Origin of the sequence: Pseudoalteromonas sp. SCSIO_11900 (assembly GCF_000576475.1) — a bacterium.
Lineage (GTDB): Bacteria > Pseudomonadota > Gammaproteobacteria > Enterobacterales > Alteromonadaceae > Pseudoalteromonas > Pseudoalteromonas tetraodonis.
In genome coordinates, this window is sequence record NZ_KK070023.1 from 2,058,457 (window position 1) to 2,116,127 (window position 57,671).

At 40.1% G+C, this 57,671-nt stretch carries 55 protein-coding genes, 1 tRNA gene and 1 pseudogene (1 of these 57 running past the window's edge); 30 read left to right on the forward strand and 27 right to left on the reverse strand.

Annotated elements, in window-relative coordinates; translation table 11 throughout:
* Window positions 1-545, forward strand: a 545-nt coding sequence (locus BG00_RS18080) for an IS256 family transposase (protein ID WP_253861373.1), incomplete at its 5' end; no start/stop codon positions are given.
* 638 nt (window positions 546-1,183) lie between these two features.
* On the opposite strand, the pseudogene BG00_RS09595 reads toward BG00_RS18080, so the two are convergent.
* A pseudogene (locus BG00_RS09595) lies at window positions 1,184-2,197 on the reverse strand (IS110 family transposase).
* Between the two features lie 343 nt (window positions 2,198-2,540).
* On the opposite strand from BG00_RS09595, the gene BG00_RS09600 reads away from it, so the two are divergent.
* Window positions 2,541-3,326: a hypothetical protein gene (locus tag BG00_RS09600; RefSeq protein ID WP_036982138.1), complete on the forward strand. Its 786-nt coding sequence runs from the start codon at window positions 2,541-2,543 to the stop codon at window positions 3,324-3,326.
* Window positions 3,327-3,492: 166 nt separating this feature from the next.
* Here BG00_RS09600 and BG00_RS09605 read toward each other — a convergent pair whose 3' ends face one another.
* From BG00_RS09605 to BG00_RS09650, 10 genes are all read right to left on the reverse strand, one after another.
* Complete coding sequence (locus BG00_RS09605) at window positions 3,493-4,935, reverse strand: IS1182 family transposase (RefSeq protein ID WP_036981679.1); 1,443 nt, start codon at window positions 4,933-4,935, stop codon at window positions 3,493-3,495.
* 156 nt (window positions 4,936-5,091) lie between these two features.
* Window positions 5,092-5,724: an endonuclease III gene (gene nth / locus BG00_RS09610; protein WP_036982141.1), complete on the reverse strand. Its 633-nt coding sequence runs from the start codon at window positions 5,722-5,724 to the stop codon at window positions 5,092-5,094.
* Between the two features lie 45 nt (window positions 5,725-5,769).
* Window positions 5,770-6,468, reverse strand: a complete 699-nt coding sequence (locus BG00_RS09615) for an electron transport complex subunit E (RefSeq protein ID WP_036982145.1) — start codon at window positions 6,466-6,468, stop codon at window positions 5,770-5,772.
* A complete protein-coding gene (gene rsxG, locus BG00_RS09620) occupies window positions 6,465-7,103 on the reverse strand; it encodes an electron transport complex subunit RsxG (RefSeq protein ID WP_013465285.1) in 639 nt (212 codons plus the stop codon). The genes BG00_RS09615 and rsxG overlap by 4 nt, the downstream gene beginning before the upstream one ends.
* Window positions 7,100-8,158 (reverse strand): electron transport complex subunit RsxD, encoded by a 1,059-nt coding sequence (gene rsxD / locus BG00_RS09625; RefSeq protein ID WP_036982148.1) that lies wholly within the window; start codon window positions 8,156-8,158, stop codon window positions 7,100-7,102. The genes rsxG and rsxD overlap by 4 nt, the downstream gene beginning before the upstream one ends.
* Window positions 8,155-10,554 (reverse strand): electron transport complex subunit RsxC, encoded by a 2,400-nt coding sequence (gene rsxC / locus BG00_RS09630; RefSeq protein WP_036982150.1) that lies wholly within the window; start codon window positions 10,552-10,554, stop codon window positions 8,155-8,157. Before rsxC ends, rsxD begins: the two co-directional genes overlap by 4 nt.
* Before the next feature lie 8 nt (window positions 10,555-10,562).
* Complete coding sequence (rsxB, locus tag BG00_RS09635; RefSeq protein WP_036982152.1) at window positions 10,563-11,117, reverse strand: electron transport complex subunit RsxB; 555 nt, start codon at window positions 11,115-11,117, stop codon at window positions 10,563-10,565.
* A 1-nt stretch (window position 11,118) separates the two neighbouring features.
* A complete protein-coding gene (gene rsxA / locus BG00_RS09640; RefSeq protein ID WP_008115244.1) occupies window positions 11,119-11,700 on the reverse strand; it encodes an electron transport complex subunit RsxA in 582 nt (193 codons plus the stop codon).
* A gap of 244 nt (window positions 11,701-11,944) precedes the next feature.
* Window positions 11,945-13,888, reverse strand: coding sequence for a bifunctional diguanylate cyclase/phosphodiesterase (locus BG00_RS09645; protein ID WP_036982154.1), 1,944 nt, complete (start codon window positions 13,886-13,888; stop codon window positions 11,945-11,947).
* Between the two features lie 173 nt (window positions 13,889-14,061).
* A tRNA-Asn gene (locus tag BG00_RS09650) sits at window positions 14,062-14,138 on the reverse strand.
* A 1,035-nt stretch (window positions 14,139-15,173) separates the two neighbouring features.
* Between BG00_RS09650 and BG00_RS09655 the strand changes: the two genes are divergently transcribed.
* From BG00_RS09655 to BG00_RS09675, 5 genes are all read left to right on the forward strand, one after another.
* A complete protein-coding gene (locus BG00_RS09655; RefSeq protein WP_036982158.1) occupies window positions 15,174-16,553 on the forward strand; it encodes an MATE family efflux transporter in 1,380 nt (459 codons plus the stop codon).
* Complete coding sequence (uvrB, locus tag BG00_RS09660) at window positions 16,550-18,544, forward strand: excinuclease ABC subunit UvrB (protein WP_036982161.1); 1,995 nt, start codon at window positions 16,550-16,552, stop codon at window positions 18,542-18,544. Before BG00_RS09655 ends, uvrB begins: the two co-directional genes overlap by 4 nt.
* On the forward strand, window positions 18,545-19,474 hold the full coding sequence (locus BG00_RS09665) for a class I SAM-dependent methyltransferase (protein WP_036982163.1): 930 nt from the start codon (window positions 18,545-18,547) through the stop codon (window positions 19,472-19,474).
* Window positions 19,475-19,482: 8 nt separating this feature from the next.
* On the forward strand, window positions 19,483-20,148 hold the full coding sequence (locus BG00_RS09670) for a tRNA (adenine(22)-N(1))-methyltransferase TrmK (RefSeq protein WP_036982166.1): 666 nt from the start codon (window positions 19,483-19,485) through the stop codon (window positions 20,146-20,148).
* A gap of 86 nt (window positions 20,149-20,234) precedes the next feature.
* On the forward strand, window positions 20,235-21,248 hold the full coding sequence (locus BG00_RS09675) for a hypothetical protein (RefSeq protein ID WP_036982174.1): 1,014 nt from the start codon (window positions 20,235-20,237) through the stop codon (window positions 21,246-21,248).
* An 11-nt stretch (window positions 21,249-21,259) separates the two neighbouring features.
* On the opposite strand, the gene BG00_RS09680 is transcribed toward BG00_RS09675, so the two are convergent.
* Complete coding sequence (locus tag BG00_RS09680; protein WP_008110174.1) at window positions 21,260-21,502, reverse strand: hypothetical protein; 243 nt, start codon at window positions 21,500-21,502, stop codon at window positions 21,260-21,262.
* A gap of 165 nt (window positions 21,503-21,667) precedes the next feature.
* Here BG00_RS09680 and BG00_RS09685 point away from each other — a divergent pair, with 165 nt between their 5' ends.
* A complete protein-coding gene (locus BG00_RS09685; protein ID WP_013465273.1) occupies window positions 21,668-22,117 on the forward strand; it encodes a methyltransferase family protein in 450 nt (149 codons plus the stop codon).
* 60 nt (window positions 22,118-22,177) lie between these two features.
* Here the strand turns inward: BG00_RS09685 and queC are convergent, their stop codons facing one another.
* Window positions 22,178-22,834, reverse strand: coding sequence for a 7-cyano-7-deazaguanine synthase QueC (gene queC / locus BG00_RS09690; RefSeq protein WP_013465272.1), 657 nt, complete (start codon window positions 22,832-22,834; stop codon window positions 22,178-22,180).
* A 145-nt stretch (window positions 22,835-22,979) separates the two neighbouring features.
* Here queC and queE point away from each other — a divergent pair, with 145 nt between their 5' ends.
* On the forward strand, window positions 22,980-23,645 hold the full coding sequence (gene queE / locus BG00_RS09695; RefSeq protein ID WP_036982177.1) for a 7-carboxy-7-deazaguanine synthase QueE: 666 nt from the start codon (window positions 22,980-22,982) through the stop codon (window positions 23,643-23,645).
* Window positions 23,646-23,752: 107 nt separating this feature from the next.
* On the opposite strand, the gene BG00_RS09700 is transcribed toward queE, so the two are convergent.
* Both BG00_RS09700 and BG00_RS09705 read right to left on the reverse strand, forming a co-directional pair.
* The gene (locus BG00_RS09700) at window positions 23,753-24,025 is read right to left on the reverse strand and encodes a hypothetical protein (protein WP_036982178.1); all 273 of its coding nucleotides are present in this window, start codon (window positions 24,023-24,025) and stop codon (window positions 23,753-23,755) included.
* 15 nt (window positions 24,026-24,040) lie between these two features.
* On the reverse strand, window positions 24,041-24,343 hold the full coding sequence (locus BG00_RS09705; protein WP_036982187.1) for a hypothetical protein: 303 nt from the start codon (window positions 24,341-24,343) through the stop codon (window positions 24,041-24,043).
* A gap of 58 nt (window positions 24,344-24,401) precedes the next feature.
* Between BG00_RS09705 and BG00_RS17780 the strand changes: the two genes are divergently transcribed.
* Entirely contained in the window at window positions 24,402-24,539 is a 138-nt protein-coding gene (locus BG00_RS17780; protein ID WP_171034729.1) for a hypothetical protein, read from the forward strand.
* 72 nt (window positions 24,540-24,611) lie between these two features.
* On the opposite strand, the gene BG00_RS09710 is transcribed toward BG00_RS17780, so the two are convergent.
* Window positions 24,612-25,058 carry a hypothetical protein gene (locus BG00_RS09710; protein ID WP_036982189.1) on the reverse strand — a complete coding sequence of 149 codons (447 nt, stop codon included), beginning with the start codon at window positions 25,056-25,058 and terminating at the stop codon, window positions 24,612-24,614.
* A gap of 257 nt (window positions 25,059-25,315) precedes the next feature.
* Between BG00_RS09710 and BG00_RS09715 the strand changes: the two genes are divergently transcribed.
* Both BG00_RS09715 and BG00_RS09720 read left to right on the forward strand, forming a co-directional pair.
* A complete protein-coding gene (locus BG00_RS09715) occupies window positions 25,316-25,696 on the forward strand; it encodes a BlaI/MecI/CopY family transcriptional regulator (protein ID WP_036982191.1) in 381 nt (126 codons plus the stop codon).
* A gap of 14 nt (window positions 25,697-25,710) precedes the next feature.
* Complete coding sequence (locus tag BG00_RS09720; protein ID WP_250653907.1) at window positions 25,711-27,312, forward strand: M56 family metallopeptidase; 1,602 nt, start codon at window positions 25,711-25,713, stop codon at window positions 27,310-27,312.
* An 88-nt stretch (window positions 27,313-27,400) separates the two neighbouring features.
* On the opposite strand, the gene bcp is transcribed toward BG00_RS09720, so the two are convergent.
* Window positions 27,401-27,880, reverse strand: a complete 480-nt coding sequence (gene bcp / locus BG00_RS09725) for a thioredoxin-dependent thiol peroxidase (protein ID WP_013465264.1) — start codon at window positions 27,878-27,880, stop codon at window positions 27,401-27,403.
* A gap of 10 nt (window positions 27,881-27,890) precedes the next feature.
* Window positions 27,891-28,424: a glycine cleavage system transcriptional repressor gene (locus BG00_RS09730; protein ID WP_013465263.1), complete on the reverse strand. Its 534-nt coding sequence runs from the start codon at window positions 28,422-28,424 to the stop codon at window positions 27,891-27,893.
* A gap of 355 nt (window positions 28,425-28,779) precedes the next feature.
* Here BG00_RS09730 and bamC point away from each other — a divergent pair, with 355 nt between their 5' ends.
* Together bamC and BG00_RS09740 are read left to right on the forward strand one after the other, a co-directional pair.
* Entirely contained in the window at window positions 28,780-29,838 is a 1,059-nt protein-coding gene (bamC, locus tag BG00_RS09735) for an outer membrane protein assembly factor BamC (protein ID WP_036982196.1), read from the forward strand.
* Window positions 29,839-29,903: 65 nt separating this feature from the next.
* The gene (locus BG00_RS09740) at window positions 29,904-31,292 is read left to right on the forward strand and encodes a YjiH family protein (RefSeq protein WP_036982198.1); all 1,389 of its coding nucleotides are present in this window, start codon (window positions 29,904-29,906) and stop codon (window positions 31,290-31,292) included.
* Window positions 31,293-31,326: 34 nt separating this feature from the next.
* On the opposite strand, the gene BG00_RS17400 is transcribed toward BG00_RS09740, so the two are convergent.
* Together BG00_RS17400 and BG00_RS09745 are read right to left on the reverse strand one after the other, a co-directional pair.
* On the reverse strand, window positions 31,327-31,476 hold the full coding sequence (locus BG00_RS17400) for a DUF2897 family protein (RefSeq protein ID WP_076916055.1): 150 nt from the start codon (window positions 31,474-31,476) through the stop codon (window positions 31,327-31,329).
* A gap of 85 nt (window positions 31,477-31,561) precedes the next feature.
* Window positions 31,562-32,098, reverse strand: coding sequence for an acyloxyacyl hydrolase (locus tag BG00_RS09745; protein WP_036982200.1), 537 nt, complete (start codon window positions 32,096-32,098; stop codon window positions 31,562-31,564).
* A gap of 246 nt (window positions 32,099-32,344) precedes the next feature.
* On the opposite strand from BG00_RS09745, the gene BG00_RS09750 reads away from it, so the two are divergent.
* Together BG00_RS09750 and BG00_RS09755 are read left to right on the forward strand one after the other, a co-directional pair.
* The gene (locus BG00_RS09750; RefSeq protein ID WP_036982201.1) at window positions 32,345-32,938 is read left to right on the forward strand and encodes an MlaC/ttg2D family ABC transporter substrate-binding protein; all 594 of its coding nucleotides are present in this window, start codon (window positions 32,345-32,347) and stop codon (window positions 32,936-32,938) included.
* Between the two features lie 210 nt (window positions 32,939-33,148).
* Complete coding sequence (locus BG00_RS09755; protein ID WP_036982202.1) at window positions 33,149-34,486, forward strand: ankyrin repeat domain-containing protein; 1,338 nt, start codon at window positions 33,149-33,151, stop codon at window positions 34,484-34,486.
* Window positions 34,487-34,549: 63 nt separating this feature from the next.
* Here the strand turns inward: BG00_RS09755 and BG00_RS09760 are convergent, their stop codons facing one another.
* Genes BG00_RS09760 through BG00_RS09780 form a run of 5 tightly spaced genes read right to left on the reverse strand, consistent with a single transcriptional unit; the run spans window position 34,550 to window position 38,069 of the window.
* Window positions 34,550-35,002 (reverse strand): DUF2069 domain-containing protein, encoded by a 453-nt coding sequence (locus BG00_RS09760; RefSeq protein WP_036982203.1) that lies wholly within the window; start codon window positions 35,000-35,002, stop codon window positions 34,550-34,552.
* A complete protein-coding gene (gene wrbA, locus BG00_RS09765) occupies window positions 34,999-35,553 on the reverse strand; it encodes an NAD(P)H:quinone oxidoreductase (RefSeq protein WP_036982205.1) in 555 nt (184 codons plus the stop codon). Before wrbA ends, BG00_RS09760 begins: the two co-directional genes overlap by 4 nt.
* Window positions 35,553-35,900 (reverse strand): arsenate reductase (glutaredoxin), encoded by a 348-nt coding sequence (gene arsC, locus BG00_RS09770; RefSeq protein WP_036982212.1) that lies wholly within the window; start codon window positions 35,898-35,900, stop codon window positions 35,553-35,555. The genes wrbA and arsC overlap by 1 nt, the downstream gene beginning before the upstream one ends.
* 54 nt (window positions 35,901-35,954) lie before the next feature.
* A complete protein-coding gene (locus BG00_RS09775; RefSeq protein ID WP_036982223.1) occupies window positions 35,955-37,412 on the reverse strand; it encodes a beta-barrel assembly-enhancing protease in 1,458 nt (485 codons plus the stop codon).
* A gap of 12 nt (window positions 37,413-37,424) precedes the next feature.
* Window positions 37,425-38,069 (reverse strand): hypothetical protein, encoded by a 645-nt coding sequence (locus BG00_RS09780; protein WP_036982226.1) that lies wholly within the window; start codon window positions 38,067-38,069, stop codon window positions 37,425-37,427.
* A gap of 143 nt (window positions 38,070-38,212) precedes the next feature.
* Here BG00_RS09780 and BG00_RS09785 point away from each other — a divergent pair, with 143 nt between their 5' ends.
* The 12 genes from BG00_RS09785 (at window position 38,213) to BG00_RS09840 (ending at window position 55,139) form a co-directional block, all read left to right on the forward strand.
* Window positions 38,213-38,431 carry a hypothetical protein gene (locus BG00_RS09785; protein ID WP_036982228.1) on the forward strand — a complete coding sequence of 73 codons (219 nt, stop codon included), beginning with the start codon at window positions 38,213-38,215 and terminating at the stop codon, window positions 38,429-38,431.
* Window positions 38,424-39,488 carry an AI-2E family transporter gene (locus BG00_RS09790; RefSeq protein WP_036982230.1) on the forward strand — a complete coding sequence of 355 codons (1,065 nt, stop codon included), beginning with the start codon at window positions 38,424-38,426 and terminating at the stop codon, window positions 39,486-39,488. Before BG00_RS09785 ends, BG00_RS09790 begins: the two co-directional genes overlap by 8 nt.
* Before the next feature lie 107 nt (window positions 39,489-39,595).
* Entirely contained in the window at window positions 39,596-41,851 is a 2,256-nt protein-coding gene (locus tag BG00_RS09795) for an aminotransferase class V-fold PLP-dependent enzyme (RefSeq protein WP_036982232.1), read from the forward strand.
* Between the two features lie 112 nt (window positions 41,852-41,963).
* A complete protein-coding gene (locus BG00_RS09800; protein WP_036979639.1) occupies window positions 41,964-43,295 on the forward strand; it encodes an IS4 family transposase in 1,332 nt (443 codons plus the stop codon).
* 310 nt (window positions 43,296-43,605) lie between these two features.
* The gene (gene pgi, locus BG00_RS09805) at window positions 43,606-45,252 is read left to right on the forward strand and encodes a glucose-6-phosphate isomerase (RefSeq protein WP_036982234.1); all 1,647 of its coding nucleotides are present in this window, start codon (window positions 43,606-43,608) and stop codon (window positions 45,250-45,252) included.
* Between the two features lie 235 nt (window positions 45,253-45,487).
* Complete coding sequence (zwf, locus tag BG00_RS09810; RefSeq protein WP_013465247.1) at window positions 45,488-46,960, forward strand: glucose-6-phosphate dehydrogenase; 1,473 nt, start codon at window positions 45,488-45,490, stop codon at window positions 46,958-46,960.
* A gap of 3 nt (window positions 46,961-46,963) precedes the next feature.
* On the forward strand, window positions 46,964-47,674 hold the full coding sequence (pgl, locus tag BG00_RS09815) for a 6-phosphogluconolactonase (protein ID WP_036982236.1): 711 nt from the start codon (window positions 46,964-46,966) through the stop codon (window positions 47,672-47,674).
* A gap of 674 nt (window positions 47,675-48,348) precedes the next feature.
* Window positions 48,349-49,053, forward strand: coding sequence for a SapC family protein (locus BG00_RS09820; RefSeq protein WP_013465241.1), 705 nt, complete (start codon window positions 48,349-48,351; stop codon window positions 49,051-49,053).
* A gap of 124 nt (window positions 49,054-49,177) precedes the next feature.
* Window positions 49,178-50,212, forward strand: coding sequence for an isoaspartyl peptidase/L-asparaginase family protein (locus tag BG00_RS09825; RefSeq protein WP_036982238.1), 1,035 nt, complete (start codon window positions 49,178-49,180; stop codon window positions 50,210-50,212).
* 128 nt (window positions 50,213-50,340) lie between these two features.
* On the forward strand, window positions 50,341-54,228 hold the full coding sequence (gene hrpA / locus BG00_RS09830) for an ATP-dependent RNA helicase HrpA (protein ID WP_190276264.1): 3,888 nt from the start codon (window positions 50,341-50,343) through the stop codon (window positions 54,226-54,228).
* 225 nt (window positions 54,229-54,453) lie between these two features.
* A complete protein-coding gene (locus BG00_RS09835; protein ID WP_013465238.1) occupies window positions 54,454-54,834 on the forward strand; it encodes a response regulator in 381 nt (126 codons plus the stop codon).
* A gap of 8 nt (window positions 54,835-54,842) precedes the next feature.
* The gene (locus BG00_RS09840) at window positions 54,843-55,139 is read left to right on the forward strand and encodes a PilZ domain-containing protein (protein WP_036982241.1); all 297 of its coding nucleotides are present in this window, start codon (window positions 54,843-54,845) and stop codon (window positions 55,137-55,139) included.
* A gap of 9 nt (window positions 55,140-55,148) precedes the next feature.
* Here BG00_RS09840 and BG00_RS09845 read toward each other — a convergent pair whose 3' ends face one another.
* Window positions 55,149-56,339: a class I SAM-dependent methyltransferase gene (locus BG00_RS09845; RefSeq protein WP_036982243.1), complete on the reverse strand. Its 1,191-nt coding sequence runs from the start codon at window positions 56,337-56,339 to the stop codon at window positions 55,149-55,151.
* 139 nt (window positions 56,340-56,478) lie between these two features.
* Here BG00_RS09845 and BG00_RS09850 point away from each other — a divergent pair, with 139 nt between their 5' ends.
* Window positions 56,479-57,135, forward strand: coding sequence for an HD domain-containing protein (locus BG00_RS09850; RefSeq protein ID WP_036982244.1), 657 nt, complete (start codon window positions 56,479-56,481; stop codon window positions 57,133-57,135).
* Window positions 57,136-57,139: 4 nt separating this feature from the next.
* Window positions 57,140-57,568, forward strand: coding sequence for a VOC family protein (locus BG00_RS09855; protein WP_248534158.1), 429 nt, complete (start codon window positions 57,140-57,142; stop codon window positions 57,566-57,568).
* Between the two features lie 47 nt (window positions 57,569-57,615).
* Here the strand turns inward: BG00_RS09855 and BG00_RS09860 are convergent, their stop codons facing one another.
* Window positions 57,616-57,671, reverse strand: the 3' portion of a protein-coding gene (locus tag BG00_RS09860) for a response regulator (RefSeq protein ID WP_036982248.1). It continues 940 nt past the right edge of the window; 56 of the gene's 996 nt are visible here — the last part of the coding sequence; its start codon lies off the right edge, out of view — the gene reads right to left on this strand; its stop codon occupies window positions 57,616-57,618.

Below are 57,671 nucleotides of genomic sequence, written 5' to 3' on the forward strand. Positions count from 1 at the left end.
CCGATATTTTAATCGCCTGTGTTGATGGACTAAAAGGTTTCCCTGAAGCCATTGGCACTATCTATCCTGAAACAGAGGTTCAACAGTGCGTTATTCATCAAATTCGTAACTCGATGAAGTACGTAGCCTCTAAGCACCAAAAAGCCTTTATGGCTGACTTAAAACCCGTTTATCGTGCAGCAACTAAAGATGCCGCAGAAGCAGCACTGGATGAGCTAGATGATAAATGGGGCAAGCTATATCCCATTGTTATCGACTCTTGGCGTCGTAAATGGACGAACCTGTCGGTTTACTTCAAGTACCCAGATTACGTGCGAAAAGCCATTTATACCACCAATGCTATCGAGGCGGTTCACCGCCAGTTTAGGAAATTGACCAAGACTAAAGGCGCATTCCCGAATGAAAATAGCTTGATGAAATTATTGTATGCAGGCATATTGAACGCCTCGAAGAAATGGACAATGCCAATCCACAGTTGGAACCTGACATTGTCGCAATTAGCCATTCACTTCGAAGGTAGGTTAGATGGCGTGATAGATATTTAGCAATTTAGGCTGACACAGAATTCTGAACGCCCTCCAATCTTGCCCAGAGAATCCTATAGCATATGTAGTGGCTTGGTTAATTTGCGCTCCAAATTAGAGGCGTTTCCTTGTTGCTCATCTGCTGCTAGTTGCAACCATTTGCGTAAAGGGCTTATAACCCATATGAGCCTTAACTCTGTCAATAGGCATTAGTGTTCTTTTTGACCGTTTTTATAAATTGACGGTCAATTCTAAACCAATAAACAAATTCGTTTACTTCGTCTGTCGATACGGCTGTTAAGCAAGTAGTTTACGGCAAACACATATAGAGGCTCTCTTATTGCGATCTCATCGCAGCCAGGTTTTTCCCATATCCTTTTGGGGTTGCTGGGGCACTAGACATTCATCGGTTAACCTCATCATGGCACTATTCAAGGCGGCTGGTTTCATCATTATGATCCAGTTAGTTTCAGGCTCAATTCAGGTGTAAGCGACTTTGTTTATTGTATTAATGCACGCGTACTGAGCGTCTAATCAAGACAAGTGGCTTAGGTTTGTAGGCATATAATCAGGTTAAACCTTGTTGGTTATTAACTCATCCAATTGATCGATGCTCAGCCTTATATCCAGTTAGATGTTCAGCTCACTCAGTACCGTGACTAACTCTTTAAGAATTTTGCTTCATCGAATACCGTCTCTTTTTTAAGCATATAATAAACACAGCGACCAAGCTTATGCGCAAGCGCTGACAGTGCTTTGGCTTTGCTCATTCGTTTTTGTAGTTTTTCGAGGTATTTGTTGGCGTTGTGATTGTGACGCAGCAGCAATACAGCCGCTTCGGAGAACGCCCATTTTAGATGTGCATTGCCAATTTTGTTACCTTGGGTGGCATAGGTTTTGCCGGCAGACTCTGCTTTACATTTGACTAACCGTCTATATGAAGCGAACTTTTGTACGCTTGAAAAGCGATTGATGTCACCAATTTGCATAAATAATGGTAAGTGCGAGAATGCGGCCTATACCATTAATTGTTTGCACGATATTAAGGTGGACAGGATTGTGTTGCTTGGCCATTTGTTCAATATAATGCTCTAAAGGCTTAAGCTCATTGTGGTAGCAATCGAGTATGGCCATGTTTAAAGTAATAGCGCATCTTTTTCTCTGTCGCAGACGTTCTTTAAATTCATGTTGTGGGCAGGTAAATTGTACTGGCTGGCGGTATTGGCGACATGGGCTTTTAAATCAGCCCCGTGGCGAACAATTTTAGTTCTTCGGCGTAATAAGTCGCGCGTAGCACGCATATCTTTGTCATAGACATAAGCAAGCGGGAAGTTACCGCCACGGATGAGTTTAGCAATTTTATACGAATCAATTTTATCGTTTTTAGCTTTACCGCCATGAATTGCCTTCATGTATAGGGCATGACCGAGAATAAAGTCGATAGTGTGTTCTTTGCAAAAATCAGCGACCCAATACCAATAGTGCATGCATTCTACGCCAACCACAATGTCACCGGCATACGGTTTAAGTAGTTTTAGTAGTGCTTCTGGGTCATCTTTAATTTTCTTGTGAACAAGGATAAGTCCTGTATTATCAATGATACAGACGTAAAGTAATCGCGCGTGTAAATCGATTCCGCAATAATATGGATGCATGTTATTGTAAAAGTTCATTGAGCTTTCTCCTGTAAGGTTGGTTGCCTTTTCAGCGTAGCGAATAATCGCGATGCTGGGGAGGAGGCTCAATGAGTATCAAGTTACTCAAAAGGACGTAAAATGCTTGACTTGTTCTCCTTCGTCGCTAATTTTTGCCAAGCATTTATGCGGCTCTTAGTAAGGCGTTGAGGCTGTAGAATTATTCTTTTTATGAAGAACAGCCTGTTTTATGGGCTCCAAATGCGTTACCCAGTGCTTTAAAAACGCTTAGAGTTAATTACAGGAGCTCGTTTTTTTAATTGGATTTGGCTGTTGGAGTTATTCTACAGTCTCGTTAGTTGATTAGTGTAGGAGTTAGAGTTTGGCTAATATAGAAACGCTTGAAGAGAAAGTTGATAGGTTTAAAGAGTATTACTTGGGGTTAATTAAAACGGCTGAGTGTGAGCAGAATATTACTAATCAGAAAGTACACTCAAAAATCCTCTCCTGTTCAATTTTTGATGCTATATCAAAGAGTATATTTCCTGAAATAAGCTCAAACTGCCAACGGTTTACTGCTCTTGTTAGGTTGTGTAAAAACTGGCCGGAAAGTCAAAAAGTAAGTTTACTTCATTTGGTTAGGTTACTTGAGATAACCCCAAACTTACCTTCCTCTACAAATGAACTTAAAATATATGCAACTCAACAATTTGAGAGTAAATTTCCAAATTCAAATAGTATAATGAGTAACAATAAAGCAATTAGTTCAGATGTTGAAATAGAAGCAATTCTCGAACTTTGGCCTACTCAGAATGGTAAACCGATTAAAATCGGAAAAGTATTACCTCACCAGTTAAAGCACGAGTATTTATTGTGGTTGTATCGAAATTCAGTTGTCCATGAATACAGAAATCCAGGACGTGGAGTGGAGCTTGGCCTATACGTACCTGAATATGCTTTCTACCAAGAGATGGCTACGGTTAGTAAAATTGATGAGAAAGAGTTTAAATTCACTAGTCACTGGGAGCTCGTATACCCATATAGGTTCTTCATTAATTTATGTAAAGAAGCATTAGATGTAGTTTCATTATTACACAATAAAAATAAAACGAGTCCTTTTCAAGCATACTCAGAGGGAACGTTTTGGCTCCCTAACTTTAACGAGTAATCAGCTAAGAAGAGTCTAAGGTTACGAACGTCCGGAAATGGCACAGACTGTGTAAAAACTAATTTTTAATAAATTGTCTTGGGTATGTTCTTAGTTTAAAACCATCTAGGATGGTTGCGATCGATTTTTTCTCAGTATCACAATTTTCTCCGCGCGAGCGAAACTGCTATAGCAACGCTACTCTAATCGCTTTACTTAGACCATTAACTCCCATAATTGTGAGCATTCTTCTGAAGTTGTAAGCCAGAACATGAAGATTTATTTCTGTACTCACGCTTTTTAAACCTCGTGTTAGTAAGTGGGTAGCTCCCATCCAGAGTTTAATTGTGCCAAAGGGGTGCTCAACAGTTTGCTTGCGATGAAGCATCAATTCAGGTTCATTCTTTAGCTTTTGAAGCATTTCTTCTGTCAGAATCTCATGCACCCACCGCCTTATTCGCCTAGGGTCTTTTTTAGAGTTAGTGCACTGACTTCTTATTTTACAATCTCGACAAGCAATGTGATTGAAGTAAACATCAAGGTATTTACCTTGCTCAAATACCTGCATTCGATTTTGAAGTTCATTACCAGCGGGGCATAAGTAAATATCTTTATTTGCATCGTATTTGAAGAGTGAGCGGTTAAATATCCCTTTCTTTTCAGAGGACGATGTATCCGTCTTGGGCATGATTGGCTCTGCACCCAAATCGATAGTATCTTTTATATCGGGCTGACTGAAGTAACCTTTATCTGCTAATACCCTTATATCTTCCTTGCGCAATGCTTTTTGTGCGAGTTTTGTCATTGACGCAAGCTGGCCTCTATCTGGCACGTTGGTCACCTCATGCGCCACTATAAGGTGGTGCTTGGTATCAACCGCACTTTGCACGTTATAACTCACAACTCTTGTAAAACCTTGAGTTTTCATTAAACGTGAATCAGGATCAGTAGTGGATATTTGCTTGTCAGGATGAGCTTCAACTTGTTCTTTAATCTCGTGTAGTTTTTTTAACTGGCTGCGAAAGTCAGCTAGCCTATCTTTTGTGGCTTTAATTTTTGTGACGTTAGCTTGCTCTTTATCGGCTTCATCAAGTAATTCAAGGTAACGTTCAATGTTCTTTTCGACTCGGTCGATGTGGAATTTAACTTTGCTTGGCGTAAAATTATTGCCTTTGTTGTTGCTAGCTTTAAACTTACTACCATCGATGGCAACAACTGGTTTCTCAAACATATTCAGACGACGGCAGACTTCAACAAACGTTTTGCACACATTTTTTATACCATCTCCGTTGTCTTTTCTAAAATCAGCAATCGTTTTAAAGTCGGGTGCCAACTTACCAAGTAGCCACATCAGTTCAATATTGCGTTGGCATTCGGTTTCTAATCGGCGGGATGATTGAATACGGTTGAGGTAACCATAAAGATACAGTTTTAATAATGTGGCTGGATGATACTTAGGGCGACCTGTGGACTTTAAAGTTAATCCTTTAAACCCCAATTCAGCTAGATTTAGTTCCTCAATGAAAACATCAATCACTCTGACCGTATTATCTTCACTGACGTAATCTTCCAACGATTCTGGAAATAACGTTGATTGGTCACGACTTTCACCGCTTATAAACTTTGACATACTGCCTCAACCCTCAACTGAATCAATAGTCTAATTATATAAATATCAGTATATTAAGTGAACTAAATGTATAGATTAATAGATCATAAGCAGAACATACTTAGACCAAAAGGTGATCAGAGTTTTCACACAGTCTGGGCACAAAGCAGGCCTTAATTACTCTGTCTTCTCTTTAAACTCACACAAGTCTTCAATAATACAGCTGCCGCACTTAGGTTTACGGGCAATACAGGTATAGCGGCCATGCAGTATCAGCCAGTGGTGTACATCGACTTTAAATTCCTTGGGGATCACTTTTTCGAGCTTTTGTTCAACCGCTACCACGTCTTTACCCATGGCAAGCTTGGTACGGTTAGATACACGAAAAATATGCGTGTCTACCGCGATAGTCGGCCAGCCGAAGGCTGTATTTAATACTACGTTAGCAGTTTTACGGCCAACGCCAGGAAGGGCTTCTAGGGCTTCACGATTCTCTGGCACTTCACCGTTATGCTTATCTACCAATATTTGGCACATTTTGTATACGTTCGCAGCTTTGGAATTAAACAACCCGATGGTTTTTATGTAATCACGCAGTGTGTCGTGGCCAATATCTAAAATAGCTTGCGGTGTGTTTGCCACTGGAAAGAGTTTTCGGGTGGCTTTATTTACCCCAACATCGGTGGCTTGTGCTGAGAGCGTAACGGCAACTAGTAACTCAAATGGGCTTGAGTATTCAAGCTCCGTTTCAGGATGTGGGTTGTCATCGCGCAAGCGCGTAAGTATTTGGTGACGTTTTTCTTTATTCATGTAACTTAAAACGCATTAGCTTTATTCAGTTAATGCGTTTTCCCCTTAAGTTAAGCTAGTAACACGCGCTCGTGGGCCTTTTTCAGCCTCTGGCGGCGTTACTTGTTTTGATTTTATTTGTGCATCAATGACGTTTTTAGCGGCGATCAGCAGCCCAAGCCCTAAGAATGCGCCGGGTGGTAAAATGGCCAGTAAAAATTGGCTATCAAAGCTAAATACTTCGATGCGTAAAGCTGAAGCCCAAGGGCCGAGTAATAAATCGGCGCCATCGAATAAGGTGCCTTGGCCAATCAGCTCTCGCATAGCGCCAAGTACAACTAGTACCAGCATAAAGCCTAAGCCCATCATCAAGCCATCAAAGGCAGATAAATGCACTGGATTTTTAGAGGCAAATGCTTCAGCGCGACCAATAATGGCGCAGTTAGTCACAATCAACGGAATAAAAATCCCTAAAGATTGATAAAGGCCAAAAGTGTAGGCGTTCATTAACAGCTGCACAATCGTCACAAAACCGGCAATGATCATTACAAAAACCGGTATTCTGATATCTTTAGGCACCCAATTGCGCACTATTGATACGGTAATATTAGAGCCCACTAACACTAACAAGGTTGCTAAGCCTAAACCTAGCGCATTAGTAATTGTGGAGGTAACAGCAAGTAAAGGACATAAACCTAATAACTGTACTAAGGCGGGGTTATTTCCCCATAGGCCTTCTTTATAAAGGGTTTTTAATTCACTCATGGTGTTACCTCAGGGCAAGCATTCGCTGCTGCAAAAAGATCATCAAAGTTATTTTGTGCATACACTACCGCATTTTTAACTGAGCCAACTACAGCGCGAGGTGTAATGGTTGCGCCAGTAAATTGATCAAACTGACCGCCATCTTTTTTAACGGCCCAACGCGCGTCACTTTCGCTTTGTACTGTTTTTGAATTAAATGAGGTGATCCAGTCTGACTTTTTAATTTCAACTTTATCGCCCAAACCTGGGGTTTCTTCATGCTTAGTAACCCTTACACCAGCAACGCTGCCATCGCGATATACCGCGCTAAGTAAGTTTATATCGCCACTGTAGCCGCTAGGAGTGACATGACGAATGACTAATGCAACGGGTTCGTCATCTTTACGTGCACGGTAAATTACTTGGTTGTCGTATGGCCCCAGTAAAGGGTCTGATATGATCACACAATCTTGAGAAAGTTCATTAGTGTACTTACTGTGCGGTAATACTTCTTGTAACTGGTTAGTTAATTGCAGTTGCTCTTGCTCTGCAATTTTATCGGCCGTTAACGAGTTTATAGTGGCCACTAATCCTGTTGTAAGGAGTGCGAAACCGCATAATATTGCGCCATTTTTTACCATTGAAGAAATAATCATTTTACTGCTCCATGGCCATAAGTTCTTGGTTGTGTGTAGTAATCAATAAGCGGTACTGCAATATTGATCAGTAATACGGCAAATGCAACAGCATCCGGAAAACCACCAAAGGTGCGAATTAAATACACAATTAAACCAATTGCGGCACCATAAATAAGGCGGCCTCGATTAGTGGTTGCAGCTGATACAGGATCGGTGGCGATAAAAAAGGCTCCGAGCATAGTTGCACCACTAAATAAGTGAAACACTAGACCCGGCTCAGTGCCTGGCGAGGCAATATAACCAATTGCAGCGCAGAGGCTTAAACTGGCAATAAAACTCACTGGTATATGCCAGTTAATCACTTTTGTTTTTAATAAATAAAGGCCACCGAGTAAAAAGGCTAAATTAACCCAACCCCAACCTAGGCCAACCCATTCATTAAATACCGGTTTTTGCATACTTTCAGTGACGGTAAGGCTATGAGCAATATCTGTTTTTAACGTATCAAGAGGGGTGGCCATCGTGCTGCCATCAATACCCACTCTGAGCTGATCTAAGCTGTATCCAAGAGTTGTAAAGTCACTAAATATTAGACTAAGCTGCTGGCTAAAAGTAATGCCCGTATTGAGTAACTCTGTAACCGGTAACCAGGCCGTCATTTGCACAGGGAACGACACTAATAAAAGCACATAGGCTGCCATTGCAGGGTTAAATAAATTAAAGCCTAAACCACCATAAAGTTGCTTAACAATAACAATGGCAAACAAACACCCTATAACAATAACCCACCACGGCGCTAAAGGTGGAATACTAATCGCTAACAGCACGCCGGTTAGCCATGCGCTGCCATCGCTTAATGAAGGCCAAATAGGGCGCTTACGCATTAGCATAATGGCTGCTTCAAATGCGCTCACACACACTAATGCTAATAATAATTGAATAAGTACACCGGTACCAAAAAATACAACTTGTGCAATAACACCAGGAATACAGGCCGCAATCACAGTTAGCATTAACCGTGTCACAGACTTGTGACTATGATTGTGGGGTGAACTGGCCATGGTTAGTTTCATGACTGATCGTTTCCTTCTTTTTGTTGCTTCTTAGCTTTAGCACGTGCAATGGCGGCGGCTACGGCGGCTTTTTTCTTCGCTTGAGCTGTTTGCTCTGAACCGTTAGAAGATTCATCGTTGCCTTGTGGCTCAGCATTTTCATTCTGTTGTGCTAATGCATTAGCTTGCGCTGCTTTCTTAGCTTTAGCACGGGCAATAGCAGCAGCTACTGCCGCTTTTTTATCATCTGCAGCCGGTGCTGGTGATTCACTTTCTGTGTCATCGCTTGGCGCTTGCTCATTGGCTTGTGCTGCTTTTTTGGCTTTAGCGCGGGCAATGGCCGCAGCTACCGCAGCCTTTTTATCATCTGCAGCCGGTGCTGGTGATTCACTTTCTGTGTCATCGCTTGGCGCTTGCTCATTGGCTTGTGCTGCTTTTTTGGCTTTAGCGCGGGCAATGGCCGCAGCTACCGCAGCCTTTTTATCATCTGCAGTCGGTGCTGGTGATTCACTTACTGTGTCATCGCTTGGTGCTTGCTCATTGGCTTGTGCTGCTTTTTTGGCTTTAGCACGGGCAATAGCAGCAGCTACCGCGGCTTTTTTATCATTGGCAGCGACTGGCGATTCACTTGTAATATCATCACTTGGTGCTTGTTCATTGGCTTGTGCTGCTTTTTTAGCTTTAGCACGGGCAATAGCGGCAGCAACGGCTGATTTTTTATCATCTACAGGCTCGTCATCACCATTGTTTTGTGCCTTTTGCTCTTTGTAAAGGCGAGCTTGTTCTTTACGTGCTGCGCGCTCTTTGGCAACTTCACTGTTATCTGGCTCGAGTTCGCCACCTTGCTTTTTCGCTTTAGCGCGCGCAATTGCCGCTGCTACAGCTGATTTATTGTCACCATCGCTGGTTTTATCTTTAACGCGGGCAAGAGCATCGGCTACTTTTTGCTGCTCTTCGGTCGATTTAGGGGCAGGTTTACGTTTGTGGCGATTTTTTCGCTCAGCTTGTTCTTGCTCTAAACGCGCTTTACGTGCATCAAAGCGTTCTTTAGCGCGATCTGATTTTATCTTCTCGGCAATTTGCTCTTTAATTTCAACTTTTGCAACGCGGTAATACTGAACAAGTGGTATTTCACTAGGGCATACATAGGCACAGGCACCACATTCAATACAGTCAAATAAGTTATGCTCTTGGAGTTTGTCGTATTCTTTTGATTTAGCAAACCATTGTAATTGTTGTGGCAATAACGAGGCAGGGCAGGCATCGGCACAAGCACTGCAGCGAATACAGGCTTTTTCTGGGCCAGGCTCTGCTAACTCTTTATGATCTGGGGCAAGTATGCAGTTTGTTGTTTTAACAACGCCAATACGAACTGTGGGTAAGGTAAAGCCCATCATAGGGCCGCCCATGATCACGCGTTGCTGTGGCACCGGTGAAAAACCTTGGCAATCAAGTAAGTGCTTAATTTCAGTACCTAATAACGCCCATACGTTGCCAGGGTTATGTATAGTATTGCCGGTAACGGTAACGACACGCTCAATTAACGGTTTACCTTCGTATACAGCTTGCTGAATCGCAAATAAAGTGCCGGTGTTATGTACTAAAATGCCGATATCAGCAGGGATACCGCCGTTTGGTACTTCACGGTTAGTGAGCAGTTTTATTAGCTGTTTTTCACCGCCAGAAGGGTAAACAGTAGGCACAGTTTGTATTAAGATATGCTCGTTATGCTTCGCCGCTTCTGTCATGGCTGTGATAGCCTCGGGCTTATTATCTTCAATACCAATAATACACAGCGTCGGATTGAGTAACTGCTGCATTAGCTCAATACCTTTAACTATTTCAGCGGCGTGCTCACGCATTAAGGTATCGTCAGCCGTGATGTAAGGTTCACACTCAACCGCATTAACAATCAAAAATTCAATAGGTTGTTTAATATCAGCTTTTACATAGGTTGGGAAGCCTGCGCCGCCCATCCCAGAAATACCCGCATTATGAATAACATCAACCAGTTCATCGTGTGATGCAGTGGCTGGGTTTACTAAAGGCGATAATTCACACCAGGTATCGTTGCCATCGGGTTCAATAATAATGCTTAATTCAGGTAATGCCGAAGGATGCGCTGATGGCATAGGCGTAATATCAATAATTGTGCCTGATGTAGGTGCATGTATTGGCACCGACCAATTAGCTGATGGCTTTGTTAAGGCTTGGCCTTTTAATACGTGCTGGTTTTTTTCAACTATTAATTTACCACTAGCGCCAATGTGCTGCTTTAAAGGCAGAACAAGTTTTTCAGGCAAAGGGAGTCTGGCTATAGGCGCACTATTAGATAATGATTTCTGCTGAGGAGGATGTACGCCGCCAGGAAATGCCCAAACGGTGCCTTTTTTTATTTGTTCAAGTAACTTTTCCACTCAAACCTCTAATCTATTTGGGTAACTGGAATAGCGTCTAATTGCCATTTCCAGGTTTGTTTTGTTGGTGCAACAGGTAGCATGTCAATACAATCGACCGGACAAGGTTCCACGCACAAATCGCAGCCAGTGCATTCGTCAATTAGAACGGTATGCATTTGACGTGTTGCACCCACAATGGCATCAACAGGGCAGGCTTGAATACATTTGGTACAGCCAATACATTCGTCTTCGCGGATATACGCCACTGTTTTAACCGGATCTGCTTGTTCACCGCCAGCGAGGGGTTTAGCCTCAACACCCATCAAATCAGCCAATTTTTTAACTGTCGCATCACCACCTGGAGGGCATTTATTTATTTCATCGCCATTGGCAATGGCTTCTGCATAAGGACGACAGCCCGGGTAACCACATTGGCCGCATTGTGTTTGCGGTAAAATGGTGTCTATTTGTTCTACAACAGGATTACCTTCAACTCGAAAGCGCACTGCTGCAAACCCTAAAATTAATCCGAAAATTAACGCCAGCAAACCCAGCGCTATTAAAGCGTACAACAAGGTCATATTAAAACTTCACTAATCCAGTAAAACCCATGAAGGCCATTGACATTAAACCTGCCGTTATCATTGCGATTGAGGCACCTTTAAATGGGGTTGGTACGTCTGCTGCGGCTAAACGCTCGCGCAATGCAGCAAATAAAACCAATACTAATGAAAACCCAACCGCAGCACCAAAGCCATAAACGGCCGATTGTAAAAACGTGTGATCTTCTTTGATATTTAATAAAGCAACACCCAATACCGCACAGTTAGTGGTTATTAAAGGTAAAAATATTCCCAGTAACCGGTAAAGCGTTGGACTGGTTTTTCTGACAACCATTTCAGTAAATTGTACAACAACAGCTATCACTAAAATAAAGCTCATTGTTTTCAGATAGGTAATATCCAAAGGTAATAAAATATACTCATTTACTAAATAGCTTGTTACAGAGGCAAGCGTTAGCACAAAGGTAGTTGCCAAAGACATACCTATGGCTGTGTCAAGTTTCCCAGACACACCCATAAACGGGCAAAGGCCTAAAAATTGTACTAATACAAAGTTGTTGACTAACACTGTTCCAATTAATAACAAGACGTATTCTGTCATGTGTGCCTCACGCTAATAAAATCCCGTGTATTATCCTTTTTTCTACTGTGATTAACAACACGTTGAGTGATTATCAGTTAAATAAACAACGTTAAATAATGGGCTAATTGTAAAGGGTTAAATTTAAGGGAGTTTGCAATTAAAAAACTGTCAGCATTTTAACGATTGAACAGTCATAAAAGCACACATTAAAAAGTAAAAAAGAGCATAAATGCTCTTTTTTATCATTAAATAGGGTAATTAGTTAGATGTCTTTGGGCTTTTCAATGTAGTAACCTTGAACACCATCTAGGCATAACGTATCTACAATGTGTTTTTCTTCTTGGCTTTCAACGCCCTCAGCAAAAACACTAACGCCAATTCTATGAGCAAGGTCGACCATTAAACGCATAAAGTACTGATTATTTTTATCATCCTCTAAGCCTCGGGTATAACTTGCATCCATTTTAATAAAGTCTGGTTTTAAATCTCTGAAAAACTTAAATGAGGTGAGCCCGACACCAAAGCGTTCAACAGTAATTCTGGCTCCAACGCGATGCACCATATCAATAAAACGTTTGCTTGCTTTAATGTTTTGTTGCAGACCAAATTCACTCACCTCAAAAATTAACTTAGAAGCAATATGGGTATCTTTAAGCAAACGACGCTCTAACCAAATCATAAATTGGTCACTATGCGCGCTTGAAGGGGTAATATTTAAGCCAAAGTATTTTTCAGATAAATTACTCGATTTTATTCTTTCTAATGACGTTTCTATTATTAACTTATCAATTTCTATCGCCATATCGAGTTTTTCAGCCATTGCTAAAAATGAAGCGGTAGGCAAAGCTTGGTTTTCTTCTGTTTTGAAGCGGGCTTGAATTTCAGCATAGGCTTTAATGCTTTTGCCTAATGGCATAATATTTTGGATCATTAAATGGACGCTTTTAGACTCGATCACTTCGTTAATCACTTTACGCCAGTTTTGATTACCAAACCCTGCGCTCACATTATTAACAAGATCAGTATCGCGTTGCACATGCCACGCATTAGCTTGCTTAGATTGCGCCATACTCATTGCGTTATCAACGATAGAGAGCAACTCACCTAAAGGTTTGGCTTTTTCGTACCCCACAATACCTGTGTTTGCAACCGAGCTAAGCTCTTGGTTTTGCATATATTGAGTAAAGCGAGATTGTAAGTTTTCACCAAATTTTTCAGCTTCTTTTAACGGGGTATTCGGCAATATAATTATAAAGTCAGAGCTGTTTACTCTAAAAACTTGACTGCCGAAATAGGTGCCACTGATATTTACTATGATATCTGCAACCGACTTAATGTACTCATCACCTTTTTGATAGCCTCGACTTTGATTAATTGACTGTAACTCACTACAGCGGACAAGTGCTAAAGAGCCAAATGTACTTATTTCGGTGTTTTCTATATTTTTTTCGTAGTAATCAACAAACATATTGCGATTACCTAATTCAGTAACGCCGTCTTTGTAGGCTTCACGTTTAATATCGTGAGCTGCATTTTTTATATTGTCATTTTTACTTTTTAAAAAGTGCGATAAACGATTAAAGCTAGGAATTAAACTTTTTCCTAACTTAGCTAACTCAGGTGAATCAATTTTAGTTGCAAAATCATCACCTAGTTGGTTTTGATTGATATATACATCAATAACATCAGCAACGTTCGTACATATATTGTCGTTAATGTGCTTAACAATGGTTTTCATCAATATAATAGGTATTAGGGCGAGTAGGGTGCTAACAATTAAAATAACAAAAAACGCGGTTTGAAACTGCTCACCCAAGTGAGTAATGTTTAATTTAAATTCAATTTTTATATCGGCGTTATTATTTGTGGCGTACTGGGGACGTACTGAGTTGCTACTAGATTGAATAAGCTCAGCAATAATAGGTAATTGCACTGCATTGTTAACCGAAAATACTTCAACGCCTTGATAGTCTCGTAAAACAAAATATGAAAAGGTTTCACTAGTTGCAAGCGTGTTTTTAAGATTTTCTGCTGATATATCTGTCGCAGAGAGATTTTTAATGTATTGCTCAACGGTCGCTTGTGCATTTTTTTGAGCATTGCCGATGGCATTATCAAAATTTTGGCTAATAAAATAACTACCAGCGGATACAAGTACCAGCCAAGCTAACAATTGTATAAGAATAAGTTTTTTGAAAGCTGCCATTATTTAATCTTTTTATGTCAAATGGGGGAGGACACAACCTCATGATTATTAAACTAATTATAACTCGATATTAATAGTTATCAAATAGTTAGTTTTTTAAGCAAAAAAGTTTTTATTTTAAAAGAAGAATGGTAGAGCAAATTGAAGGGTATGTCTATGTGATTGTAGTAAATTGGCTCCCCCTCCCCGACTCGAACGGGGGACCTGCGGATTAACAGTCCGTCGCTCTAACCAACTGAGCTAAGGGGGAAGCGTCTTGCCTTTCAACGGGGCGAAATATTAATGACCGCATAGCAAAGTGTCAACATATAAAAGATCATAAATTCAAAAAAGAGGTCTATTCGTTGTTTTTATGTGCAATCTGCGCGTTTTGTAACACTATTTAAGTAAAGCGCAGTGATACTGTTTTATAAAACAGGGCAATATTTGCATGAAGTTTGTAATTTGAGGCAATAAAGTGATGAGTAAAATTTAAGAAAACGGCTTTTAATAGCAAAAACGCGTTCTATTTCCTGTATTTTTTATAAAGCGATAATTAACTTATTTAAAATAAATGGCTCCTTTTTTTTTGGTACGTTAAAACGGTTGAACTAAATGCGTATTAGTTACGTAAACTAAAATTAGCGCTAAAACATAATATAAATTTTGACTGCAGCAATGCCTTGTACAAAAATAAAACAATCAATGAGTTAGCTACCTGTTTGAATGTGTTACTCACTGATATTAGCCTAAGAAAATATCACCTTCATACACATAACGGGGGCATACAACGCTGTTTGCATATTGGTAACGGAAAAAACCAAATGATCTGACAATTTAGCACCACGTTGTAGCCCTTTATAAACGTGGTGTTGATTGAGTTATCCACGGTTTCTGTGGATAACTCTGTTTATGAAACTTTAAGAACATCAGCACCTCCAGCATTGTAGGGCGCTACAACGATTTCAAGTATTAAAAAGCTTTTTTTTATATATTAAAAAAAACAAAGGCTTATGATTCAGCTTAGATAGCCACCTAAACGATAAATAAAATTTTTCGTGACGATAAAGCATCATCGCTAACTGTGTAATAAAGCAACAAAATCTAAAAGGTAAATGTTGCAAAAGTTACATAAGTGTATTTAATTTGATTTTTAATGTGTTTGTGCAAAATTTATTTACAACAGCGTAAAAGTAATAGTTTGTAGATTAAAGGCTGATTTAGTTGTTTAGATTTAATAAAGCATGGCTTGAACTCTCCGGATGCTTTAAAATATGCAGCTCAGTAAAAGAGGCTTATTTATTTTATGCGCGCACATTCTCAATCACATACTCGCCCTGATTTACTCACTGCTCCAATCTTGCCTACGTTAAAGAAAATGACCGTTCCAATGATCTTTGGGATGATTACCCTGATGATGTTCAACATAGTTGATACTTTTTTTATTAGTTTATTGGGTACAGAGCCGCTTGCTGCAGTTAGTTTTACATTTCCTGTTACTTTTACCGTGATTAGTTTAGCAATTGGTTTAGGTATAGGGACTTCTGCGGTTATTGCAAAAGCATTAGGCAGTAACAATTTAGAAGAAGCGCGCTTTGATGCCAGTGTTTCGTTGTTGGTAGCGGTAATATTAGTATTAATTTTATCTGCTAGTGGCTATTTATTGATTGATCCCATATTTACGTTGCTTGGGGCAGGGGAGCAAGTACTCCCGCTAATTCATGAATATATCAGTATTTGGTTTTTAGGCAGTGTATTTTTAATTACCCCGATGATTGGTAATTCTGTACTGCGAGCCAGTGGCGATACTAAAACACCGAGTATTATTATGGGGGGAGCTGGACTTATAAATGCTGTACTCGATCCCATGCTGATTTTTGGCTTTGGTCCCATTCCCGCATTAGGCATTAAAGGGGCTGCCATTGCCAGTGTTATAGCTTGGGCAGTTGGAGTGGCGATTATTTTTTACATATTAATTGTTAAAAAGCAGTTGCTTAGTTTAAAAGCGGGCAAACAAACTGTTATTGGTGCAATTCGTAAAATTTTAAAAATTGGTTTACCGGCAGCGGGTGCTAACATGCTCACCCCAGTTGCTATGGCAGTAATGACGGCATTGGTTGCTCATCATGGCCCCGAAGCCGTGGCTGCTTTTGGGGTAGGGAGTCGAATAGAATCAATAGCGAGTTTAGTGGTATTAGCCTTGTCGATGACTTTGCCCCCTTTTATTAGTCAAAACTTTGGAGCGAGTCATTTTTCTCGCGTAAAGGATGCCTACCTAGGAACCTTAAAATTTGTGATGTTATGGCAGTTTGTTATTTATATTTTATTAATTATGTTTTCTGGCGTCATTAGTGAAATATTTGGTAAAGAGCAAGCCGTTGTTGATGTCATAAAATTGTTTATTTATACCATCCCATTAAGTTATGGCTTGCAAGGAGTGATCATTTTATCCAACTCCTCGTTTAACGCTTTACACAAACCCATGAACGCCTTAGTTTTGAGCGTTATTCGGTTGTTTGTTTTTTATATTCCCTTTGCGTATATCGGGAACGAACTTGCAGGCTTAATCGGCTTGTTTATTGGCGCGACCATTGGTAATTTATTTACAGCATTTGTAGCCTACAAGTGGTTTATGAAAGAAATTGAAGCGTTAAGCAGTCAAGCATTACAGGAGTGTAGTCATTGAGCGATCATTTTCAGTTAGAATCAAAATTTAAACCCGCTGGGGATCAGCCTACCGCTATCGCTCAGTTGTGCGAAGGTTTAGAAGCAGGGCTTGCTCATCAAACCTTATTGGGTGCAACAGGGACGGGAAAAACCTTCACGATGGCTAATATCATTAGTGATTTAAATCGCCCCACTATTATTATGGCGCACAATAAAACCTTAGCGGCTCAATTATACGGCGAGATGAAAGAATTTTTCCCGCATAATGCGGTTGAATACTTTGTATCTTACTACGATTACTACCAACCAGAAGCTTATGTGGTAGCCAGTGACACCTTTATTGAAAAAGATGCATCCATCAATGAACACATTGAGCAAATGCGGCTCAGCGCCACTAAAGCGCTGTTAGAGCGTCGCGATACTATAATTGTTGCATCGGTATCGGCGATTTATGGTCTGGGCGATCCTGATTCATACATGAAAATGATGCTGCTTTTAAAAGTGGGTGAAAAGGTCGACCAACGTGACATGCTGCGCCGTCTTGCAGAGCTACAATATACGCGAAACGATATTGATTTTAGTCGCGGTACATACCGCGTTCGTGGTGAAGTTGTTGATATATTTCCAGCTGAATCAGACACCTATGCAGTGCGTGTAGAAATGTTTGATGATGAAGTTGAACGCCTAAGTATTTTTGATCCTCTAACCGGTGCCGTCGAAAAACACATAGTGCGTGCCACTATTTATCCTAAAACTCACTATGTAACGCCACGAGAAAAAATTCTCGAAGCCATCGAAAAAATAAAAGTTGAGCTTAAAGAGCGCAGAGCACAATTGCTCAGCGCTAATAAGTTAGTAGAAGAGCAACGCATAGCTCAGCGTACCCAATACGACATAGAAATGATGACCGAGCTTGGTTATTGCTCCGGTATTGAAAACTACAGTCGTTACTTATCGGGGCGCACACCTGGCGATCCACCGCCAACATTACTGGACTATTTACCCGATGATGCATTAATGATTATTGATGAATCGCACGTAACCGTATCGCAAATTGGTGCCATGTATAAAGGCGATAGAAGCCGTAAAGAAAACCTCGTTGAATATGGTTTTAGAATGCCCTCAGCTATGGATAACAGGCCACTGCGTTTTGAAGAGTTTGAGGCCATTGCACCACAAACCATTTATGTATCGGCTACCCCGGGTGACTTTGAATTAGAGCGCAGCAACGGCGAAGTTGCAGAGCAGGTTATTCGTCCAACCGGCTTACTTGACCCTGTTATTGAAGTTCGCCCGGTAGGCGATCAGGTTGATGATTTACTCTCAGAAATTTACAAATGTGTTGAAGCAAAAGAGCGCGTGTTAGTAACAACACTGACCAAACGCATGGCTGAGGATTTAACTGATTATTTAAGCGAACATAATGTAAAAGTACGCTACCTACACTCTGACATAGACACTGTAGAGCGGGTTGAAATTATTCGTGATTTACGAGCCGGCGTGTTTGATGTGTTAGTAGGCATTAACTTACTACGTGAAGGCTTAGATATGCCAGAAGTGGCACTAGTTGCTATTTTAGATGCCGATAAAGAGGGCTTTTTACGTTCAGCTCGCTCGCTTATTCAAACCATAGGCCGTGCTGCTCGCCATCTTGATGGTCGTGCTATTTTATACGGCGATAGAATCACTAAATCGATGGCCAAAGCCATTGAAGAAACTGACCGACGCCGAGAAATACAACACGCTTATAATGTTAAGCACGGTATTGAGCCCAGTGCCTTGGTTAAAAAGATACTTGATGTAATGGATGTAGGTGAAGATGCCTCACCACAAGATAACTTGCAGCTTATTCGTAAAGAGTCTAAAAAAATTCTTAGTGCGAAAGAAATTGCCACGCAAATTAAGCAGCTTGAAACCAAAATGCATGCCTACGCCAGTGATTTAGAATTTGAAAAAGCTGCCACTGTACGCGACGAAATACATGAACTACAACAACAGTTGATTAATTAAATGACAATCGATTTTACTCCTCTTATTAATGCATTAGCAGACACGCCTTTTGCAGATAACGAATTATGCCGCGTATTTCATGGTCGCGGCCACAGCGTAGAAGCGCTAAGCCATATTAACTTAGACTTTTATCCACCGAGTTTGTTTTTGGTGTCATACAGTGAAATTGATGAGGTTACACTCACTACGCTCACCGATACGTTATGGCAGTGGGCACAACAACATCATCCAGAGCTAATTACTGCATTGGTATATCAGCAGCGAGCGGGGCTGCAAAGCCACAATACCTTAGTGCATGGGCAATTGCCCGCGCGCCATAGCGTAGCCGAAAATGGTGTGCGTTTTTTGGTTGATTTAATGAGTAAGCAAAACACCGGTATTTTTCCAGATATGCGAAAAGGCCGTGAGTTTGTCATGCACAATAGTAAACATGCCAAAGTACTTAACCTGTTTTCTTATACTTGTGGTTTTTCGGTAGCGGCTATGCACGGCGGTGCCGATCATGTGATGAACATGGATATGAGCAAGGGCGTGTTAAAAGTCGGTAAGCAAAACCATCAATTAAACAATGTTGATAGGGGCGTCAGTTTTTTACCGCATGATATTTTAAAGTCGTTTGGTAAGCTAAAAAAAGCCGCACCGTTTGATTTAATTATTGTTGATCCACCCAGCTTTCAAAAAGGCAGTTTTATATTAACAAAAGACTACCAAAAAGTGCTGCGCAGACTCCCTGAGCTTTTAAACGACACTACACAGCTGTTGTTATGCGCTAATAGCCCAGAGCTTTCCGAAAATGACTTTAAAGCACTTATTCAAGAACATACTCAAGGTGCTATTGAGTTTGTTAAACGCCTAGAACCGACTGATCGCTTTATTGAAATTGATAGCGATAAAAGCTTAAAAGCATTGGTGTACAAAACAAAAACATAGTGAGTTAAATGAAACTGAGTAAACGTTTAAACGCCATCAATTCATTAATTACAGAGCCTTACGATATTGTTTGGGATTGTTGCTGCGATCATGGCTTTTTAGGGATGGCGTTACTTGAGCGCGGTATAGCAAAACATATAAATTTTGTGGATATTATTCCAACGTTAATGGAAGCGCTCGAACAGTCGCTGCAACAATTTGAGCAAGGAAAGTCTTTACCTTCATGGCAAGTGCGCTGCGAAGATGTTGCGCAGATTAAATTGTCAACAGTTGCAAAGCAAGTGGTGGTTATTGCTGGTGTGGGGGGCGATTTATGTTTAAAGCTTATTGAACAAATTATTGCCAACAACCCGCAAAGCTTGCACCAACTCAGTTTTATTATTTGCCCCATTCAGCATCTTTACAAAGTGCGTGCAGGTTTAAAAGCCTGTAATTTAAAGCTCGAAAACGAGCAAATTATTGTTGAAAACAAACGTTTTTACGAAGTATTACACGTTAGTGTAAATGCCAGCCAAACACTCACTCAAACCGGTGCTCAAATGTGGGATAAACACAATCCACAACATCATCAATATCAGCAGCAATTGCTTAACCATTATACTCGAATGCTCAATAAAGATAGACTTTACTATCAAAAAGTTATAACAGAGTATCAACGAGTATTTGAATGCTAAGTCAGTGTGATCGGTTTTTGTGATTAACTACGTAAAGTGCTTCATAGTTAATATCTTGCCATCAGGCGGATTTATTTGGTTTAAATATGTCAGATAAAAATATAAAAATTGAGCCATTATTGGGCGATGGGCAAAAGTGGCAACACAGTTACGAGCAACCGATTTCGTATGCACCGTTAGTGCAATTGGCCAATAATAACTGGATTGTTCCCCAGCATTTTTTACGTTACAAACATACGCTAGCCAGCGTTAATGAAGTGCTTAACGACATTAGTTTTTCTACTCACTTTAGTGTGTTAGCTGCAGAAAAAAACAGTGATATTTATCTGCAAGTGGCGGTACTTAGTCCAGATAATTACCGTGCTGAGAACAAAGCAAAAAAGTTACTGTTTGGTCGTCGCTGGCCAGTAGAGCAAAATTTGCCAACCTCAGAGCTTATTCAAACAGCATTTTTAGCATTGAAAGTGGCACGCGAGCATGAAGTAAGAGAGCTTTTTCAGCTGCAGCATCAAGGCGCAACCAGCACGCCATTTAATAATCATCATGACTTACCCGTTATGGCTCAAAACCCTGAGCTTGTTAAAAGCACATCGTTTAAAAATATTCCATTGAACGACCTGATTGAGCGCCTGGTGTTTGCGGATAATAAAATTGCGCTAATTAACTGCCAAGCAATAATCACCGGTGAGCAGGTGTATACGGTTAAACTTCATTGCGATAGTTGTCAGCTAAGCGAATTTAATAATAAAACCTTGTCATTTTTAGCACCTAATGCAACAACCAACAGCTTTTTACATAGCTTTATTACCGCACTGGTTGCTGTAAGTAACGAGTATGTGAGTGAGCATTTTAAATACCAAGGCTTTGCGCGCTTTAGTAAAGATGTACACGCAGAGCAGGTAGGGGAGCTAAGTATTGCCATGCGTTCACCAAGTTCAGTTAGTTTATGTTCTATGGGTAAGCAAGAGGCGAATCAGTTAAACTTTGAAATAGACAGCGGCAGGGCACCTCAAGGGGGGGGACAAGCCATTGGCGGGTTTTTAGCTGCCCATGGTATAGAGCAGCCAGAAAATGCACATTTATACCCTAATTATTTATAACTAAGGGACGGCTATAGTTTGTTTATTTCTTGTTTTACGCTATAGCTTGAGTCGGTAACAATGGCTTCAAGTGTTTGTACTCGTTGTTTAAGTTCACTCACTTGAGCGGTTACCTCAGCTAGTTGTTTGTGTGCGTCTTGGTTGTTGTCCTGTACTTTATGTTTAAACTCAAGGTGCTTTTTATACATATCGTAAATAACCCCCGAACCGACAGAAATAAGTACAATGAGAACTATCATTGTTGTGCCAGACATAATTACTTCCTTTAATTTTATTTTAAGTTTAAATTATAACCATAATTAAGCGCCGATAAAGCTAATTAATTGTAACTTTATTTGTATTTATAAAGTCATTGTTATTATTTGTGCCGCCACCATATAATAACCATGTAGTTTTTTTAATCGATACAAGGAATAGGTATGTTAAATAATAAAATCCCACCGGTTGTCGTTGTGGTATTTTTCGCTGCTGTTATGGCACTGATTGCGCATTACACAGTAATAGACTTTACCGCCTTCATAACTTACCTAGCATTAGGATTAGTCGCTATAGGTTGTTTCTTTTGTATTGCCGGGGTCGTCAGTTTTCGTTTAGCCAAAACCACGGTACTACCAAATAAACCTGAGCAAGCAACAAGCTTAGTTACCTCAGGGGTATATAAACTCTCACGTAACCCTATGTATTTAGGCTTTGCTTTTATACTGGCGGGGTGGGGCGTGTGGCTAAGCTCTATTTGGGCTTTTTTAGGTATTGTGGGCTACGTTGGTTATTTAACGCTGTTTCAAATCATTCCCGAAGAGCGGGCGTTACATCAGTTATTTGGTGAGCAATTTGAGGATTACAAATCGCGGGTAAAACGCTGGCTTTAATGTTTTTTCATGCTAAAAAAGGCTACCCTTGGTAGCCTTATAGTGTGCTTATTTTAAACTTTACTCGTATTCAAGCGGGTCAGTTACGTTGTTCAGCTCAAAGGCTTCTAAACGTTCTTGGCAAGCGCCACATTTGCCACAGGCCTTATCACGACCGTTATAACAGGTCCATGTTTGGCTGTAGTCTAATCCCATTTTAATACCATCGGTTAAAATATCGATTTTAGTATTATTTAAATACGGGCTAAAAATTTCTACCGCATCGTAATTTGCAATACGACACACATCATCCATCTTTTTAACAAACTCAGGGCGGCAATCTGGGTAAATAGCATGATCGCCCGAATGCGCACCGTAATATACTTTGCTTGCTTTAAGCGACACCGCATAACCTACCGCTAAAGAAAGTAAAATCATGTTGCGATTAGGCACAATGGTGCTTTTCATGCTTTCTTCTTCGTAATGGCCTTCTGGCACATCAATATCGTCTGTTAACGACGAACCACCAATAAGCTGATTAATTGCCGATATATCAACAATTTTGTGCGGTACATTTAGCTTTTCACATACGCTGGCGGCGACTTTAAGTTCTTTAACATGACGCTGACCATAATCAAACGAGAGGGCATAAACATCATGGCCTTGCTGCAGGGCTTTATTTAATACAGTAAATGAGTCCATACCGCCGGAATAAATAACAACTACTTTTTGCGTCATACGTGGTTTGCTCTTTAGTTTTGATAGAGGTTTATATCAGGGCGCGATATACTACACGGCCAAGGCATAAATGACAATTTTTGCACCGTGCTTTGTGATTTCTAATAGTAACAATTTTGCCGTCAGGTTGTAAGTGAGATTTCTTTTGTACAAAATTAATGAAGTGTTTGAAACCATTCAAGGTGAAGCGAGTTTTACTGGTACGCCGTCTATTTTTCTACGCCTGCAAGGTTGCCCTGTGGGATGTTCATGGTGCGACACAAAGCAAACCTGGGATGTTGATAACGTATATAAAGTATCACTTGATGACACGGTAGAAAAAAAAGCCGACTCAGATCATTGGGCTGAGGCCAGCGCAGCGCAGGTACTTGAATTATTTAAGTCCCGTGGCTATACCGCCAAGCATGTTGTTATAACCGGTGGCGAACCTTGCATGTATGATTTGAACCCAGTATGTAATTTACTGCATGATCATGGCTTTAGCACACAAGTAGAAACCAGTGGCACCTTTGAAATACTCGCCCCTGCACAAACGTGGGTCACGGTATCGCCAAAAATTAATATGCGCGGTGGCTACAAAGTACTCAGTAGTGCCATGCAACGCGCCGATGAAATTAAACACCCAGTTGCTATGCAAAAACACGTAGAAGAACTGGAAGAGCTATTTACCGCCACCGGCGTAAACCCAAAACTGGTATATTTGCAGCCAATCAGCCAAAAAGCCTCAGCCACTAAATTAGCCATTGATACTTGTATCGCTAAAAACTGGCGCTTATCAATTCAAGTACATAAGTATTTGGGGATTAGTTAAAGAGCAGCTGTAAGCTGCTCTGCGTTAAGTTATATAACGTAGATACAAGGTTGGGTTATAAACCCAACCTAACTAAACAAATTTTAACTCATAAAGTTAAGCTGGCTTTAAATATAATTTTCATCAATAAACTGACACCACAGCTGTGTGTTTAATTCTGGTACATTTGGCTTATCTCTAATACCGAGTTTAAACATGATCACAGAGCGCCATTCTAAAGAGCCAATGTCTGGCCCATGTTCATAACCGTCACCGGTATTAATTTGCTGCTCAACATAGTTAAACCACGCCTCAGAGCACGGCGAATATTGTTCATCTTTTTGCGCAACACTACTGCATCCAGCAATAATGAGTATTAAAGGGGCCATTAATAGTTTCATATTTTACCTATGTGTTTATTTTGCTAATCGCTGCTGTGCTAAGGTTAAACGCTTATGTGACCTGTATACTTGCAACCTTTCATCGTCCGTAATTAAAAATGCATCCATTTCTACAGATATTAAAGCAGATATGGGGAAAATCTCTAAAATACCAAAGTCAGCAAGTTTAGCTGAAAGAAGTGCCGTTTTGCCATTAGCAATAAAAGTAGAATCTTGATCACGAAAATCGCCATCAACATATAGTATTGCACCACCAAACCATGAGTTAACAATTTTAATTTTATGACCCTTGACCGTGAATTCGAACTCTTTTCGCATTTTCAAACTCCATTTTTTAAAAACCTATAAAGTTTTAACAACGTGTTATATGAAATTTATGCAGAACTTTAATAATACACTCTCAAAATTAATTCAAAGCGATAAATACAAAGCGCTTATATATCACTTTGCGGCTGATTTACCTGCTGAAGAGTTTAATAAAATTTATCAGCAAGCACTGTTAGATGGAGAGTGAGAACGCAAGCACAGCGTAGTTTTTTAACCGCTAGGGTAGGCTATTTATTATTGAAATCTTTGCTCTGAAAATTCAAACAATGGCACTTACAAGTGCCCCCGCGTCTGTAATACCTGCATCCTTCATGGCTTGGCCGATCATTTGCACGAGCGCAATTACCTGAGATTGTGTTGATGAAACGATGTTTGCTTGTGCTTCAATTTGTGCCTGTATTGCCTCGTCTTCTTGGTCCGATTGAGCTTGTAATTGAGTGAGTTGCTCTTTTTGTTCTTCAAGCAGCTGCTTGAGCTCCTTAAGTTGCTCTATCATTTTAGCGATATATTCAGGCATTTCTGAACTTGCTGTTTTTTCAGCATTTTGCTCAGCCTTTTTTCCTGAGAGTTTATTGCGCTCTTTATCTGATAATTGATAATCAGTGTTGTCCTGATTTTTTGTTGTGTCTTTTGTTTGTAGTGCAATATTTGTTTTTTCGGCTGTAATTTTAACGTAAAAGGCTGAGTGTTTATTTAGCTGTATCACGGTTTATTATCCATAATGTTATTCGTTACCAATTTAGCTATCGGCAGAGATACTAATGTACTAAAGCAATAAATACAAAAAATGACATCTCATTATATATGTTCACTTCGATAATTATGCCTCTTATCGCTTATGTATTTACCAACCTCTAAATTTATTTTTTATTTTAAATTATATAATTTTTATATTGACACACTGAGTGCTTATTACTACATTTGTAATAGATGAAAACTACAACTGTAGTAATAGAGGTTAAAATGAAACTTAGTGAATTTGAATTAGACATAATGCAGTTGCTTTGGCAGCACGAGCCTTGTACTGCTAGCCAGTTACATAAAGCCCTACTTGCTGATACAAAAAAAGATAAGCAAGTAGCTTACACCACAGTAAAAACAATCGTTGATAGGTTAGAGCAAAAAGAGGCGATAGTACGCTGTGGGAACGAGGGGAGAGCGATCGTATTTAAATCAGTGATCACTCAAAGCGCATTTTCAGCACAAGCAATGCCTAGCTTTATGCAGCGTTTTTTTAAAGGTAACTCTCGCAGCTTAATTGCCCATTTTATTAAAGAAGAAAAACTGAATGACGAGGATATTGAGTACCTACAATCGTTATTGAAAAATAAAAAGCAAGATTAAAGGAGAAGGCTATGATGGATTATTTTGTAACTTGCACAATTATTAGTGTGTGTTGTTTGCTTGCATCATTAGGGATGAAAAGTGCCCCTTCTAGATTAAATTTTTACGTAATAATGCTGGCTTTAATAGCCTGGTTTGTTCCTTGGCAATACTTTTCTCAATTGCCATTATTTGAAAGTACATCGCAATATACTGTTAATGTTGCTGAGTTTAGTTTTTTAAATACGTTAATAGCCCCTACCAGTGCGCAGGTCATAACATCAGAAAGTAGCATTATTGCACCAGTGAGTTGGTTACCATCATTAAACCATATTTTTAGTGTATTGCTGTTTAGTGGAATTGGCTTGTTTACATTGCGTGTTGCTATGTATGTAAAGTTAGTCAAAAACTTAAAAGCTAACTCAAGCTTATATAGCACTTCAAAACGAGCAAACTGTATATATCCAATAAGATTCACCTCAATTGGAGGGCCTGCTTTTGCAACAGGATTAGTCAATCCGGTTGTTTGGCTTACTCCTGAGATGGAAAATCGAAAAGAATTAAACTCTGTTATTGAGCACGAATTAACGCACTTACAACAAGGTGATATTTATTGGACATGGCTAATTTGCTTTATAGAAAGTGTTTTTTGGTGGAACCCAATATGCTCAAAACTAGCGCGTTTGGCAAAAGAGCAGTTAGAGCTTAGTTGTGACGAAAAATGTATGCGTAAACTCAAAGGTAAGTATCAGTTAGATTTAGCCAGTTTGTTACTCTCTGAGCATGAAAAAAAATCTAAATATAACTTTTTCACTCCCCCTCTTTTGAATATTGAACACTCAAAGAGTTTTAATATTCAAAGGATTAAAATGTTAAACAAGGAAAAAACAATGAAAAGTAAACATATGGTAATGGCTTTGGCTGCACTGTCTTTTAGCGCGTTGGCAGCAGCACAAATTGTTGATGAAAATCCAAAGAATGAACAACATAGTGCGCAAAAACAGCCCGCAGCTAGTAATCAGTATAACCAACAGTTAGCGCAACTTTTAGAGGTAGCTGGTGATGCAAAAAGTGATCAATCAACACAACTAATACAAACGGCAAAAAATATTCAAAAATGGTATGCAAATAGAGATGTGCTATCAGGTTTTGAAGAGGGAAAAATTAAATTAGAAAGTTATACTTTACTCGTTCATGTTTTTTCTAAACTTGAACAATATGAAGATATCTTAAGTGCTTACGAAACATGGTATCCAGCAGGAAGCAACCCGCCATATTTTACGAAAAACTCGCTTGCTAATGCCTACATACAACTAGGTCGTTATGAACTGGCTATAGCTGAATTAGAGGAGTTGTCTAGAGAGCTTGACGGTAACTTACACGAAGGTTCTGCTGGGAACTTAGCATTAGCTTATATTTATAGCGCAGATTACGATAAAGCATTAGACACACTGCAACAAGCTAGTTTAGAGGGAAGTGCTTATGGTGATGTTTTAAAATACTACATTTTTGATCAGCAAAATAATCAAACAAAAATGGCTGAATTAAAAGGACGTTTACCAGCAGCCTTTGCGGTAACACCGGCTCTACTTCCTCGAATAGGTATTCCACAATCACCGTTATTAGCTAAATTATAAATAAGCAAATATAAAAAAGCGTTGCCCTTGAGCAACGCTTTTTTTTATCTTGTTTAGCCTTTAGCCTTTAGCCTTTAGCCTTTAGCCTTTATTCAGCTGCTAAATAATCTAATACCACTTGGTGGTGATCTTTGGTTTTGAATTTATCAAACAAGTGTTTAATTTTACCGTCTTGGCCTACTAAGAAAGTGAGGCGGTGGATACCGTCGTACTCTTTGCCCATAAACTTTTTATAGCCCCACACCCCAAAAGCGTCAGCAATGGCATGATCTTCATCTGAAAGTAGGTCAAAGTTAAGCTCTTTTTTTGTTTCAAAGTTTTTAAGACGCTTAATCGGATCTGGGCTTATGCCAACAACATGGGTGTTAAATTTAGCAAGTTCTGCTTGTTGGTCACGCAGGTTTTCGGCTTGTACGGTACAGCCAGGCGTTGACGCCTTAGGATAAAAGTATACCAGTACTTGTTTTTCTTTTAATAACTCGCTGAGCACGACAGTTTCGTCATTTTGGTTTTGTAAGCTAAAAGCCGGTGCTGTGTCGCCACTTTGTAATGGGGTAATTTTGTTCATGCTAAACTCCTTAGCGAATACGTCGAAAGATGTAATCTACGTTTAAAACGTGCGAAAGGTTTTCAAAACTAATTTTAAATTGGTCAATATCAACGTCAACGGGAATATTAAATTCAAGTTCACAGCGCATTTTAAGCTCAGTTTCTTCTTCGTAGGTGTCTGATTTTAATGAGCAAATATTAATATTATTATCTGCAAAAAAACGCGTTACTTTGCTTAATGTGCCAGGGGTGTCTATGCCGGTATATTCTAAGGTATAGCCTGCACAAAACTCGCTTTGATTATGGCTTGAAGTACGCTTCATCATAGTGAGCAGTCCAAGCTCCATGCCTTTGGTGGGTAATGTATGCTCTATGCGGCTAATGGCTGACATATCACCGCTAAGTAGCATAATAAAGGTGAATTCGTTGCCTAAAATTGCAATACGGCTATCTATAATATTACAGTGGCAATCGCTTACGAGTTGCGTAAGTTCACTGACGATGCCCGATCTATCCTCGCCAATTGCGGTTAAAACAATTTGATGATTTGAAAATGCAGTCATGGGTTTTAAAGTACCTAAGTTACTTGGATGAAAACAACCGACTTGGCAACAAAAAAATAAACACGTAGCGTTGCACGGCGGCAAAGTTTAACACAAAACCCGCGTTAAACTATAGCAGCGGTTAATTTTAGGCGGTTAATAGTGCAGTGTTTCTTGTTTTTACAAGCTTGTGAAAGTACCATAGCAAAAATGTGTCTATTTGTAGCCTAGTCCGTTTGTTATCTCATAGGCTGAATGCAGTTAGGCAAGCAAATTATAAATGTAAAGTTAATATTGATTTTACACTGAACCAAATCGGCATTACCCACTCATATATTTGTTAAAACAATTAAGGGTATGCTAAGGAGAATTATCTGTGCAGTATTGGATCCCAAAAGCACTAGCAGTAAGTGTATTGGTAAGTTTGTCAGGGTGTAGTGTATTTACAAGTGATGCTCATAATGAGCGTAATTACCGCGCCCATGAGCCGGTTAAAGTGCCTGCATCGTTATCTCAACCCGCTCAAGATCCTGTTTATAAAATGGATGTGGGTCAATATGATAATAATCCGGAGGCAACAAACTATCGTCCGCCGGCGCAAGTTTTAACCATTGCTAAAGGCAGTTGGGTTGAGGAAGCAGATAAACAAGCGCGTATTTATTTTGATAAAAATGACGGCATTGAAGATTTAGATGTGTTTATTTGGGATTCGATTCAAGCGGTGCTTGCTGATAATAACATTAGTGCAACACAGCAAGATAAAACGCAAGGAACACTTGTAACCGATTGGTACGCTATTATAAAGCCTGAAGAAAGCTGGTTATGGGGCAATGATGAAAGCGTTGATTTAGAGCGTTTTAAATTTACTATTGAAGAAAAAGAACACCAACGCACAGCCTCGTTAACTGCTGAGCTTATTGATTTTAAAGGTGATAAGCCGCTAACTGATTTATTAAAACAACAGCTTGAAGTGCGTGCACTTAACCAAGTAGTGAGTGAGTTTGATTACCGCTACCGTCAGCTTGAAGTTGATATGCGTAAGCGCCAAGGGATCATCTCGTTAGAACTCGGGTTTGATAACAAAGGCAATGCCGCACTTGTTACTGAGCAGGCTTACGATACGGTATTCGATCGCTTTTCTGGATTCTTAGAGCGTTTATCTTTTACTATTGTTGAAATAAACCAAGAGACAGGTTTAATTACAGCAGATTATGCGAAAGTAGAAACCAGTGTGTGGGATTCAATTTGGGGCGATGAACCAATAGAGCTTCCAATTGATGAAGGTCAATACCAAATTTTGGTTAGCAAAACCAAACAAGGTGGCACCAGTCTAACGTGGATGGATGACAAAGGCGAAACACTTGAACCAGGTACAATGAATGGGTTACAACAAGCATTAGAAGCGGCGCTAATTAAGCGCGGTATTAAAATTTAATAATTATAAATACTTCCCACAAAAAGAGCTTTTTGCTCTTTTTGTGGTTTTTACAGGTTAAAAATATGTCTCAGTTAGATTCATCACGCCCAGCACCGGTCCAAAAAAGTTATGATTTGAAAATATGGTTGGTTTTTTTAATTCCTTCATTAATCGGTGTGTTTTTGTTTATGACGCCAGTACCGTCTGGCGAAATAATGACGATTCCTATTGCGGTAATGGCAAAAGCAATTCAAGCTTTATTTAGTCAAATAGCGCTTGGGTTAATAGCGACGATTATTTGTATTACTGGCGTTATGTCGTTGGTATTTAGTGTGTTTAAACCGAAAAGCTTAACCAAATTTCGCTTATTAAATCATTTGTTTAATGTGAGTTGGATTTGGTTAGTAACACGGTTATTAGGTATGGTGTTTGTGCTTTTAACTTATTTTCAAGTTGGGCCGCATGCTATTACCTCAGAAAATACCGGCTTGCTGGTATTGAAAGATTTACTACCAGTGTTGTTTTCGGTGTTTATTTTAGCGGGCTTGTTACTGCCGTTATTACTTAACTTTGGTTTACTTGAGCTTGTGGGTACCTTACTTACTAAAGTAATGCGCCCATTATTTGGCGTACCAGGGCGCAGTGCAGTTAACTGTGTTGCTTCATGGTTAGGTGATGGTAGCGTCGGTATTTTAATGACTGCGCGTCAGTATGAAGATAAATATTATACTCAACGTGAAGCTGCGATTATTGGTACCACTTTCTCAGCTGTTTCAATTACCTTTTGTTTGGTTGTTATTGGCCAAGTAAAGCTTGAATACTTATTTGCACCTTTTTACCTAACTGTGTGTTTAGCGGGTGTAGTGGCTGCGATAATTGTTCCGCGTTTACCGCCACTGCGGTTTAAAAAGGACGTGCTTATTGATGGTAAAGAGCCCGATGGAAACGCTGAATTGGTTCCTGAAGGCAAAACATTACTTAAGCATTCACTTGATGTTGCATTAACTAAAGCAGAAAAAGCACCAGGCTTAAAAGGCACAATTGAAGAGGGCTTACACAACGCATTTGATATGGTGTTTGCAGTATTACCTGTGGTAATGGCTGTGGGTACATTTGCGTTAATTATTGCTGAGTACACGCCAATATTTCAATATTTAGGTATGCCGTTTATTCCATTTTTAGAATTGCTACAAATACCTGAAGCTGAAATGGCGGCACAAACGATTATGGTTGGATTTGCAGATATGTTTATCCCGTCTATTCTAGCCGCAGGCTCAATTGAAAGCGATGTAACACGTTTTATTATTGCGGCAATGAGTGTAACGCAACTTATTTATATGTCTGAAGTGGGCGCACTTTTATTGGGTAGTAAAATACCGGTTAATATTTTTGAGCTATTTGTTATTTTTATTCTCAGAACCTTAGTAACCTTGCCTGTTATTGCCTTAATGGCACACTGGTTAGTTGGCTAGAACAGTCATTTAAACGAAAAAAAGCCCTGATTATTCAGGGCTTTTTTGTTTCTTTGCTTTGCGCAGATGAGCGTGGTGCTGAGGGTTTAAACTCGCTTTTTGCACTTAAACGCAGCAGTACTAAATTGCCGATAACAATAGCCAGTACAATCACGATAACGAGTACGATTTGCCAAATTTGCATTGCGATGCTCTTATTTTTTATTAAGCGATAATTATGACCACTTTAAATAAAAGCTGCAATCCTCTCTAGGGCTGTAAATAAGCAATTAGAACCGTTGTGCCACCGATAACGTTAAAAAGTTAATACCTGGGTTGGGCGCTTTGAATCCGGCGTTTGAATAGTGAATAATTCGCAGCGCTACATTAGTTTCACCAAAATCTGCCACTAGGCCTATCCTATCTTCAAACTGATAGTGAGTACTTAGGTTTTTACCAGCAAAATAGCGCTCATCAAGTAATGAAAAACCAATGCCAGCCTCTACATAAAAGGGGGTGTTGTATACACTAAATACTGGAAATTGCACCACCGGTGACACAGCCAAGACCACGTTGGATTGTGATTGTTGATCATGGCGGTATTGCCACGCATTAACGCTGGTTTCTAAATAAAAACGAGCATCGCCGACAAAGTTTTGCATTCCTTGAGGGTGATATTGATACGCAAGCTTTGCCCCTGTTACATTGCCTTCTCCTTTTAATAAATCGACGGCATAACCATGGTTAGAGGATGCATAAGCGGCTTTGGTAGCCAATATAAACAGGGTAAAAACAAGAACTAAAAGTCTGTTGTATGAGGTTTTCATAACGGCCAACTAGGGTTTAAGTCAAAATAGTAAAGGGATAATAAGGGCGGTGAATTGGTGTTTTCAATAAGGACAAAAAGCCGCTTGTATATGGCTTGTTAACTGATTTATTTAACCAATTGAATTTATTTAATTAATTTAATTGGTGCCAATTAGGCATTAATAAGTTGCTTATTTATGCCTTTTTTATTGCCTGTTATTTGCGTAAATTACGCTTAAATTAATTATTTAAACTATGCATTTTTTATGAAACTTATAAAGCTTTTAATGGTTATTGCTGTTTTTTTCAGTAGCACTTTGTATGCACAAACGCAGCCATCACCTAAGCAGTTATTGCAAACTGTAGCAGAATCATTATTTAACGATATTGGACAGGTAAATGCGAAAGGCGATGCCAGCAAAGAAGCCATGTCGTTAATTGTTCAGCAGCGTTTAATGCCACATATTGATGTTAAGTTTGTGTCGTTTAAATTATTAGGTAAGCATATTAAAGGTATTAACCGTGACCAAGGTGTTGCGTTTATTAATGCTGTAGAGCATTACTTAACAGGGACTTATGCCGGTGCGCTCATGAAGTACACAGGGCAGGATGTAATATTTGAGCAAGACGCTGCTGCAAGCGACTCTAAATTTGCTACGGTAAAAACGCAAATTATTGAACCGAATAAGCCAACCATTGATTTGCACTTTAAATTGCGTTTAGGTAACAACAACCAGTGGAAAGTATACGACATTGTTGCAGAGGGAATTTCGTTACTCAGTGCTAAGCAAAAAGAGATCATTCAACGTATTTCTGATGTGGGATTAGACCAAGTCATAGCAGAACTTCAGCAAAGTTAGTACTTTTGCAATTAACAGCTCCAACCTTAAAAGCAGCTAATGACGTATGTTGTTAGCTGCTTTTGTATTTTGGCCTATATTGCATGAGTTTACGCTAGCTTGGCTACCTAGCTGTGGTAGAATATTAGCTTCTTTGATTAAGCGTGGTGTCAGCTAAATACTGTTATAACTGACTACTCACCCGAGCTACACTGGAGTTGTGTTGTTTTAATGGAAAATGTACTAATTTGGCCAAAGGAATACCCGTTACTGGTCAAAGGGCTGGTTGAGCAAAACGGTGCCTTCATTTTAGATGCTTTAGAAGCTTGGCCCGCCTGTCGCTCTACTGAAGAAGATAATGGTGTATGCACCACTGTTTTACCCCCAATTTATTATTTAACCTGGTTAACCCCCTTAGAGCCATTCGAAGAGTGTTATTTTCAGCATATTTCTGAATATGATGAAAACGCACAAGAGTATATTGCTGCACTGAAAGAGCATTATTTTGCCAATGATTACAGCATAGAAAATATTGTGCTAATGCTGTGTCAGCGACTTGAAAAGTACGCAAGTGTGTCGGCACAAAATAACATTGAAACGCCACTTTCTTTAATTAGCTTATTTTTTAGTAAACGCTTTTTTACTCTGATAGAGCATGCACTAGAGCAAGGTGCAAAGCTCTCAGCTGCAGATACCTTAGCTATTTGGAAAGAGGTCGATTTTAGAGAGCGTTTAAGTGCGCATATTCCCCAGTCGATTGCTGATATTGACCACTTAGCAGAGCTGACCAGCGAAAAAGTGGCTGCTGGCAAAGATTACTTTACTTTGTTAACTCAGGTGTCTCCTGATGTTGATTCTATTGTGCTTTTAGAAAATGCCTTACTTGCGCATTTAAACAAGAAAAAAGCTAAGCAAACCATGGCAATGCGCTTTATTGAGCAAGGCGCCACGGGCACCTTAACCGATGAAGGTAATAAAACAGCATTTATGTGGGCGGCAGAAAAAGGCTACGTAAATGTAGTAGAAACACTCCTGCAGTACCAAGATAAAAAAGCGGTAGACGACCAAGGTAATACGGCGCTGCATTACGCGGTGATAAGTAAAAACGAATCGTTAATGATTTTACTGCTCAAAGCAGGGTATGACTTTAGAGCGCGAAATAACGAGGGGTTAAGTTGTTACCGATTAGCGGTTAGTATAAAAGCCAGCAACTTAGTTAAGTGCCTTGAGCGTGACTTTGGTATTAAAGAGTTATCGCCAGAGGGGCAGCTAGAGCGAATTAAAAAGGTGCATGTGCTACATGCGCTTGTGGCTTTATTATTACCGCTACAGTTATTTTTCTTTTTTGATGAAAACATCACTATAAAAAGTGAGCTTACTCTTTTTATGACCATGACGGCGGTGGTGTGTTTTTTCTTTGCAACGAACTTAAAGCGTTGCTCATTGTATCCGCATGTAAAACACCCATGGGGGTTGTTTTTAATACGAATGATGTCGGTTTTTAGTCTTGTTGCACAACTAGGTTTAGCCTGTATTGTAGGGTTGGCAGCTTTAAGCGAGTTAGTTTAAAAGTTAATGTTTTGCTACAAAAAAACGCGCTAATTAGCGCGTTTTTGCATTGTTGGGTATTTATTACGGATTGTTTTTATCGTGCTCGTGTGCAGCTTTTTCTTCAGCGAGCTCATCTTTAAGCTTGCGAATTTTAAGCCCAAGTTCTTGCCCTCTATGGCGCGCATAATAAGTACAGCCAATAAACATAGATGAGGCAAATAATAACTCAAGCAATACCCATATAAGCTCATCTTGTGCGACCCACAGCAATGTAAAGCCATGAATAAAGTAAAACATAACAATAAAATTAGCCCACGCATAGGTGTAGGTTTTATCTTGTAATATGCCTTTTAATGGCAGTAATAGTGGCAATACATACACTAAGAAAAGAAAGGTGTTACTGTGACCGTCTCTAGGGGCTAATACAAACATCCATAACGGCATTAAAATAAGCAGACCAATATAACCAAATAAGGCTAGGCGCTGAAATTTAATGGTAATCGGTTTTTTAGCAGGCTCGCTTACTTGAATCATTTAAGTTTACTCGCAACTTGAGTCAGGCGTTTTCCTACGCTTTGACATATTTTAATTTCGTCTTGACTTAGGGTTGAGCTGTTATTGCTACCTGCAACGTGAGAGGCGCCATAAGGTGTTCCTCCTGTTTCGGTGCCGAGCAACTCAGGTACATCGTAGGGTACGCCCATCAACATCATCCCATGGTGTAACAAAGGCAATGACAAATTGAGTAGGGTTGCTTCATTGCCACCATGCATACTGCTTGATGATGAAAACACACAGGCAGGTTTATCGATAAGTTGGCCTTTGAGCCAAAGATCGCTGGTGGTTTCCCAAAACGTTTTTGCTTGTGAGGCCATCATGCCAAAGCGGGTCGGCGTACCAAATGCAAGCCCGTCACAGGCAACTAAATCATCTTTACTGATCACAATGTCATGCGGGTTTTTAGCCACAAAAGTACGCAGTAATGCAGTTGCACCTTGTTGCTCTATTGACTCTGCAATCTCATGTGCCATGGCTTCTACTGAGCCATGGCTTGAGTGATACAGCACCACGATGGTTGTGCTCATTATAGAACGCTTAATACGTTTTCAGGCGGGCGACCTAGGGCGGCTTTATTGTTATTTACTACAATAGGGCGCTCAATTAGTTTTGGGTGATTGACCATGGCATCAATAAGCTCTGACTCGCTATTTTCATCTTTTAAATTAAGCGCTTTGTACTGCTCTTCTTTGGTGCGCATCAAATCTCGTGCCGAATTAAACCCAAGTTGAGAAACTAAGGTACTAATTTGCTCATGAGAAAGCGGTGTTTTTAAGTATTCAACAACACTCGGTTCAATGTTTTTACTTTGTAATAGGTTAAGGGTTTCGCGTGATTTTGAACAACGCGGATTATGATAAATAGTAACTGACATAATAATACATCCAAAGTATAAATTGTGGCTATTTTAGGTGAACTCACTAAAGACTTAAAGCCTCGCAAGCTCTTTTTGCAATAACCGATACTGTGTGAGTAACGCTTTTAAGCGCTGTTGCTTAACATTTTCACTTGGCTCTACAAAATTAAGCGCTTTTTGTATTTCGTCGGCCGCTTTTAAATACGCGCCATACTGAGATAATACATCGGCATTGGCTTCATGGTAGGCCGCCAATTTTTCTTGTTTTTTGTAGGCGTCAGTTAAAAGCTGTTTGCCTAAATTGTGATCGGGTTTTTCCAGTAAAAACGACTTTAATATATTTTCAGCTAACTCATATTGCTCAGCCTCTAATGCCGCGTTGGCGTAATTTAAGGTGATCACTTGGTTATTTGGCCGATAATTATTTAGCTCGCTTAAGTAACTAACAGCTTCTGCGGCTTTTTTTTGTGCAATGAGTAAATCTGTTTTGGTATCAATATAAAATAAGTTTTTAGGATCGTCTGCCAGTAACTCATCAAGAATAGGTTGTGCTTCATCCGTCTTTTTTTGATCAAGCAAACTAATAGCTAAACCGTATTGTAATGCTACGTTGTTATAGGTGTTTTCGCGCATTAACTTTCTAAATAAGGCTTCTGCGTTTTCGGGTTTGTTATCGTAACGCGCCAGGACTCGGCTTTTTGCTAAGTCAAAATCAAGGCTCGAGCTTACCTGGCGTTTAGGGTATTGCTCGGCACGAAGGCGAACATCTGACACACGACTTTCAGGAAGAGGGTGAGTGAGTAAAAACGCCGGTGGTTTATATTTATAACGAATTTGTGCGGCAAGTTTAGTTAAAAATTCACTTGATGCTCTGGCATCAAACCCTGCATTGTTGAGGGTTTGCATGCCCATTCTGTCTGCTTCTTGTTCGGCAGAACGGCTATGTGTCAGCTGACTGAAAGCTGATTGTGTTTGGCTGGCTGAAATAATAGCCATACCGGCATCAGGGGCTACAACCGCGGCTAAAATACCAGCAATCATGCCTGCAATAGTAAGCCCGCTATTATCTTGTTGCTGCTGAATGCGCCTTGCTAAGTGGCGCTGGGTGACGTGTGCTATTTCGTGGCCAAGAACCGATGCAAATTGACTCTCGTTATCGGCTTGGGCTATTAATCCGGTGTGTACACCAACATGGCCGCCATAAAATGCAAATGCATTGATTTCGGGATTATTTAACCAAAAGAATGAAAACCCAAAACGCACATCATTGGCGTTAGCAACTAACTTTCTACCTAAGGTTGTTAGGTATTCATCAAGCACCGGATCGTTAATCAAAGGCGATGAGCCTCTGATCTGCATCATCATCACTTCACCAATCGCTTTTTCTTTTTCAATTGGTAGTGCTTGTAAGGCTGAAGTGCCTAAGTCGGGCAGTTGAAGATTGGTTTGTGCCTTTAACGGCTCACTTATCAGTAGGCTAAACGTAAGCGCTGCACTGCATAAAGTGATAAAGGCTGATTTTAGCTGCATTATATTCCTTGTTTATTTTTTATCAGGGGCACTTGAAGGATCATGTCTATATAAACGGCTGTCCTTTTCACATAGTTGATAAAACGCCTTTATTGTGACCCCATCAACCTTAACAATGTTCAATTGAGTTTGTAAAAAAGCAATAATTTTATGAACCACTTTGTGAGAATGTAATATAAGCGCTTTATCTGCTTCATCGCCTTGGTCTAAGTAAAAGCCAATAAATTTATGTAATTGATTAATGCGAATAACGGTTTTCATGGTCAATGGATCCCATAACCTAAACTCCATTGTCTCATCATGTCGTGCGTATCTATCGATGGCGGTATCATTAGAAAAAGGGAGGGCTTGTAATTCAAAACCACGCTCGGTAAACACTTGATGCAGTGAAATTCGTGGTTTGTTATTGCTTTCTTTTTCATAAAGTTCGTTGGGGTCTATTCTCAGCGCTTCTAAATTCCAATTGCGTTTGTCGATAATACGCTTGATGGCATTATCAAATCCGTGATCTAAAATACTTTCACATTCACTTACCGACGAAGCCACTAAATGATAAAAATGCGGCAGCTCCCCCCAATTAATTTGCTTTTTAAACCAATTAATTTCTTTGAGAGTTGGATTGCTAGGCAATTGCGCTTTATTATGCGAATTAGGCATTAACGTATCCTGATAGCTAACGATGCTATAAGGATAAACCATTGCAGAGGTTGTTTTAAGGAAAAGTTAAATTTAACTGCGGTTAATCTCAATTGACCCTGTTATAGGACTTATTATTAATGTGAATAGGTAGCGAAACGAGTATGCTAGAGCTAAATTTACGCACTTATAAATGCCCACAGCAATTTATTCAGTTTAAATTAGGGCTGCGTGATGCAATATCGTTAAAACAAGCAATTACCTTTAATATCTCACAAGAACAAAACACTGATGATATTGAACGATATTTGCAAAAAAAAGCGTATTATTACAAGTTAAATAAACAACAGGGGTTGTTATTAGTGGAGCCGTTTTGTGTTTGAATATGTAAAAGCATGGTATGAAAAAAAGTTTTCTGATCCCGATTCAGTCACTTTACTTTTTTTATTGTTGGTACTGGTTGCCATGTTGTATTTTTTTGGCCCATTAATTGTGCCTGTGTTAGTGGCACTGATCATAGCTTATTTATTAGATTGGCCTGTGGTTCACATAGAACGGTTTGGCCTTAAGCGTTTTACTGCCACCAGCATAGTAATGCTGATATTTATTGGCATTATGCTCACTTTAATATTGGTTATAGGCCCTGTGCTTTGGCAGCAAAGCAGTAACCTAGTCCAAGAAACACCGCATATGGTCGAACAAGGTAAATCGTTTTTACTCGAACTGCCTGATAAATACCCCAGCCTTATTAGCGCAGAACAAGTGCAGTCGATTGTAGTAACCGTTGAAACCAAAGTACTCGACTTTGGCCAAGTGGTATTGTCTGCGTCGCTTAATTCATTAAAAGACGCTGTAGCATGGTTAATTTACCTTATTTTGGTACCGCTACTGGTGTTTTTTATGCTCAAAGATAAAGTAGAGCTCAGTGCCAGCATTGCTAAAATGATCCCACGCCAACGCCGCTTAATTCTACAAGTGTGGCATGAAATGAATCAGCAAATCATGAATTATATTCGTGGCAAAGTATTTGAAATTTTAATTGTTGGTTCTGTGTCGTTTATTGCTTTTACCATACTGGACTTACGCTACGCCGCGCTTTTAGGCGTTCTCGTAGGCTTTTCGGTGCTTATTCCGTTTGTGGGCGCAGCGTTAGTAACTATACCAGTGGCCGCAGTAGCGCTGTTTCAGTTTGGTTTAGAAACTCAATTTTGGACCGTTTTAATTATATACGGCATTATTCAAGCGCTCGATGGCAACGTATTGGTGCCTTTACTGTTCTCTGAAGCGGTTGATTTAAATCCGGTATTTATTATTGTTGCGGTGCTATTTTTTGGTGGGCTATGGGGTTTTTGGGGAGTGTTTTTTGCCATTCCATTAGCATCATTAGTCAAAGCACTTATTAATGCCTGGTCATCCAAACACGAAGAACCCGGTAACTAAAAGGTATAGTAAACGCACTTTAATTACTAAAGATTATTACTCATTCCTGTCAAAACTATGTACTATTGGGAATAAGATATATTTTTTAGTAATAAGGTGCGTTTTTAATGTCAGAGTTTTTATTGCCAGATGAACCCAAAGCTCAAGTTTATCTCGATGCAAATGCGACCACACCTGTATTGCCATGTATTGCAGAGGTGGTGTGCCATGCTATGCAAATTTGTTTTGGTAATCCCTCAAGTCCCCATATAACCGGCATTCAAGCCAAGCACTTATTAGAACAAACCAGGCAAAAAGCCCGTATTGTCATTGGCGCGCAGCAAGGTGATATTTTATTCACCTCGGGTGCCACTGAGGGGATTCAAACCGCCATTGTATCTACGCTCATTAATGCAAAACACCATACAAAGCCAAACCCCGTTTTATTGTACGGGGCAACCGAACATAAAGCGGTGCCTAATACGCTAAAGCATTGGAATACAGTGCTGGAAATTAACGCAGACATTATTGCTATTCCGGTTAATCGTGATGGTATTTTAGATTTAGACTTTATTGCTCAGCATATTGATAACGCTTTGATGATTTGCACGATGGCCGTTAATAATGAAACCGGTGTTTACCAAGATCTAAGCGCCATAGAAAAGGTGATTCGTAGTCGTAATAGCCAAGTCACTTGGATGGTTGATTGCGTACAAGCGCTTGGCAAACAACAGCTCAACCTAAGTGAAACCACGATTGATTATGCGCCTTTTTCAGGGCATAAACTTTATGCACCTAAAGGCATAGGTTTATTGTATATTCGTCAAGGCAGCCCATACACGCCCTTTATAGCCGGTGGCGGACAAGAAAGTGGCATGCGCTCTGGTACAGAAAACTTGCCTGGTATAGCTGGGCTCAATAAGCTGTTTAGTTTGCTGCTAGATAAACAAGACGAGACATTTAAATCAACAGATGTACTTAACTTGTATCGAGATAAACTGCATAGCGCCTTAGTTGATACTTTTGGAAGTATTACCTTTAATCATGACTTTGCCTGCTCAGTGCCCACAACGCTTAATTTTGCAGTTAACGATTTAACCAGTAAAGAAGTTATTGATTTATTTGACGCTGCAGGTATTAGGGTCAGCGGTGGTTCTGCATGCAGCACGGGAGCTACGCAGAGCTTTGTGCTTGATGCGATGGGAGCCTCACAGTGGCAAAGTGAAAACGCTATTCGTTTGTCATTTGGCCCTGCTGCCACGATGGCGCAAATAGATGATGCATGTGAACAAATTAGAGCGCTTAAAACGGTATTACAAGCTAACTGTTTAGTGATTTCTGATAGCAGTTTTCCTGTGCAAGAAGTATGTGCTTTAGGGCTTACCCAATTTAGACACCAAGGTGCATGTAGTTGGTTGTATGTAACAGATGATCAACATGCATTTATTATCGATCCGATTATTGAATTGATCCCTCGCTTTGAAAAAATAGTAACTACACAAAATTTAACTATTACCGCTATTTTAAATACGCACGAGCATCAAGAACGTCACTGCGCACTTGATTTAATGCGCAGCGCACTTAACGAAAACCTAGTCGCTGGAGAGGTTGATAAATTAGGCTGGCCAACTAATAGCGAAAAATTGCAATTAACCACTCACGTACTCGAAAAGTTAGCCACACCAGGGCATAGCCAAGATAGCGTGAGTTATTTATTAAAAGCGAATAATGGTGATGTTGAGTACTGTTTTTGCGGTGATTTAATTTTACCTGCAGGGCTTGGAAATACCGCGCTTGATGGCGGGGATGCAATGCAAATGGCGCATTCCTTGACGAGGTTAGCAGCAGAGCTGAATCCGCTAAGTGTGGTGTGTTCAGGGCATGATTACCAACAGTGCTTTGCAATGAACTGGGCTGTTCAACAGCAGCAAACGCCATTATTACAAACCTTAATTAAAGGTGATATTGATGACGCTGAATTTGCCGCACAAAAACAGCAAGCAGATTTACAACAGCAAACACAAGCTAACACGCTCTGTGGTTATGTTAATGCTAAGCCTGCTGTAGAAACTTCGCAATTAAGTTTTAACCAAGCAAAAGAAATACTGGTAAAGGGCAATGCGTATTTAATTGATACCCGAGAACCTTATGAACATGGCGCTAATAATTTAAGCGTATTGCTAAACGTACCCATAGCTAAAACCTTAAATATTCCTTTAAGTCGAATGGCTCATGCACTTACGCAAGGTCAATTGGACAAAAACAACCAGTATATTTTGGTGTGTCGCAGTGGTAACCGTTCAAAAATTGCGGCAGCAAATTTGACTGAGCTTGGTTACAGCAGTGTTTATAACTTAGCAGGTGGTTTAGCGTTAACCGGTTAATTGTTTTTTTAGAGGAAAGGCCGACATTTGTCTAATGCGGATCGTTTAAGTTAATTGAACGATCTTTGAGAGGCTTCATAATAGGCTACAACAAAAGTTGTGGCCTATTTTTATGTCTGAATTTATTAAAGAATTACACCTTACTACTGAGTTTAGCCAAGATCGTGATATTGATTCGTTTACTAAGCATATTCCCCTTGAGTGGATTGAAGCAGCCGTTACTCAAACAGGGAGAGCCTCTGTGCGTAAACGACGTTTCCCCGCCGAGCAAGCTGCTTGGCTTGTATTAGGGATTGGTTTATTAAGAAACCGCTCAATATCTGAAGTCTGTGACAAACTAGAGCTCGCTTTTCCTGACGCTAAAGGAGAGCTTCCACCATTGGCGACTAGCAGTATTATAAAAGGGAAAGAAAAGCTAGGCGCAGCGCCTATGAAACACCTTTTTAAACATACAGCAACGCAGTGGGAGCAGTCGCAAACTTTTGATGACGTGTGTGGTTTAAAGCTGCTCAGCATTGACGGTACACAATTTAAAACTCAAGATACACCGAGTAACCGTCACTTTGGCTATGCTAAATCGACAACAAACTTCCCCTCAGTACTTGCTGTGACCTTGATGTCGACAAGAACGCATTTAATATCCGATGCAGCGTTTGGCCCCATTACTCAAAGTGAAATTCATTATGCTCAACAGCTTGTTGGCTCAGCACCTGAATATTCATTGACGCTATTTGATAGAGGTTTCTTTTCGGCTGAACTATTTACGAGCTGGCAAGGCGTTAGCGAAAATCATCATTGGCTTACGCCCATCAAAAGCAAAATGCGCTATGAAATAACGGAGTCATTTAGCGATTACGACCACTTAATAACAATGCCTATTTCACCACAAGCTAAGAAATCAGCCCCTTACCTAGGTGATACATGGCAAGCAAGGCTTATTCAAATTCCGACACCTAAAGGGGAAATAAAAGGGTTCATCACCTCATGCGTCTGTCCAGAAAAGTACCCGCTGAAAGCGCTACTCGATGTGTATTGGCAACGATGGGAAATAGAGCGAGGCTATGGTGAGCTCAAGCAATATCAACTATCAAATAAACCAGCATTACGGAGCCTGAAACAGGAAGGTATTTATCAAGAGCTCTGGGGTATTCTGACATCATATAATATCGTGAGACTTGAAATGGCAGAGATGGCTAAAGCCCATAAAGTTGAGCCATTACGCATCAGTTTTATTAACGCATTATATCTCATACAAGACGAGTTTTTATGGTGTTCAGGTCGAAGCCCAGGGACAATCCCTAAAAAGCTAAAAGAACTACGTGAAAACGGTAAACGGCTAATATTACCGGAGAAAAGAAAGCGAAAAGCTTATCCGCGAGCGGTGCTGGCAAAGACACAAAAATATCCGGTTAGATATAAACGAAAAAACACCACTCGTTCTTAAACGAGTGGTGTTAGACATTTGTCGGCTTTTTTTTTGCTCGCTTTAATTTGGATCAGTTAGAAATTAATAAAATCTTTATTAAAGAGAGGGGCTGATCAGTTGTTAAATTCAATTTTTAATTTTATGATACCGGTGTCAAAAGCAAAAAATTGCGCTATTATCTGCATCAAAGCTTATAAAAATAACGCAAATTAGACTTTTTAAGCTATAATATTGGGCTTTGCTTTTTACAAAATTTGGTTGTTTTGCGTCGTAAAAAATTAAATAAAGCGCTTTAAATCAATAGATTAATACATTAGGGGATGTTTACATGGCGAGCCGTTCTGAGTTAGTAAGTTGGCAAGCACTAGAAAATAGTGCACAAAAGATGACACAAACACATCTGAAAACTTTATTTGCACAAGACGATTCTCGTTTTTCTCAATTTTCTACTCACATTCCCGGTGTATTGTTTGATTATTCAAAACAACGTATTGATGAAACAGTTTTCGCTCAATTAATCTCATTAGCTAAAGAGTGTGATATTGAAGCGTGGCGTGAAAAAATGTTTGCCGGTGAAAAAATAAATATCACCGAAGACCGTGCTGTATTGCATACCGCACTTAGAAATCGCGCCCATACACCGCTTGTTGTTGACGGTGAAAATATTACTGAGGCGGTCGATAGCGAACTTGCTAAAATTAAAACCTTTGTTGAAAAAGTACGCAGTGGACAGTGGTTAGGTTACACCGGCAAAGCGGTGAAAGATGTAGTGAGTATTGGAGTAGGGGGTTCAAACCTAGGCCCTCAAATGGCAACTGAAGCACTTAAATCAGTGGTTGATAAGCCGTTAAACGTTCATTATGTTTCTAATGCTGATGGCGTACAAATCGCGTCGGTATTGAATAAAGTTGACCCTGAAACAACGTTATTTGTTATTTCGTCAAAAACGTTTACTACATCAGAAACCATGACCAACTCAAAAACAGCAGTTGATTGGTTTTTAAATAGCGCCAAAGATAAAAGCGCCATAGCAAAGCATTTTGTGGCAGTAAGCACTAATTTAGAAAAAACCGCGGCATTTGGTATTAGTGACGAAAACGTATTTACCATGTGGGATTGGGTTGGCGGTCGTTTTTCACTTTGGAGTGCGATTGGTTTACCTGTTGCACTTTATGCCGGCTTTGAAGCATTTGAAGCTATTTTAGAAGGGGCGTTTGAAGTTGACGAGCACTTTAAGTCGGCGCCGCTTGAGCAGAATATTCCTTTAATTATGGCGCTGTTGAGTGTATGGAATACCAGCTTTTTAGGGTTTGATTCGCAAGCTATTTTACCTTACGACCAAGCATTGCATATGTTGCCTGCATATTTACAACAAGGTGAAATGGAAAGTAACGGTAAACACGTCACTTTTGACGGGCAAACCGTACCTTACACTACCGTGCCTATTATTTGGGGCATGACGGGAATAAATGGCCAGCATGCGTTTTATCAATGTTTGCACCAAGGCAATATAATTGTCCCTGCGGACTTTATTGGCTCTGTAAAACCACAAGTTAACGTTGATAAGCATCACAATATTTTATTATCGAACTTTTTTGCACAAACCGAAGCATTAATGAATGGGGTAGATGCGCAGCAGATAACCGCTGATTTAACAGCCAAAGGCAAAACGCCTGCGCAAATTGAAATGCTACTAAAGCATAAAATTCATCAAGGAAACCGCCCAACAACGTCTATATTATTAGACACGGTTGATGCAAAAGCGGTGGGTCGTTTAATTGCATTGTATGAACATAAGATTTTTTGCCACGGTATTCTTTTACAAATATGTTCGTTTGATCAGTGGGGCGTTGAGCTTGGTAAAGGCTTAGCCTCTAAAATTGAAGCTGAATTAACCGACGATAACGTGGTTAATGAGCACGACAGCTCAACACAGGGCTTAATGGCGTACTACAAACAACACCGTACGCAGTAACACATTCACTTATTACACAATAAGTAACCAAATACCTTTGAACGGGTAGCGCTGGAGTCCTAGGGCCTGTATTTTTGTGAGAGGAATTACAGTGTCCCTAGACCCATATTTTATGGCGCATATAACGAACAACATTAGTAGGCTTTGTGCTAAGGCCTGCATTATCCAGATAATAAACCGCTATAACTGATTACCAATATGGTAGTGGCAGGTAGCATAAACGTAGAGAGTAACTATGCTTAATCCTTTTGATATTATAATTTTTGGGGGCGGTGGTGATCTTGCGTTACGCAAATTACTTCCTGCAATGTATCGAGCATATCAAGAAGGTAACTTACCGCAAGGCTCACGTATTTTGCCTACCGTGCGCGAACAAAGTAAATGTGATGAATACATTGATACCGCACACAAAGCATTACAAGAATTTTTAAGCGAAGGCGAGTATAACGCTAAGGATTGGAAATCGTTTTCAGCGTTTTTAGTGCCTGTAGTGAGTAATGTTACCGAAGCGGATGATAACTGGGATGTACTGAAAAAGATTCTTGATGAAGACGACAGCGATAAATCTCGTGTGTTTTACTTATCTCTTCCGCCAGCTGTGTATGGCACTTGTTGTGAAATTCTATCTACTAAAAAATTAATAACAGCCAATTCACGTGTTGTTGTAGAAAAACCAATTGGTTATTGTGGCGAGTCTGCAGAAGTTATTAATGCGAAAATTGCACAGTACTTCGACGAAGATCAAATCTTCCGTATTGACCACTACCTAGGTAAAGAAACCGTTCAAAACTTAATGGCATTGCGTTTTTCAAATTCATTATTTGAAAACATGTGGGATGCTAAATCGATTGATAATATCCAAATTAGCTTATCAGAAACGGTAGGGCTTGAGAGCCGCGCTGGTTTTTATGATAAAGCCGGTGCCTTGCGTGACATGGTGCAAAACCACTTGTTACAGCTACTTTGCTTAGTCGCAATGGAGTCACCGCATAAACTTAAAGCCAATAGTATTCGTAATGAAAAGTTAAAAGTATTAGAAGCATTACGCCCATTAGAGGGCAGCGATGTTGATGACAATATTATTCGTGGGCAATACGTACCGGGTGATTTAAACGGTAAAATAGTCCCAGGTTACTTAGAAGAGCTAAACGAAGGGGCAAGTAAAACTGAAACGTTCGTGGCTATTCGAGCGCACATTGATAATTGGCGTTGGGCAGGTGTGCCTTTTTACCTGCGTACCGGTAAACGTATGGCAAAGCGCTGCGCTGAAATTGTGGTTGAATATAAAAAAGTATCTCATAACGTGTATGAGGACAGCGTAGGTAATATCGAGCCAAACCGTTTGGTGATCCGTTTACAACCACAAGAAAGTATTCAATTAACGCTGATGTCGAAGCGTTTGGATAATTTAGACATGCAACTTGAGCCTGTAACGATGAACATTGAGCTGTCGCAAGCATATAGTAATGGCTTTCACTCAGATGCTTACAAACGTTTAATGCTTGATGCTGCAGCGAATAATCCATCATTATTTATTCACCGCGACGAAGTACGCCAAGCGTGGAAATGGATTGATCCAATAATTGAACGTTGGCAAGAAAAAGGTAAACCAGCACTGTACAGAGCCGGTAGTTGGGGCCCTGAAGATGCAGATGAATTATTAGCAGAGAATAATCATGTTTGGTTTAACACTGGCGATAAGGCATAAGTGATGGCAACATTAGTAGAAAAGTTTTTTGACGATAAAGCTGCGCTGACTGATGAATTATCTCAGTCGTTAGAGCATGCTTTACGTGATGGTATTGAACGTGATGGCCGTGCAGTATTAATGGTTTCAGGCGGTTCTTCACCTGAGCCGGCTTATAAACATTTATCGACCCTTGATTTAAACTGGGCAAACATTGATGTTGCTATGGTTGATGAGCGCTGGGTTGAGGCAAGTCATGAAAAGAGTAATGAAGCATTCATCAAGCGTACTTTGTTACAAAACCATGGTGCAGCGGCTAATTTTATTAGCATGAAAAATACAGCAGCCACTGCAGAGCAAGGGGTTGATGCCTGTGAAGCGCAGTTTCAAGCATTAAAACGTCCTTTTGATGTGACTATTTTAGGCATGGGCCCAGATGGCCACACCGCGTCGTTATTCCCACATGCACAGGGCCTGAAAAACGGCTTAGATTCAAGCCAACTTGTGTGCGCTATCAACGCGATACAAAGTGACGTAACAGGCAGTATTACTGAGCGCATGAGCTTAACGTTAAATGCGATTGCACAATCTAAAGTGGTTAAATTGTTAATTAGTGGCGATGAAAAGCTGGCTGTTTATAAACAAGCTTTAGCGGGGGGCGATGTGAATGACATGCCGTTACGTGCGGTATTAAATCACCCTGAGATCAACATTGAAGTGTATTGGGCGCCCTAATTTTAATATAAATTAGATGTGCGCTAAACCTCTTTGTATTGATGGTTTAATGAAAGGTCAGTCGCTTTTGCTACTGACCTTTTTTATTGCTGATCTGTTTTACTCTTTGCTGAATTAAACAAAGCCGCGCAGAGATAAAGATGAAATGCTGAGTATTGCCCCCACAATTAGCAGTATAAAATAGGCTTTTACACCGATTGTAAATCCTGAATAAATTTTACTTATAGAAAAAAATCAAATGGTTAAATTTATTAAACACTAACTCACAAGCATGTTTTACGGTTTGAAAATTCCTACTCACCACGTTGTTTTAAACAAAATCAATTTAAAAATGCTTCAGTACATGCTGGAAATTGATCGACAATTAAATTAGCCGGTTTACATGAAACTAATGAAAGCAAACTTTTATGAAGAATAGACTCTTGGTAGTTTTTGTTTTCTATTTTAGGTAATATTTCATTTTGAAAAAATGCGTGCAACAACCTCAAGTAAGGTTGTGGCATATCATAAGTAACGTTTTTATATATATTTGTCTAAATAATCAACGATAATTTTTTGTTAATTAATATCCTACAAACTGCCACAAAATTTTCACTTCCTTTTTGTTGCCAAAACCTTTAGCCTTAGGGCACTAACAGTAAAAAATCAAATTTATAAAATAACGGAGCAGTAACATGGCGGAGCAACAAGTACAGCCTTTACACAACGAAAAACATGCCAACACTAAAATTAAAAATGGCATCAATATCGAATTTATGAAAACTCAACATTTAGTGCCAGTTGTAGCACACGAGTTTGCGCGTATCGCCAATGAGTTTCCAATGTCTTTTGTTAAAAATAACGAAACAGGTACTTTTCAAGCAGTTGCTATGTTTGGCCTAGAGCCAGGTGAAAACTTATTTGTTGATGGCGACAAATGGACAGCTGCGTTTGCACCTATGGCAACGACTCGTTACCCATTAGGTTTAGTAAAGCACCCTGAGCAAGATCAATTTGGTATTGTAATTGACGAAGCGAGCTCATTAGTTGGTGAGGAAGAGGGTAATGCATTATTCGAAAACGGTGAAGAAACTGATTACCTTAAGCGTCGTAAAGAGGCGTTAGTATCGTTCATTGAGTTTTCACAAGTCACTGATGCGTTCACTAAATTCCTTGCTGATAAAGAATTACTAGTAGCACAAACGCTAACGGTTGATATTAAAGGCGAGAAAAAAGACATCAACGGTATTTACCTTATCGATGAGAAAAAACTAAATGAGCTAAGCGATGCAGACTTTCTAGAGCTTCGTAAACGCGGTTATTTAGCACCTATCTATTCTTTCTTAACGTCTACTCACCAAGTAGCACGTTTAGCACGTTTAAAAGCGCAACAAGCGTAATTTTTAAACAGAATTTAAAAAGCGCCTCAGGGCGCTTTTTTTATGCCATTAAACTCAGTTCACTTGAAAAACCCCACGTAACCATTCACATTAGTTTTAATCTTAACTAACAAAAGAACGCACAATGAAAAAATCACTATTACTAGGACTGCTTTACGGTAGTTTAATGAGTGTGAGCTCATCTGCATTGAGTGCGAGTACGCCGTTTGCCATTGCGATTCATGGCGGGGCAGGCACAATCGAAAAAAGTAAATTTACACCTGCTCAAGAGCAAGCTTACCGCGATAAATTAGCTCAAGCTGTTGAGGCCGGGTATAAGGTACTTGAACAAGGCGGAGAAAGTCTTGATGCAGTCACAGCAGCCATTGAAGTGTTAGAGCAATCGCCTTATTTTAACGCCGGACGCGGCGCGGTATACACCTATGATGGTAGCCATGAGTTAGATGCCTCTATTATGGATGGTCGTAACCGCCAAGCTGGAGCAGTTTCGGGCATTAAGCACATAGAAAGTCCAATTAAACTTGCCCGTTTAGTGATGGAAAAATCGGTGCATGTGATGTTAAGTGGCCAAGGTGCAGAAGAGTTTGCTAAAGAGCAAGGCATTAGCTTAGTAGAGAATAATATATTTGATACAAAGCATCGCTATGAAGCTTTATTAAAAGCAAAGGAAAAACTAGAGGCGAGCAAAAACACCAATAAAGATTATCAAGCAGCGCATAAGGCGTTACCCGCTAATTATAAAATGGGTACTGTGGGTGCGGTGGCACTGGATAAACAAGGTAATTTAGCCGCGGGCACGTCAACTGGCGGGATGACCGCAAAACGTTTTGGCCGTATTGGTGATGCACCAGTTATTGGCGCGGGTACCTTTGCAGAAAACGCCTCGTGTGCGGTATCGGCAACTGGCCATGGCGAATATTTTATTCGTTATAATGTGGCAAGCGATATTTGCGCACGAGTAAAATACCAAGGTAAAACCATTGCCCAAGCCGGGGATGAAGTAATAAATGGGGTGCTTAAACCGATTGGCGGCACAGGCGGTGTTATTATTGTTGATACAAAAGGCAATATTAGCCTGCCGTTTAACACCACAGGCATGTACCGTGCGAGTAAATCGAATACGCAAGCGACTTATGTAGGTATTTTTAGCGACGAATAAGCGTTTTTCTTTAGTGGCTGGAGGTTTATATAATAATCTGCTGATTGTTATGTCCTTTACAGGATTAACCCCAGCCATTTAATTTGCTACAATCGGGGCTCTTTGACTAATTTTTATAAGGTATGCAGGTGGTAAACCTAGGTCAGTTGTTTGGCGAGCTAAAAACGTGCTTAAAAAAAGATCAATTCAGTTTTAAAAAGCGCCTTCATGGCGTAAAAAAAATTACCGACGAGGCAAAACTTACCAGTGCGCTTGAAAAAATTACGGCTGATATCAGTCGCAGTCAATCGCTTCGCGAGCAGCGTTTAGCTGGGCTACCTAACGTTACTTATCCTGAGCAATTACCGGTCAGTCAAAAAAAAGATACCATTAAAGAGGCCATTGCGAATAATCAAGTGGTGATCATTGCTGGTGAAACCGGCTCAGGTAAAACCACACAAATTCCTAAAATGTGTTTAGAGTTAGGACGTGGGGTTGATGGGTATATAGGCCATACTCAACCTAGACGTTTAGCTGCACGTAGCGTTGCCAATCGTATAGCAGAAGAAATGCAATGCGAGCTTGGTCAGCAAGTGGGTTTTAAAATTCGTTTTAGCGATCAGGTTTCTAATAACAGTTATATAAAACTGATGACCGACGGTATTTTATTAGCTGAAATACAACAAGACCGTTTTTTGAATCAATACGACACCATTATTATTGATGAGGCGCATGAGCGCAGTTTAAACATTGATTTTATTTTAGGTTACCTTAAAAATTTACTTCCTAAACGTCCTGACTTAAAAGTTATTATTACCTCTGCGACCATTGATCCAGAACGTTTTTCTAAGCACTTTGATGATGCGCCAATTATTGAAGTATCAGGCCGGACATTCCCTGTGGATGTACGCTATAACCCCATCAGTGACATCCAAAAAGAAGACATGGAAGCCGAAGGCGACCAGTTACAGGGGATTTTTGATGCGGTCGATGAACTTTGCGCTGAAGGCCCCGGTGATATTCTGATCTTTTTAAACGGTGAGCGAGAAATACGCGATACCGCCGATGCGCTAAGTAAGCGTAATTTAAAACACACCGATATATTACCTTTGTATTCAAGGCTATCGAACGCTGAACAAAATCGTATTTTTGCGCCGCATTCGCGCCGCCACATTATTCTTTCAACCAACGTGGCTGAAACATCGCTAACGGTGCCAGGTATTCGTTATGTTATTGACCCGGGTACGGCGCGTATTAGTCGTTACAGTTACCGTACAAAGGTTCAACGTTTACCCATAGAGCCTATTTCGCAAGCTAGTGCTAATCAGCGAATGGGGCGTTGTGGACGTGTTGAAGCGGGTATTTGTATTCGCTTGTATTCAGAGGACGATTTTTTATCACGTCCTGAATTTACCGATCCTGAAATATTGCGTACTAACTTAGCGTCAGTTATTTTACAAATGCTGGCATTAGGATTGGGTGATATGGCGCAATTTCCTTTTGTGCAAGCCCCAGATAGCCGCAACATTAACGATGGTTTAACACTGCTTGAAGAGTTAGAAGCGGTAAAAGAAGCTAAACGTCATCAAAAAACCAGTTTAACGCAATCTGGTCGAGAGCTGAGTCGTTTGCCAGTGGATCCGCGTTTAGCAAAAATGGTGCTGACTGCGCATAAGCTGGGTGCATTACGTGAGGTGATTATTATTGTTGCTGCGCTCTCAATTCAAGACCCACGAGAACGACCACAAGAAAAACGCCAGGCAGCGAATGAAAAACACGGTCGCTTTGACGATCCAGACTCTGACTTTATCGCCTTTTTAAACTTGTGGAATTACCTCGAAGAGCAGCAAAGTGAGCTGACCAATAGCCAGTTTAGAAAGCTATGTCAAAAAGATTTTTTAGCGTATATGCGCATTCGTGAATGGCAAGACATCGTTTATCAAATCAGCACTGTGTGCAATGAAATGAAAATGAAAGCCACCACTAATGTTGCAGACAGCGAGCTTATTCACAAAGCACTGTTAAGTGGCATGCTTAGTCATATCGGTTTTAAAGACGAAAAGCAGCTGTATAAAGGCGCACGTAATAGCCAATTTCATATTTTTCCAGGATCAGGCTTGTTTAAAAAGAGCCCCAAGTGGATGATGTCGGCTGAATTGGTAGAAACCAGTAAACTCTATGCCCGTATTAATGCCAAAATAGATGTGAACTGGGTAGAACCGTTTGCTCAACATTTGGTAAAGCGAAGCTATACAGAGCCACACTGGGAGAAAAAGCCCGGTGCAGTCATTGCCTTTGAGCAACAAACACTTTACGGCCTGCTTATCGTTAATAAACGCCGGTGTGTGTATAGCAAGATTGACCCTAAAGTAAGCCGCGAATTATTTATCCGCTCGGCGCTGGTTGAACAAGAGCTTGGATTAAATGAAGCATTTTTAGCATATAACCGCGAATTAATTGAAGATATTCAAGTGCTCGAGAACAAGTCTCGTAGACGCGATATTTTAGTTGATGAGCAAACCTTGTTTGAGTTTTACGAGAAGAAAATACCCAGCGATATTAACAATCGTGCTGCGTTTATTAAGTGGTATAAAACACAAAAACAACAAGACAAACACTACCTGCACATGACGCGCGAAGAGCTCATGCAACATGGCGCCAGCAGCATTACCGAATTTGACTACCCAGATACATGGCAGCAAGATAATTTGATGCTGCCGCTTACCTATCACTTTGATCCAGGCCAAGCGGTTGATGGCGTTGCCGTACAAATACCCGTTGCACTGTTAAACCAAGTGCAAGAAAGTGGCTTTGATTGGCATATACCAGCATTTCGTCATGAGTTAATTTGTGGGTTAATTAAGTCATTACCAAAGTCATTGCGTCGTAACTTTGTTCCTGCGCCCAATTATGCCGATGCGGTATTAGCGGCTATAGAGCCATTACAAGGCTCGTTAATCGACTCGCTAAGCAATCGATTACTGCGTATGACCGGCGTCCGTGTAGACCCTGAGGCGTGGGATTTAACTGCGCTTGCTCCGCATTTAAGTCTACAATTTGAGGTGCGCGATGAACACGACAAGCTACTGGCACGTGGACTCGATTTAGCTAAACTTAAAGCGCAGCTACAAGGCAAGGTCACCGACACCTTATCTAAAGTCGCCGACAAAGGCATAGAAAAAACCGATTTAACACAGTGGGATTTTGGAGAGTTACCAACATCCTATGTGAAAAAGCAAGGTCAGTACGAAATTAAAGCGTACCCTGCGCTGGTGGATAAAAAATCAACGGCGGCAGTGGAGTTATTCGATAACGAAATTAAAGCGCAATTAGCGCACCAGCAAGGGTTACGTCGTTTAGTGTTATTAAACGTGCCATCACCCATTAAATACCTGCAGAAAAATTTACCAAACAAGGCTAAGCTAGGGTTGTACTTTAATCCTTTTGGTAAAATTGCCGATTTAATTGATGACTGCATTGCATCGGGTGTTGATAGCCTATTAGTTAAATATGGTGATATTCGTACAAGTGATGCATTTGAAGCGGTTAAAGAGCATATTCGCGGGGAATTAGGCGACACCGTAGTAGCAATTGCAACCCAAGTAGAGCAAGTACTGAGTATTGCTCATGCGCTGCATAAAAAAATGAAAGGGCGTGTAGATTTAACCATGATCACTGCCCATGGCGATATTAAATCTCAATTAGAATCGCTTATTTTTAAAGGTTTTGTGAGCCAGCATGGGGCGGATAAGCTTGGCGATTTAATTCGTTACTTAAAAGCGATTCAAAAACGACTAGAAAAGCTACCCGTTGACCCAAATCGTGATAGATTATGTGTGCTAGAGCTTGAAAAAGTAGCGCAAGAATATAAAAAACTGACGAATAAAACCCCTAAAGGAATGCCATTGCCTGATGATGTTGAGGCTATTTTTTGGATGCAGCAAGAATTACGCGTATCCTTATTTGCGCAAACCTTAGGTACGCCTTATCCAATTTCAGCAAAACGTGTGTTAAATGCGATAAAAGAAATTGAATAATCCCTTTATTCGCTATTAAGCTAGGGTCTGTTGACCCTTGCAGATTAAAATTTGTTCAAACTAGGGGCGGTTTAATCGCGGCGCGGGTTTGTAACCTAGTGGGCTAAGTAAAAACCACACCACATAGGCTCTGCCTTGCCTAAATACCAAACAGGCTACTGCAAATTCAACCTTGAACGGTCAACAGACCCTAAGGGACTAACTTGAGAAGGAAATGACATTGCAATGTCCTCATTACTAAAACACCAAGCGCGACAATTGTTAGTGGTTGATGATGAGTATTTCAATTTTGAAATACTCAAAGCAGGGTTAGCATCAACATTTGATTTAAGCTATGCTGATTCTGGTAAAAGTTGTTTAGCGTCTGCCATTGCTAATCCGCCTGATATCATTTTGCTTGATGTATGTATGCCGGGGCTTGATGGTTATGATACCTGTCGCATACTTAAACATACGCCAGAGACAAAACACATTCCGGTGGTGATGATATCAGGACTTGAGTCAGAGCTTGAGCAACAAGCAGGCTTTGACTCAGGCTGTGATGCTTACGTTGTAAAACCTTTTTCCATCGCCGTACTACGAGAAAAAATTAATAATATTGTGTAGAGGGAATTATGTTTACTGAAGATAAGCGAAACTACAGACGCATGCAGGTTAACACACCCGCTAAGTTAACCTCGATTGAGCCCATCGCAGGACTAAGTTACACAGGCACCTGCCTTGACTTAAGTGCAACAGGGCTCTCCTTGCAGCTCGATGATTTATTAGAGCTTAACTCAATTTTATCGGTTGATATTGCATCAACCCATCCAAGCATTGCACCGTTAAAAGCCACTGCAAAGGTGATACGTGCCAGCACAGAAGAGGATGGCACGATAACCGCAGGGCTAGAAATTATTGAGTTTAACTAAAATTAGTGTTTAGTAAACCTTACAAATAAGGCCTTTAAGATAAAAGCCTTCAGGGTAGCTGCCCGCAATAGGGTGGTCAGCTGCTTGATTTAAGCGCTCCATGATCAGCAAATCTTTACCTGCATCAAGTGCTGCATCTGCAACCACTTTTTGAAACAAATTTTGTTCCATTAAACCAGAGCATGAGAAAGTAAACAGTGTGCCGCCTGGTTTTAATATTTGCATCGCAATCATATTAATATCTTTGTAACCCCGACACGCCCCAGTTAACTGCGCTTTATTATCAGCAAATTTAGGCGGATCCATCACAATTGTATCAAACATCACACCGTCTTCACGGTATTGGCGCAATAACTTAAATACATCTTGTTTTACAAAGTCGACTTTATTTAAATCAAGGTTGTTATGTTCAACATTGCGCTTTGCTGTATCAAGAGCTGGTTGTGAAACATCGACATTGGTTACATGCTTACAGCCACCACGCAGGGCATAAAGAGAAAACGTCCCCGTATAACTAAAGCAATTTAATACGGTTTTATCTTTTGAAAAACGCTCCAGCGCAGCGCGGCTGTCACGTTGATCTAAATAAAAGCCGGTTTTATGGCCTTCAAGAATATCAACTTCAATTTTTAAACCATTTTCTTCAATGATAACTGGCGCTGTGGGTTCATTACCCCAAAGCACTCCCTTAATTGGCTCCAAGCCTTCTTTAGTGCGCACATCTACATCTGAGCGCTCATAAATATTAGAGCCTGGGAAAATAGCCATTAATGCACCAACAATTTCACCTTTGTGGCGCTCAGCACCGGCACTGAGTAACTGACAAACCAAGGTGTTATCAAATTTATCTATGGTAACACCCGGTAAATAATCTGACTCAGCGGCGCAAAGCCTAAAACCGGTCAGTCCACTTTCTTCAATCGCATGGCTGCGAGCTTCTAAAGCACGACGAAGGCGACGCTCGAAAAAATGTTGATCTATGACTTCTTTTTCATCAAAGCTCCAAACACGCGCGCGAATTTGTGAATGCGGGCTGTAAGCCGCGGTGGCTAAAAACTTACCTTCACTGTCGTGTATGGTTACCGTGTCACCTAATCCAGGTTTACCTTTAATTTTTTTGATGGCTTTAGAAAATAACCAAGGGTGTTTTCTTTTTAATGATTTATCGCGACCAGCTTGCAGGTAAACGGCAGATGACATAGGGCTTCTCTGTAGTAATAAATAAGCGCTGTATTTTAGTCAAGCCACGCGCAACATACAATGAATGTTTTGCAAGGGCTTTATAAATCGCGTTAAAGTAGGGGATATTACCTCGTTTAAATAGATTTTTGGAAGCTCGGTGAACAATTTACCCCTTAGCCCTTCATTAAAGCAACTTGATCAGCAATGCAGAGAATTTATAACAGCGCTTATCCATGCTGATGTAGCCCATGATATCACTCATATTGAACGCGTTGTCCGTGTAGCAGTTAAATTATGCACTGCTGAAAAAGCCAATATGAATGTTGTTTTACCTGCTGCGTGGTTACATGATTGTGTGGCCGTAGCAAAAAACCACCCCGATAGGGCAAAAGCTTCAACGATGGCTGCCGATAAAGCGATTAGTTTTTTAGCGTCTATTGGCTATGATGAAGCACTATTTGATGATATTCACCACGCCATAGCCGCGCATAGTTTTAGCGCCAATATTGCTATTAAAACCGTTGAAGCACAGATTGTACAAGATGCTGACAGAATGGATGCCTTAGGGGCTATTGGTGTTAGTCGTTGTATGAAAGTGGGGGGCTCAATAAGCCGACTTTTGTACAATCCTAATGATCCATTTTGTTTAGAGCGTGAACCTGATGATAAACAGTACACCTTAGATCATTTTTTTATAAAGTTGCTGCATATTGCAAAAAGTATGAATACACCTTCAGCTAAAGCTGAAGCACTTAGAAGAACAGATTATATGTATGACTTTTTAGAGCAGTTAAAATCTGAAATTGGAGGGTAAGACAGTGAGGCCAAAATTGAACGGTATTGATCATTGTCATTTAAATGTTCAAAGCCTCACCCAAGCCGTTGATTGGTATGAAAAGGTGCTTGGTTTTACTGTAGTAGAGGAATTAGCATTTTGGAATGAAGAAGGCAAAGGCCCTTTAACGCTTGAAGATGAAAACGCATCCACACGTTTAGCTTTATTTGAGGCGCCAGGGCGAAGTAAAGGAATCGCTTTTGCTGCAACCGGTGAGCAATTTATAGCGTGGTTAGCACATTTTGAGCAACTTGAAATTAAAACGATACTGGCTGATCATGGCGTGACTTTTTCTATGTATTTTAAAGATAACAGTGGGAATAGCCATGAGATCACTTCCCATGACTACCGCATTATAAAACAGCATTTTCCAGCTGTAGCGTTAGGCTCTCACAATGCCAAAAGAAGCTAGGTCCTGTTGAGCTTTGTGCAGTAATATTTGTTCAAAAAAGAGACGATTTAATCGCATTCTTGATGAGCCTTTTTTATCGCTAAAATAGCGTCTATTTTGCTAA

Excerpts from the sequence above, each read along its gene's own strand:
- BG00_RS09705 (WP_036982187.1), bottom strand. The coding sequence starts at position 24,343 with ATGCGAAAAGAGTTCGAATTCACGGTCAAGGGTCATAAAATTAAAATT.
- BG00_RS09615 (WP_036982145.1), bottom strand. The coding sequence starts at position 6,468 with ATGAGTGAATTAAAAACCCTTTATAAAGAAGGCCTATGGGGAAATAAC.
- BG00_RS09740 (WP_036982198.1), top strand. The coding sequence starts at position 29,904 with ATGTCTCAGTTAGATTCATCACGCCCAGCACCGGTCCAAAAAAGTTAT.
- BG00_RS17400 (WP_076916055.1), bottom strand. The coding sequence starts at position 31,476 with ATGCAAATTTGGCAAATCGTACTCGTTATCGTGATTGTACTGGCTATT.
- BG00_RS09720 (WP_250653907.1), top strand. The coding sequence starts at position 25,711 with ATGGATTATTTTGTAACTTGCACAATTATTAGTGTGTGTTGTTTGCTT.
- wrbA (WP_036982205.1), bottom strand. The coding sequence starts at position 35,553 with ATGAGCACAACCATCGTGGTGCTGTATCACTCAAGCCATGGCTCAGTA.
- BG00_RS09825 (WP_036982238.1), top strand. The coding sequence starts at position 49,178 with ATGAAAAAATCACTATTACTAGGACTGCTTTACGGTAGTTTAATGAGT.
- BG00_RS09785 (WP_036982228.1), top strand. The coding sequence starts at position 38,213 with ATGCTAGAGCTAAATTTACGCACTTATAAATGCCCACAGCAATTTATT.
- BG00_RS09680 (WP_008110174.1), bottom strand. The coding sequence starts at position 21,502 with ATGTCTGGCACAACAATGATAGTTCTCATTGTACTTATTTCTGTCGGT.
- rsxB (WP_036982152.1), bottom strand. The coding sequence starts at position 11,117 with ATGACCTTGTTGTACGCTTTAATAGCGCTGGGTTTGCTGGCGTTAATT.
- BG00_RS09700 (WP_036982178.1), bottom strand. The coding sequence starts at position 24,025 with ATGAAACTATTAATGGCCCCTTTAATACTCATTATTGCTGGATGCAGT.
- BG00_RS09730 (WP_013465263.1), bottom strand. The coding sequence starts at position 28,424 with ATGACTGCATTTTCAAATCATCAAATTGTTTTAACCGCAATTGGCGAG.
- rsxA (WP_008115244.1), bottom strand. The coding sequence starts at position 11,700 with ATGACAGAATACGTCTTGTTATTAATTGGAACAGTGTTAGTCAACAAC.
- BG00_RS09670 (WP_036982166.1), top strand. The coding sequence starts at position 19,483 with ATGAAACTGAGTAAACGTTTAAACGCCATCAATTCATTAATTACAGAG.
- BG00_RS09755 (WP_036982202.1), top strand. The coding sequence starts at position 33,149 with ATGGAAAATGTACTAATTTGGCCAAAGGAATACCCGTTACTGGTCAAA.
- BG00_RS09665 (WP_036982163.1), top strand. The coding sequence starts at position 18,545 with ATGACAATCGATTTTACTCCTCTTATTAATGCATTAGCAGACACGCCT.
- arsC (WP_036982212.1), bottom strand. The coding sequence starts at position 35,900 with ATGTCAGTTACTATTTATCATAATCCGCGTTGTTCAAAATCACGCGAA.
- zwf (WP_013465247.1), top strand. The coding sequence starts at position 45,488 with ATGCTTAATCCTTTTGATATTATAATTTTTGGGGGCGGTGGTGATCTT.
- BG00_RS09800 (WP_036979639.1), top strand. The coding sequence starts at position 41,964 with ATGTCTGAATTTATTAAAGAATTACACCTTACTACTGAGTTTAGCCAA.
- BG00_RS09675 (WP_036982174.1), top strand. The coding sequence starts at position 20,235 with ATGTCAGATAAAAATATAAAAATTGAGCCATTATTGGGCGATGGGCAA.
- BG00_RS17780 (WP_171034729.1), top strand. The coding sequence starts at position 24,402 with ATGCAGAACTTTAATAATACACTCTCAAAATTAATTCAAAGCGATAAA.
- BG00_RS09745 (WP_036982200.1), bottom strand. The coding sequence starts at position 32,098 with ATGAAAACCTCATACAACAGACTTTTAGTTCTTGTTTTTACCCTGTTT.
- nth (WP_036982141.1), bottom strand. The coding sequence starts at position 5,724 with ATGAATAAAGAAAAACGTCACCAAATACTTACGCGCTTGCGCGATGAC.
- queC (WP_013465272.1), bottom strand. The coding sequence starts at position 22,834 with ATGACGCAAAAAGTAGTTGTTATTTATTCCGGCGGTATGGACTCATTT.
- BG00_RS09840 (WP_036982241.1), top strand. The coding sequence starts at position 54,843 with ATGTTTACTGAAGATAAGCGAAACTACAGACGCATGCAGGTTAACACA.
- BG00_RS09605 (WP_036981679.1), bottom strand. The coding sequence starts at position 4,935 with ATGTCAAAGTTTATAAGCGGTGAAAGTCGTGACCAATCAACGTTATTT.
- pgi (WP_036982234.1), top strand. The coding sequence starts at position 43,606 with ATGGCGAGCCGTTCTGAGTTAGTAAGTTGGCAAGCACTAGAAAATAGT.
- rsxD (WP_036982148.1), bottom strand. The coding sequence starts at position 8,158 with ATGAAACTAACCATGGCCAGTTCACCCCACAATCATAGTCACAAGTCT.
- rsxG (WP_013465285.1), bottom strand. The coding sequence starts at position 7,103 with ATGATTATTTCTTCAATGGTAAAAAATGGCGCAATATTATGCGGTTTC.
- BG00_RS09645 (WP_036982154.1), bottom strand. The coding sequence starts at position 13,888 with ATGGCAGCTTTCAAAAAACTTATTCTTATACAATTGTTAGCTTGGCTG.
- BG00_RS09845 (WP_036982243.1), bottom strand. The coding sequence starts at position 56,339 with ATGTCATCTGCCGTTTACCTGCAAGCTGGTCGCGATAAATCATTAAAA.
- BG00_RS09715 (WP_036982191.1), top strand. The coding sequence starts at position 25,316 with ATGAAACTTAGTGAATTTGAATTAGACATAATGCAGTTGCTTTGGCAG.
- BG00_RS09820 (WP_013465241.1), top strand. The coding sequence starts at position 48,349 with ATGGCGGAGCAACAAGTACAGCCTTTACACAACGAAAAACATGCCAAC.
- BG00_RS09780 (WP_036982226.1), bottom strand. The coding sequence starts at position 38,069 with ATGCCTAATTCGCATAATAAAGCGCAATTGCCTAGCAATCCAACTCTC.
- BG00_RS09835 (WP_013465238.1), top strand. The coding sequence starts at position 54,454 with ATGTCCTCATTACTAAAACACCAAGCGCGACAATTGTTAGTGGTTGAT.
- BG00_RS09655 (WP_036982158.1), top strand. The coding sequence starts at position 15,174 with ATGCGCGCACATTCTCAATCACATACTCGCCCTGATTTACTCACTGCT.
- BG00_RS09760 (WP_036982203.1), bottom strand. The coding sequence starts at position 35,002 with ATGATTCAAGTAAGCGAGCCTGCTAAAAAACCGATTACCATTAAATTT.
- BG00_RS09795 (WP_036982232.1), top strand. The coding sequence starts at position 39,596 with ATGTCAGAGTTTTTATTGCCAGATGAACCCAAAGCTCAAGTTTATCTC.
- BG00_RS09775 (WP_036982223.1), bottom strand. The coding sequence starts at position 37,412 with ATGCAGCTAAAATCAGCCTTTATCACTTTATGCAGTGCAGCGCTTACG.
- bcp (WP_013465264.1), bottom strand. The coding sequence starts at position 27,880 with ATGAACAAAATTACCCCATTACAAAGTGGCGACACAGCACCGGCTTTT.
- BG00_RS09750 (WP_036982201.1), top strand. The coding sequence starts at position 32,345 with ATGAAACTTATAAAGCTTTTAATGGTTATTGCTGTTTTTTTCAGTAGC.
- BG00_RS09685 (WP_013465273.1), top strand. The coding sequence starts at position 21,668 with ATGTTAAATAATAAAATCCCACCGGTTGTCGTTGTGGTATTTTTCGCT.
- pgl (WP_036982236.1), top strand. The coding sequence starts at position 46,964 with ATGGCAACATTAGTAGAAAAGTTTTTTGACGATAAAGCTGCGCTGACT.